Genomic DNA, 41,510 nt, shown 5'->3' on the forward strand with positions numbered 1-41,510 from the left:
GTCGCTTTGCGCGGCGATGCGGCCGCCGTCGTGGACGGCCAAGCCGACGCTGTGGCCGGTGGAGTGGATGAACCGGCCTTTGTACTTCGTCTTGTCGATGACGGCCGCGACGTCGTTGTGCACGTTGGCGGCTTTCGCGCCGTGGTGGATGGCGTCGAAGCCGACCTGCTGGGCCTCGCGCACGATGTCGTACACCTCGCGCTGCTCGCGCGTGGCCTTGCCAAAGACGAAGGTGCGCGTGATGTCGGAGGCGTACATCTTGTACCAGGCGCCAAAGTCGAACAGCGCGTAGTCGCCCTTGCGAAGTTTGCGGTCGGTTGGGAACGCGTGGGGCTCGGCGGCGTTCTCGCCAAAGCTCGTGATCGTGCTGAAGCTTGGGCCCGAGGCGCCGCGGCGCTGCATGCGGTCGTTGAGCTCGGCCGCGTGCTCGCGCTCCGTCTTGCCGGCCGCAAGGAAGTCGGGGATCTCGAGCGCGACCTTGCTTGCGATGTCGGCGGCCTTCTTGATGCGGTCGATCTCGATCTCGTCCTTGAACAGGCGCGCGCGCAGCATGGGCTCGGAGACGTCCACGAGCTTGGCGCCCTTGGGGAGGCTTCGCTTCAGGCTTTCCCACGCGACGTAGGTGATCTCGCGGCCGTGGAAGCCCACGCGCTTGGCGCCGCCGAGGGCCTTGCGGACGATGTCCTCGCGCTCCTTGCGGGAGGCGTACACGGAGATCGTCGCGTCCTTGGCGCGCCGGGCGCTTTGTTCCTCGAGCGAGTTCGTGGCGACGTGCACCTTGCCGTTGGGCAGCGCCACGCACGCGTTTCCTTCGAAGATGCCTCCCTCGACGAGGTCGGTGAGATAATAGAAGGAGAGGTCCACGTGCGGCGACTCGCTGTTGACGAGGGCGACGGCGTCGACGTCGGGGGCCTGCTTGAAGAAGTTCTTCACGCGCGAGCGCATGAGCGGGGGAAACGCCCGCGCGGGTATTTGAAATGGGGGTGCGATGATCATTCATCGCAGCCGTGGAAGGGTGGCGGCCGACCGCGGCCGCCGGGGGAAGGAGGTCAGAGGGAGGCGGTCCGGGGGAAGACCGCCGAGGGGGATGCGTTCTTGATCGTGTTCACGCCACGACGAGGCCCAGCAGGAGGACCGCAGCGGAGAACGTGCAGACGTACGAGGCGACCCAGCAGAGGTAATCGCCAAGACCGCCATCGCGGGCGCCCATCGGGTTAGCGTCCATGCAACCCTCTCTGGCGGGAGGGACGGATGTCGGTGCCGTGCTGGCTCTAGCAACTTGTAATTACCGGCCGGTCAAATAGGCCGCCCCGCGCCTTGATCGGTCGGAACCAAGACCGCGGGCATGGGCCGGATTCGGCGGCCGATTTCGAGCGGCCCGGACCGGAAACGAGCTTTCCCCAGCTACACCGTGGGCCGCCGGTCGCGCCGGGCGACGGGAGCGCGACGCTCCGCGGCCGGCGCCGGAACGCCGGCGGGGCGCGCAAGCAGCGCCGCCGAGAGCCCCCCGGCAAACGCCGCCGGAAAGGCAAGAAGCACGAGCGCGCCTAAGCTTGCAAGCAAGGCTCGCGCGCTCGCGACGATCTCCTGCGAGGCGGCTTCCGGGTTTGCGGCGGCAAAGGCGGCGGCAAGGAGGCCCGTGAACAGGAACGCAAGCACGATCTGGCCGAGGCCCCCGCCGAGGAAGCCCGCGACAAAGGCGCTTCCGGGGTAGGGCTCCAGCACGCGCGCCGCGTGCACGCCGCACGCGACGGCGATCACCACGCCTGCCACAAGGAGGCTCCACACGAGCGCCCCCGTGACGGGCGTCACCGGCACCGAGCCGGGCTCCGCGGGCGTGGCGGTCCAGGCGAAGGCGAGGGCGGCCAGGGCCAACGCCAGGCCCGTGGCCGCATGGACACCGACGATGCGAAGCGTCGTCCCGCCGACCGTGGGCGCCGCGGGCCGTCCCCACGGCGCTTCGACGGAATCTGGCTCCTCGACGAACTCCGTCTCGGGCGCGTACCATCGTCGCTCGAGGCCGGCGGGCGCGGGCTCGGGCGGCGTCTCGTCCGCGCTTGACAGGGGATCGTCCTTGGCGTCGATGGGCATGCTGCTGTTCGCTCGCATGCGCGCGTCTATCAAGCTCTTGGGACAAGCGGTCGCGCCGCGCACACCGAGGACGTCCTAGGCCAGGACGCGCTCCCTCTCTTCGGCGTCGATGGGCGTGCCCGTCTGGTTGCACAGCGTGCGGAACGCGGCCGTGAGGTGCTTTGTGACCGGCCCGGGCTTTCCGTCGCCGATCTTGCGGCCGTCCACGACGACCACGGGCGCAAGCTCCGCGGCCGTGCCCGTGATGAAGACCTCGTCTGCGCTGTACACGTCAAAGAGCGTGATCGTCTCCTCGCGGACCTCGTAGCCCTCGGCGCGGGCCACCTCGATTGCGGTCTGGCGCGTGATGCCCTTCAGCGTGTTGTGCGGAGGCGGCGTGAGCACGACGCCTTTTCGGATGAGGAAGATGTTGTCCGCGGTGGCCTCCGAGACAAAGCCGTGCGTGTCGAGCATGATGCCCTCGTCGGCGCCGCGCGTGTTCGCCTCGATGCGTCCGAGGATGTTGTTGAGGTAGTTGAGGCTCTTGATGTTGGGCGACACGCACTCGGGGGGCGTGCGGCGCGTGCTCACCGTGACGAGCGTGAGGCCCTTCTCGTACCGCTCCTTCGGGTACAGCGAGATGAGGGGCTTCGTGATGACGACGACGGTGGCCTTCTTGCACTTGCGGGGGTCAAGGCCAAGGTCGCCGACGCCGCGCGCCACGACGGGCCGGATGTACGCGTCGCGCAGGTTGTTGCGCCGCAGCGTCTCGAGGATGATCTCGGCGAACTGGGCCTTCGTGTGGGGGATCTCGAGCGCGATGGCTTTGGCCGAGTCGTACATGCGGTCGAGGTGCTCGTCGAGCCGGAAGACGCGCCCGTTGTAGGCGCGGATGCCCTCGAAGACACCGTCCCCGTACAGGAAGCCGTGGTCGAAGACCGAGATGGCCGCCCGGGCCTCGGGGACCCACGCGCCGTCGATGTAGATCACGAGTCCGTCGGGCTTGGCGCCGTCCTCCGAGCCGGGTCCCATCGCCGTGGCCATGAAGGCTCCTCGTTTTTCGGAAGGCTTCATGCGTCATAATGGTTCGCGCGTTCGCGTCCGTCGTTCGAACGATTTCCGGTTTTGGAATTGGACGATCGCGCGCCTCGCGCCGGTCCTCGGCTTCGTTTGGCGCCCTCGTCAGCCCCGGAACGCCGGCCGCAGGGACAATCGCCGCGGAAGCGGCAGGGCGGCCTGCGGACGGTCGCCCCGCTCGGCGACGACGTACCGCGCCAGCTCCTCGAACGTGAGATCCCTTGTCGTGCCGTCGCGCAGGCGCGCGGGGAGCTTGCCCGAGGCGGCCTCCTTCTCGCCGTACACGATCGTGAGGGGCACCCATTCCTTCTCCGCGTCGCGGATCTTGCGTCCGATGCCCTCGTCCCGGTCGTCCACGTCCGCGCGGCAGGGCAGCGACTCGGCGAGCTTCTCGCAGGCGGTCACGAATTCGTCCCGGACGGGAAGGAGGCGGACCTGCGTGGGGGCAAGCCAGAAGGGGTACGCCGGTTTCTGGCCCGCGGCGATCTTGCGCGCCTCGTTTTCGAGGAAGGCGTACACGTTGCGGTCCACGCTCCCGCTGATGGACGTGTGCAGGAGGAGCGGGTGCCGCTTCTGGCCCGAAGCGTCGGCGAAGGCGATGCCGAAGCGCTCGCCGTTCTCGACGTCGATCTGGACGGTGGAGAGCGCGCTTGCCTTGTCGCTCGTGTCCACGACGTTGAACTCGAACTTCGTGACGAAATAGAAGAACCGCTCGTCCCACATCTCGACGAGGACGGGGCGGCCCAGGAGGCGGGGCAGGGTGGCGGCGAAGTCCTTGTTCTCCTCGTAGAAGCTGCGGACGAAGCGCACGGCGGCCTCGTAGGGTACGCCGAGGTCGTCCATCCAGCGCATGGAGAGGCGGAACTGGCCCTCGAACTCCTCCTTGGCCTGCGCCACGTCGGCGACCATCGTGTGCATGTCGGGCATCGTGAAGGCCCGGAGGCGCTTCAGGCCCGCCACCTCCCCGCTCTGCTCGCGCCGGAACGAGTAGTGCGTGAGCTCGTAGAGCCGCAGGGGCAGGTGCTTGTAGCTGATCGTCATGTCGTGGCCGATGAGGTACTGGCCAAAGCACGCGGCGAAGCGGAGGAAAAACTCCTTGTCCTCGCTCTGGACCGTGTACTGCCGCGCGGGGAAACGCTGCAGGTACTTCGAGAGCGCCGGGTGCTGGTAGTCGTACATGATGGGCGTCTCGACGCGCATGGCGCCGGCGCGTGCGACGAGGTTCGAGACGTGCTCCTCGAGGAGGCGCTTCACGAGCTGCCCCTTGGGGTACCAGCGGAAGTTGCCCGAGTCGGAGCCGGGCTCGTAGTCGACGAGCTCCTGCTCGCGCATGAGCTTCACGTGGGGCGGCTCGCCCGCCGTCGCGCGCACCTTGGCGCTTTCGTAGCGGTAGAGCTTCTCGAGCGTCCGGTGCGAGGAGAAGTCGAACGACGCGGCCGGAACGAGCTCGCCTGCGGGCGTGAGGACGTACCAGGTGGACTGGAGGGTCTTCTCCCTTTTCACGGCCTCCGAGTCCGCCGACGACGATGTGCGGCTGCCAAGCGCGCCCTCCGGAGCCCCCTTTCGGTGCACATCGACTGGCGTCCCGGCCTTGCCGGGCGCGGCCGACGCGTCGAGCCGGATCGTCCGCGCAAGCTCCGCAAGCGGGTGGCCCTTGGCTTTCAGCGAGAAGGACTTGTAGTACCCGAAGGGAACGGCGAGCAGGGCAAACGAGCCGTCCGCCCGCACCGTCTGCACGAGGGTCTCGCCCACGCGCATGGCGTCCTGGGGCTTGGCAAGCGTCGAGGAGAGGTGCGCGTACGGGTAGAGCGCGACGTTTGCGACCTTCACCTGGCCGGCCACGTCCTTGATGTTCTGGAGCGCGAGCTTGCAGAGGCCTTCCGCATCGGCCTCGTCGCCCGCCTCCACCGAGTAGTAGACGACAAGCGCCTCGGTCATGGCGCCGCGGCGGCGGTCCTCGGGAAGCTCGGGAACGCCCTTCAACGCGGGCTTCTTGGCCTCGTACTCGACCGAGTCGGCGTGGATGAAGAGCAGGCGCATGGCGTCGGGCCGACAGCGACGGCGGCAGGATAAAAACGTTGGCCCGCGGGGAAGGAGAAGAAGGGGAGGGGGGCCGATGCACGGACTGGTAGTATCGTCGGAGGCGGCCCAGAGCCTCCGTCCCATCCGTCCCGCGAGGGACGCGCGTCCCCCGTCCCGGGCCTGGAACAGGTTTGCGCGCTTTAAATGTTTCGTAAAATCACGAAACTACGACGTCACGAAATCGTGCGATTATGATATTACGAAATCAATAAATCCTGGGCGGGCGTTGGGCGGCCGGATGCCCGCCCGCGAGCTTACGCTGACCCGCGACGCCCCGGAGATGGAGGCGATCGTCCGCGTGCTTTCGGCAAGCGTGAACGTTCGCATCCTCGCGGCTCTCATGGAGGAGCGCAAGCGGGGCGAGGGGTGGCTGTTCCTCTCCGAGATCGCCGAGCGCATCGACGAGAAGCCGGGAACGGTGGGCCTTGCGATCCAGAAGCTCCTTCCGCTTCTCGAGGAGAGGCGGGAGAAGGGCCGCCGGTACTTCCGCTCGCAGCACCGCGAGCTCTCCCTCGTCCTCGAGGCTCCCCGCCGGCTGCGCGACGGATAGGGGCGCGCGGATAGCCTTATCTCCGGCGGCCCGCATTCGGTCGCCCGGCCCCCATGCAGTTCACCACCCGGGAGGAGCTTGGCCGCTGGTTCGTGGACGCGGCAACGCGGGTCCAGCAGGGCGACTTTGGCATGGCAGCCGGCGTCGCCGGCATGATCTTCCTGTTCTTCTTCGTCATGCTTGCCGTCCAGATCGTGCTGGCGATCTGGGTCTATACGGACGCCCAAAAACGCGGCGACAACGCCGTGCTGTGGCTCCTCATCGTCCTTCTCACGGGCCTCATCGGCGTCGTCATCTGGCTCGTGGTGCGCCCGCCCGAGCGCGGACCCTACGGCGTTCCGGGCGCGCCGCCGCCGTACGGGTACGCGTCGCCGCCGCCGGGCTACGCCCCGCCCTACGGGGCGCCGCCGCCCCCTTACGCCCCGAGCCCGCCGCCTCGTCCGGTCGACTCCACGTATCCGGGAGCGCCTTCCGGCTCCGGCTACGGGGCGCCCAACGTTTTCTGCCCGACGTGCAACGCGCCCAACGCGGCCTCGAACCGCTTCTGCGCGGCCTGCGGGCGCCAATTGGTGGCGTAGATGGGCCGGATGGACCTGGGCCAGGTGCTTTCGGGCGCCTTCCGCATCGTGTTCGACAACCTCGGGCTGTACGTCTCGACGATGGGCGTCTTCATCGTGCTCGAGGGGCTCGTTGGCGCGCTCGTTCTCGTCGCCTTCCTGTCGGACCTTCCCGATCCGGAGGCCTCGCCCGCGCTTTTCCTTGCGAACCTCGCCGCGCCCACGGCGCTTGCGGGCGTGGCGGGCTTCGTGTTCACGCTCTTTGCGGTGTACTTTGGCATCGTCGTCACCGACGGCCTGTTGCGCGGCGAGCGCCGGGGCCTCTCGCAGGCGTGGGCGATGGGGCAAGGACGGTTTGGCCACTTCGCGGTCACGTTGCTTGTCACCATGCTTGTGCCCATGCTCCTTATCGTGGGCGGCCTTGCGCCGCTGTTCTTGACGCTTGTCGCGGGTGCCGCGTCGCCGGAGGCGTTCGTCGCCGTGGCGCCGCTTGTCTTCCTGAGCCTCCTTGGCGCCATCGTGCTCGCCGTTTGGCTGTACCTGCGGTGGTACGTCGCGCCCGTGGCGGCCGCGCTCGAGGCGCCCGGCGCGGTGGGCGACCGCCTGTCGCGCAGCCGAGCCCTCACGCAGGGAAGCCGCCTGTCCATCCTGGGGCTCCTTGTGATCCTGGCGATTGTGGGGGCCATCCTTTCGGCCATCGCGACGGCGCCCCTCTCGCTCGCCTTGGGCGGAGAGTCGATCCTCGTCCAGGCCCTGGCGCAGCAGGCCGGCGGCGTCCTCGTCTCGTTGGTCATGACGCCGGTGGGTGTTGCGGCGGCCGTCTTGGTATACGCCTCGCTTGCCGCGCCTGCGCCGGCTCCCTTCGTGCCGGTTCCGTGGCCGGCTCCACCGCCTTCTGCGGCTCGTTTCTGTCCCGCTTGCGGCGCCTACCTTGCCGAGGGAGCGGCGTTTTGCGGCGCGTGCGGTCGATCGGTCGGCCCCTGAGCTGCCGCGGGCGACGACGACTGTCCCGGGCGTTCGTCGGCGGAACGACTGAAAACGTGCCGCTTTTCCGGCGCAAAAGCAAAAACGGCTTATAGCGTGGAATGCAGAACGAAGGGCTGGATGCGGAAGTGGGGTAAGCGGATCGACGGGTTCGACGAGGCGCCCTTCCCGATCCGCGCGTTTCGGGACTTCTACGTGACACCGGTCGGAGGCTTCTCGCGCGAGCTTGCGCCGGGGGAGATCGGCATCCGCGAAGAGGCCCTCTCGCAGAACACGGATCTCACGCCGTACGAGGACCTCGTCACCGTCTCGAAGGTGGACGGCGCGCACCGAATCCCGCTCTTGCTGCGCGCGCTCTTCTGCGTCGTCCCACTCACGGCGCGCACGCCCGACGCGCTCCGAAAGTCGCCCCGCGGCGAGGCCGTCATGGGGCCCATCGACGAGACGTCCGACCCGCAGCGGCAGGCGCTTGCGATCGAGGAGGGCGACCGCATCGTGCTCAACAGCGTGCAATCCTCCTTTGGCGCCACGCGCTCGCGCCTGTGGGGCGGCGTGACGCCGTAGTCAAAGCAACAGCGCGCCCGTGTAGTGCGCGATGAAGATCGCCTGGCCAAGGCCAAAGGGGATTCCGGCGGCCGCGATGGCCACAAACGCGCGCCGGGTCGGCAGGCGGCCGTTCCACGGATAGAAGCCGACGGCGTAGGCGACGGTCTCCAGGACCACAAGCGGCCAGGTCACTTCGAACACCCGCCACGTCACGACGTAGTCGAACCAGGCCGTGAGCGCGTAGAGCGCGTTTGCGGCAAGCACGAAGGCCAAGCCCAACCACCACGCGCGCACGATCCCCAAGCGCACGGCGATCGTGTCGAAGCCGTACTCGCGGTCGAAGGGCTCGTCCACCATCGTCGTCGGCACGTAGGCGCTTGCCAGGAGGAGGATCGGCTGCAGGAGGTAGGGGAAGGGGAACGCTTCCAGGGGCGCGGCAAGGCTCCAGCCTGCAAGCGTGCAAAGGACGCCGATTCCAAAGACGTTCACGAGAAGGTCGAATCCGGCGCGGCCCTTCAGGCGGAGCGGCGGCGACGAGTACGCCCACGAAAGCGCCAGGCAAGCGGCCATGAGGGCCAGGAAGACGGGGGAGATGAGAGCCGCGAGCGCAAGGCCGGCGATTGCAAGCGCGACCGAAAGCCGCATCGCCGTGCGCGGCGACAGGAGGGCGCGCACGAGCGGCGTCTCGCTGCGCCGAGGGTTCGAGACGTCGGCGGCAAGGTCGCAGACGTCGTTGAAGAGGAGCGTGGATCCCCAGATGAGCGGACCCATGCACAGGATGGCAAAGACAAAGGCGTACTGCCCTGCGAACCAGCGTCCCGTCGCGGCGGCCACGACGCCAAGGTCGACGCCGGTCGTGAGCGCCTGCGTCCACACGGCCTGCCACAGCGCGACGTCGGGAAACGGCTGTCGCGCGGCGATCACGTAGCCCATGTACATCGGGAAGATGCACACGAGCCAGAATTCGGGACGCAGGGAGCGCCAGACGACAAGCGCGGTGCGCGCAAGCGACGTACTCTCGTGCGCGTTGCCCCGGGCCTCGCGGAGGGTCATCGCGCGCGCGTCCACGCGCCGACACCGACCGAACGTTTTATAACTCCGTCGGCAAGTGCACGCACGATCGGCATGCGTTCGATCGCTCTTTGGATCGTCGCGCTACTGGCGCTCTCCTTGCTTCCGCCGCTTGCCATGGGCCAGGGGCAGCCGGTCGCTTCCGTTCACATCGTCGCGCTTCCGCCGGGGCCGCACACGATCGCGCAGGGCGGCACGCACGAGCAGCGCTTCCAGGTGAACCTGCGGTTCAACAACGTGGAGTGCGTTCAGTCGACGAGCGTGCAGGTGCTGCTCGAGGCCACAAGCCCAGGCGGACTGTCCGTGAACATCACAAGCCTGATCGAGTTCCCCGTCCCGGCGGGGGTCTACAGCAGCACGCTGCCGACGGGCGCGTACAACCGCACCGAGGATGCGACGCTGCGGGTGGACGTTCCCGAGGACGCGGTTCCCGGCCTTACGACCGTGAACGTGCGCGCCTTCACGGAGGTTGGCTCCCAAAGCCCCTGCCCGCCCGATGGCATCCCGGCCGCCGCGCCCGACGCCAAGGCCCACACGGTGAACGTGGCCGGCGAGCCGCCCGTCAACGACGGGAACGGCAACGGAAACGACACGAACGGGAACGGCACCGCTCCGCCGCCTCCCCCGCGGACCCCAGGATTCGCGCCGCTGGCGGCGCTTGGGGTCCTTGCGGCGATCGCCCTGCGCCGTCGGCGCTAGGCGACCCGGCTGCGGTTCTAGCCTTGGAACTGCGTGCCGATGAAGGTCTTCGTGTCGACGACGCCGTTGATGGCCCGGACCTTGCCGACGACGATCTCGGTCACGTCGTCCGCGTCGGTCGCCTCGATCTTGAGGATGACGTCGTATTCGCCAAAGAGCCCGTACTTCTCCTTGATCTGAGGGATCTTCTCGAGCTGCTGGTAGACGTCGTGCTCCTTGCCCGGAGCCGTCCGGATGAGGACGTAGCCGATCATGGCGACCAAGGAGGCGATGCAAGGTGGGAGGCTTAAGCCTATCCGGGCGATCGGATCGCCCATGCGACGGTCACACGACCGCCATTTTGGAAGCCCGTCGCGCAAAGGATCGAAATCTTTATGAAACGCCGGTCGATCGAAACCCATGACCGACGCGCGCACGGCCCGTCCCGTGGTCGAGCTTGACGACCTCGACACGAAGATCATCCGCTCGCTCAACAAGAACGCGCGCAAGAGCTTCCGCGACATCGCGCGGGAGCTCGAGGTTTCCCTCTCCACGGTATCGAACCGCATCCGCAGGCTCGAAGGCGAGGGCGTGATCAAGGGCTACGTCCCCGTCGTGGACGGCTCGCGCATCGGCTACGACCTCGTCGTGATCGTGGGTGTGCGCATCGCCCACGGCAAGCTCATGGACGTGCAGCAGCGCATCGCGCGCAACCCGCACGTCTTTGGCGTTTACGACGTGACGGGCGAGTGGGACAGCATGGTGATCGCGCGCTTCCGCGATCGCGACGAGCTGAACGAGTTCATCAAGGACATGCTCGCCATGGAGCACGTGGAGCGCAGCAACACGCAGCTTGTGCTCAACACCGTCAAGGAAGAGCGGCGGGTCGTGCTGTAGGCCAAGCTTGATCCTGCCTTGGTCGCAAGGCCGTCGCGGAAGCCGCGGAGCGCGCGGCGGTGCGCCCGCGGCCGAAGGCCAAGCGTGGCGCAGAGCTCGTGATGAAGACGTGTGCTAGGCAAATGTTCAAAGATTAGAGAAGAACCTTGATCAGGGGCGTTGTCTACCGAACGCCCATGCGCATGGGTTGCCGCGTGCGCGCAGCGCCGCTTCTTGGTCTTGTTCTGGCCGTCACGGTCCTTGGCGCCTCCGCGTCGGCGGGCGAGGTCGTCGTGACCGTGAGCGGATCGGGCGCCCGCGCGGAGGTGGATTCCGAGGCCGGAGGCCGCGTGCAGTCCCACACGCCCGCGCCCGCGGCGCCCGCACCGCCTTCCACGCCGTCCCCGTCGCTCGCTCCGCGGCAGGCCCTCGACCGCCTTCCGCCCCCTTCGACGCCCGCGCTTCCCGTTGGCGGCGTCGTGGCGCGCGTCCTCTTGGACGTTTCGGAGACCCTCCAGCAGTCGTCGTCGACGCTTCGGTGGTTCGTTTCCGGTTTCCCCGAAATCGGCCGGACGGTCGATCCGGCCGACCGCACGAATCCGGAACCCCCCGCCACGGGGCCCCGTCAGCTCGATCGGGTGTGGGGGCTTTGGCCCGGGGACGTCGAGGATCCCGAGGCCGGGCTTTTCGATGGCACGTTGCTGGGCGGCGCATGGGAGGGCTTGGCGCCCGACCGGGTCTGCGACGTCTTCGACATCGTCGTCCAGGAGCTTCGATCCGTCCTGGGCGGTGCGGCGGACGCCTGGCGGGACGTGTCCGTGGAATCCCTGGACGGGCGCCCGCTTCTGCTCGAAAGCACGAGCGTCCACGCGGGAATCCCGGCGGATGCTCCCACCGGACTTGCGGTCGAGGAGCTCCGTTTCGGCCAACGTTTCGAAGTGCCCGACGCGCGGCTTCCGCCGCCGGCGGAGAGTGGACTTTCCCCCGCCGCGCGCGCGCAAGCCGGCGGCCCGCTCGCGTCGCCTTTCGGCGACGGTTCCGCCTCCCGCGTTGCCACGGCCGCTGGCGTCGCCGCCCGATCCGTCGAGCGCCTGCCCGATCTCTGGCCGGCGCCCGCTCCCGCGACGCCCGCGTTCCACGCGCGCGCGAGGGAGGAAACGCCGGCTTTGTCCGTGCTGGAGCGGCCCGCGGTGGCCGCCACCGTGCTCCTCTTGGGCCTTGCGCTTCTTGGCGCAGTCCTCTACCACCGCATCCGGGCGCACCAGGCGCTCGAGCACCCGGTCCGCCGCCGCATCTTCGAGACGATCCGGGCGCGCAAGGGCGCCTCCCCCTCGGTCCTCGCTGCCGAGCTTGGCCTCCACTGGACGGCCGTGGGCTACCATCTGCGTGTGCTCGAGCGAAGCGGCATGGCGCGCTCCGTGCGTCGCGGGCGCGCCGTCGTGTTCGTGGCGGCCGGGGAGGTCGCCCACGTCGGGCAGGCCGCCGTCTCTGCGAGCAGCCGCGAGGTTCTTTGCGCCGTCGCCGCCGATCCGGGCCGGCGCCTGGCCGAGTACGCGCGGGCGCTTGGCGTGCCGCTGCCACTTCTGCACTACCACGTGCGGCGCCTCGTCGAGGCGGGCGATCTCGTCCACGTGGCGGGGCCGGGCCGCCGCAAGCGGTACGCGCCCGCGCCGGAAACGGCCGTTCCGGCGCTCCGCGGCAACGACCGGGTCGTCTGAACGTCCGCGGTCCCCCAGGCGTCTACGAGTACCAGTGCACGTCCGCGGGACTTGCGTACAGGCGCACGCCTCCGGTCTGCCGCACGTATCCCACGTGCGAGATTCCCGCCGGCACGCCCTCGAGGCCGCCTGCGCCCACCGCCTGCGTGTCCGAGTAGACGACGTGCAGGAACCCTTGAGGGTCCACGGCCGTCTCGAAGAAGTCCCCCATGCGCCGGTCGCGCGGGTTGCGAACGCAGTCGAGCGTGAAGTCGCAGGCAAGCCCGAGGGCAAGGCCCGGCTGGATGCGGCCGCGGTGGACGATCTGCGGCGTCGCGACGACGGTGGTCACCGTCGGCGAGTCCGAGGCTGCCTCGGTCACGAAGGAGACGAACACGCGCCACTCGGATTCGAGGGTCATGGGACCCTCGGTGCCGTACCACGTCACGGCCACGCGTCCCTCGCTGCCAGCCGTGACCCAGGGCCACATCTTCTCGCCCGAGGGCACGACCGGCGCGTCGCTTACGGTGTACGGCGGCAGGAAGGCGTCGGCGTCGCGGGGAAGGACGGACAGGTAGACCTTGCGGTCGGCGAATCCCACGGCCGCCACGTACACGTTGCCGGCCGCGTCGATGGCCGGCTCCGGCAGCGCGGCCGCGCCGACAAGCTGCGGACCGCGCGGGGAGATGCGCGTCCACGTGGCGCCGCCGTCGCGTGAGCGCTCGAGCCCGCCGCCCGAGCACCCGACGAACAGAAGGCCGTCGGCGCCGATCGACAGGTCGCCGCCGCAGCGTGCCGTGCCCACGTGGACGAAGGTGGCGCCGCCGTCCACGGAGCGCAGCACCTTGTGGCCGCCGCCGAAGTTCGAAACGAAGAAGACCTCGTCGCCGCGCGCGGCAAGCCACGGCCGATCCTGGTCCTTGCGGGTGGGGCCGTCCTCGAGGTTGCGGCATTCCCACGTCTGCCCGTCGTCGAGGCTGCGAAGGACGCTTGCGCCCGTCTTGTAGAAGTCCGTGAAGTACGCAACGCCCTCGGCCGTGACGGCAAAGTCGGGATCGGAAAGGCCTGGCACGCAGTCGGAAAACGGCACGTTCGCAAGGCCGGGCACGTCGCCCGTCCCGCCGACGCGAGCCACGCGGGCGAAGGTCTCGCCTCCGTCGGCGGATCGCCACACGTACGACTGGCCGTTGGCGCCCGTGACGAGGTTGGGGTCGGCGCGATTGGCGTGCGTCCATCCGGGGTGCGCGGCCACGAGGATCGTGCCGGAGGGAAGGATCGCGATCACGGGCTCTCCGCCCGCGCGCTCGCGGTCCAGGATGCGCTGCGCCGTGAACGTCGGCGTCTCGTCAACGAGGGGCGCGGGCGAGGCGTGCGGGGGCTCCTCCTCCACGACGAGGGGAACGCCAAGGGCAAGCGTGGAGGCGAGCACGACGGCGACGGCGGCAAGCGAATGGATCTTCATGTTCGTCGGCGCGTAAGGCGCCACCGAGGGACTTGAACACCGTCCGAGCGGATTCCAAGCCGGGCCCTCCACGGGGCGGGCAAGCCCGCGCCGACGCGTTAGCAGGGCCGGTCGGAGAATACGTCGCTCACGTCTCGGCCGCCGTCGGAGCGCGGAACGACGAGCGTGAGCGTGACGCGCGCGTACTCGCCCGGCTTGGACGCCCAATCGTCCTGGCGCCACGTGGCCGTCCACGTTCCCTCCGCGGGATCGCCGGCCGTCCTTTCGCGCGCGTATGCGTTCAGGCGCGACCAGGAAGCCTCAAACTCTCGGCTCGAGACGCTGTGGGCGCTTGAGCCCCAGCGGATCGAGGCGCGGGCTTGGATCTGCGTCCCGGTGGGTCCGGCCATGGCGCCTTGCGCTTGGATCTCGACGTCGTAGTACGTTGTCTCGTAGAAGGACTCGTAATGCGAGAAGGATCGGCTGCACGACACCGAAAGGATCTGCGCGTTGGCTTGCGCCGGCGGCGGCGGGGGTGGCGGATCCCGGGCGTCAACCACGAGCGCTTCTGTCCGCTCGTTGTTCGTCTCGTCCGATTCGGCCACCGCGTCCCCCGAGTCGGCCACCGCGCGCAAGGTATGACTGCCCGCGACCGCCCGCCACGTCGCAACGGCAGCGGCGTAGGCTCCGGGAGCCAGAGACTCGACCTCCCGCAGCCGCAGAAAGGTGCCGTCGAGCTCAAGAAGGATCGCGAAGGGGCCCGCCGGCGCCTGGCCCACGTTGTCCACGCGCGCGCCAAAGGCCACCTCGTCGCCTTCGCGCAGCGTTCCGGCCGGGTCCCAGAGGATGCGCGTGACAAGAAGGTCCGGAAGAGGCTCGCAGGGACAGCTTGGCGGCGTGTCGTTTGCCGGCCGGACCGCGAGCGTGACCGGTCCGCAGTCCTGCTTTGCGACCGAATCGACGACGCAAACGGGGAAAACGAAGACGCCGACCTGGCGGGCGATCCCGGTCATGATCCCGTCGACGCCCACGACCACGCCCAACGGCGGCGCGCCCTCGCGGAAGGTGTCGGATTGAAAGTGGTACGGAGGAACGCCGCCTTGCCCCGTCGCCACGCGCGCGTTGCCGTCGCACGGAACGTCCACGACGCAGAAGGCGCCCACGACGGGCAGCAGCCGGGGCGGCGCGGCAACGATGGAAAGGGTGACGGCGAGGGTTTCGCTGCGCGGAGGCGTGGCGTTGTCCGTCACGGTCACGGCAAAGGCGGGAAGCACGGATCGCGTGGAGCCGGCCGCCAGCAACGACGGCGTGCCCGTGAGGTTGCACCCGGAGAGGGCGAAAGGCTCGGGAACGGCGCTGCCCGGAGCAAGCGCGCACGCATACGGCGGCTGCCCGCCTTCGATGGAAAGCGTCCGTGCGCAGGCCTGTCCTTCGAAGCATTCCAGTGCGATCGGCGTGCCGGCGACTTGGCTTGGCAGGGCGCAGCCGGCCAAGAAGAGGTTCACGACGACGGCCGCGCTCACCCACCCGCGCATGGCCCGCCAGAATCCCCTTTTCGCATAAAGGGTTCGTGAGGGTCGGCCGGGCCCTCTGCCTTTACAAGAGTGGCGGCGATTTCCCCTCGTGGACGACACGGGGACCGATCCGGAGCTGGAGGCGATCCGCGAGCGGCTGCGACGAAGCCTCGCCGGCCAGGCCGCGTCTCCCCCGGCCGACGGTGAGATCGTTCATCTCACGGACGCCACCTTCGACGCCACCGTGTCGCGGCCGGGCGTCGTGGTCGTCGACTTTTGGGCCGATTGGTGCATGCCGTGCCGCGCGATGGAGCCCGCCTACAAGGCGGCTGCGAAGGAGTTTGCCGGTCTCGCCACGTTTGCCAAGCTGCACGTGGACCAGAATCCGATCACGGCGTCGGCGTGGGAGATCCGAAGCATTCCCACGGTCCTCGTCTTCAAGGACGGAAAAGCCGTGGACGGGCTGCTTGGCGCCGTTCCCAAGGCGGAGATCGTCGAGCGCGTGCGCCGCTTCGCGCGCTGACGCGATCGATGGAATGGGAGGGGGGACCCGATGTCCCCACCAATTGCGTGGCAATGGTTCGCAATCGGCGACCTTTCTCCCGCGCGGAAGACCATGAATTCTCTGCACACTTCCTTGGAATGAACCATGCTCTCGTCCACACTTTCTTGGAACGCGGTGTCGCCGGCGACACCGGGTCACCGATTCCTCCGGCCTTAACGGGCGACCGGCGCGACCCTCCGCGGCGGGCGCAGCGCGTACGTGCGGCCGCGCCAGGCGATCGCGCGCACGCGCCGCGAGCGGTGCAGCACGTACAGCATGAGGAACGGCTGGAAAAGCGAGGTCGCGGCCGAGTCGCGCTCTGCGTCCAGGAGCGGCCGGTGGCCGGGCAGAAGCTCGCGGAAGAACCGCCAACGCATGCGCGTGCGCAGCGGGTTCGAAAGCACGGGGATCGTCATGGCAGCGCCGGCAAGCGCAAGCGTCGGGTCCGCGCGCGCAAAGCCGGCGGCCGCTGCCGCGACGCCCAAGACGAACAGGGCCACGGAAGCTCCGTAGACGGCGGCGGCAAAGCGCCAAAGGCGCGGCATGCTCTCGCGCGTGAGAGCCGTCTGCCGCACGCACCACTCGAGGCAACCGCCGCGGTCGGTGTCCTCCACGTTCACCGAGCAGGCGCGAGGGGCAAACGCGACCAAGAGGCCCAGCCGCTCGACCGCGCGGGTCAAGGCGACGTCCTCGGCGATCGCCTCGCGCATGGCGTCCTCGACGCGCGCAAGCTCGTACGTCTCTCGCCGCAGCGCCATGCTGCCGCCCCAGCAGAAGCGGTACCGGGAAAGCAGCATGGCGTCGAGGCCCGTGCCGTTCCACTGCGCTCGAAGGCGCGACCAGAAACCGTGCCGCTCGGAGACGTACCACCGGTACGCGGTGACGGCGCCCACCGCCGGGTCGGAAAGCGGCTCGACCATGCGGGAGAGCCAGTCGCGCGCGGGCCGGACGTCGGCGTCGACAAAGACGATCGCCCGCGACGCCGGGCGCGCGCGTCGCACGGCCGTCGCCTGCGCGCGGGCCTTGCCGCTTCGGAACTCCGGCGCGTCGGCGCCGTCGCGGTCCACGACCACAAGCCGCGCGCGGGGAGGCGCGACGCGGCGGAACGCATCGGCGGAAGGATCGTCGGCCGAATCGACCGCGACGAGAAGCTCGAAGTCGGGGTACGCCTGCGCGGCGATGGCGCGAAGGTTCTCTTCGAATCCCTGCTGCTCGCCGCGGCAGGGCAGCACCACCGTGACGGGCGGCTTCCATTCCGCAAACGTTTGCGCGAGGGCTTCGCGCTGGAGCCGGCGCGCGACGAGGACCGAGGCGACCGGGAAGGCCACGCATCCAAGAGCGACGAGGAGCAGCGCCGCAAGCGCGATGGCTTCGAGCGTGGTCACGGGGCAAGCACCTTGGCCACGGCCACCTCGGCCACGCCCGTGCGCGTGTCGCCCCAGCCGGTCCACACGGTCCCGTCGCTTGCCACGCCGATGCCGTTGTAGTCGCCGATGAAGGGCCCAAGCGTCGTCTGGTGCTTGCCGAGGTCGCCGTCGAACGGAGACGCCGTGAGGCGAAGGTTCGTCCACGTCGCGCCGCCGTCCACGCTTGTTGCAAGGCTCGCGTCGAGGAGCTTGTCGGCGGGGTCGAAGGCGCGGTCGTAGTACAGGACGTGCACCGCCCCGTCGCGGGCGACGACGATGCGCGGGAAGAACTGGTCGTTGGCCGTTTCGTCGAGGTTTGCCCGGGCGGGCTCCGACCACGTGCGGCCGCGGTCGTCGCTCCACCGGACGTGGACGTCGCGGTGTCCTTGCGCTTCGTCCGTGTAGGCGGCGTACAGACGCCCGGTCGCAAGGTCCGCCGCAAGCTCGGCGTGGACCGGCGCGCGCCACGCGGCGTTGCGCGCCGGCCCGTCGCCCTGCGTGCCGCGGGCGTACGAGAACACGCGGCCCACCTCCTGGAAGCTGCGGCCGTCGTCCACGCTCTCGTAGAGGAACACGTCCTCGACGGCCGGGCGCTGATCCTCGTTGAGCGGCGACTTCACGACCGTGACGTACACGCGGCCTTCCGCGTCGGCGGCAAGCCCGCCGAAGAACTGCGTCGTGCGCGGCGCGTCGGGCGCAAAGAAGTTCACAGGCCGGTCCACCTCGCGGCCCTCGCTGCGCGCCGTCACGGCCCACACGGACACCGTGTCGTACTGGCCGGGCACGTCCGTGAACGAGCGGGGCGCCCGCGTGGAGTCGCCCCACGTCGTCGTCCACCCGTTCCAGACCGAGTGCACCGAGTTCGTGGCGGGGTTCACGACCATTCGCGGGTAGTCGTGGAAGACGAGCTGCGCGTCGCCCACGGCCATGTGCGCAAACGTGCCCCACGTCTCCCCGCCGTCGCGGCTGACCGCGAGCACGAAGGCCGAGCCGAGGTACGGCCAGCCCGTCGGAAGCGAGGGCACGTCGCGGGGCGAGACCGCCCACCGGTACGCCTGCAGGGCGTAGTAGAGGACGCCGTTTGCGTCGAACACGAGGATGGGATCGGTCACGCACGAGTAGGGCACGAGGACCGGCTCGCGGTTGGCGCGGTCGCCGCCTACGTACACGGTCTTCCACGTCCTCCCGCCGTCCTTTGTGACCTGCGCCACGGACCAGACGCAGTTGCTCGCGCGCGGGTCGAGGTCCTTCGAGGCGACCACGACGTTGTTCGGGTCGAGCGGATTCACGGCAAGGTCGATCTCGGTCTTGGCGGGCGCCTCGTTCCAGGAGACGCGCGCCGTGCAGGGGTCGGGCCACCGGTCAAGGCCCGAAGCGATCGAGCAGTCGGGGCGAAAACCGAGGGCGGGCGGGACGGCGTCGTCGGGCGCGCTTGGGGTGGGACCCAGGCATCCGGCGACAAGGGCGGCGGCAAGCAGCACGGGAACGGGCCGTCGCATGCGCGCAAGGAGCGGCGCGCACGGGAAAAAGCCATCGGCGGGTTCGCCCCGGCGGCTGCGATGATCATTCATCGCAGGTGCGCACGCTTAAAAGCGGGACGGCGCATTGCGCCCCGGCGATCCCGTTGGCCGCCGACATCCCGCCGCAGATCCGGAACCAGATCGCGCAGCTGCAGCAGATCCAGCAGCAGGCGCAGACGATCGTCTCGCAGCGCGTCCAGCTCGAGATGCAGGTGAAGGAGATGGAGCGGACGCTCGAGGAGCTTGCCAAGACGCCCGAGGACGCGCCCGTCTACCGGAGCGTTGGCACGCTTCTCATCCGCGTGAAGGACCGGCAGACCGTCGCCAAGGACCTCGAGGACTCGAAGGAGACCACCGAGGTGCGCCTGAACTCGCTCAAGCGGCAGGAGGAGCGGCTCAAGGAGAAGCTCTCGGCCCTGCAGCGCGAGGTCTCCGCGGCGCTTTCCGCCGGGCAGCGATAGTTCGATGAACCTGGGGATTCGCACGGGGCGTGGCGCGCGGGTTTTCCTTCGGAGACCCATCCAAAAAAACCAAGTATATATAGGCTGAGCCTGATGGTCGCCCGGATACCGGTGAGCCCGTTGGGAGTCCGTTTCGCCGTACCATTCAGCCTTCTTGCTCTTGCGGCGCTTGCGCCCCTCGCGTTTGCCGGGGAGCCGACGCCGATGACCTTCAACGGGTACGAGGTCGACGGCCGCGTCAACGGCGTCTCCATGGACTGGGGCCGCACGGTCGCCGTCGTCGCCAAGGACGGCTCGGCGCAGGACCTGCAGGACCGCGAGCTCTTCGCGTTCCGGCTGGAGCCGCCGCAGCAGGCCGGGCTCCTGTGGTCCGAGGAGGACACCTGCCCCACCTGCCTTCTCGTGGAGGGCAAGCGCCTCGTGCGCTTTGCGCGCGGCAGCGCGCAGAGCGGTCCCGGCGCGCTCCTTGTCGCCGTCGACGAGGAGAACGCCGCGCAGCGCAACTGGTACGTCTATGGATGGCAGGGGACACAGCCCCTCGCCTCGCGCGCGTCGGCGAGCCCCATCAATGGCATCGCCATCTCGGACGGAACCTCGGTCGGCCACACGGTCGCCGTCGTGAGCGACGGCACGGGCACCGCGCCGCCGGGCCGCAACCAGACCTCGATCTACACGTACTCGGGCGGCGCGATCCAGCACGTCACGAACTTCACCGTCTTCAGCCAGGTCGGCACCGTGGCCGCCGCCCACGCGGTCGACATCTCCTCGAGCGGCCGCTTCGTGGTGGTGGGCGCCACGCGCCACGTGGCCGCTCCCGCGCCCGCCGGCGCCGTGTACCTCTTCGACGCCAACGCGGCCGGCGTGGGGCCCAACAACCCGGCGCCGGCGCTTCTGTCGCGCGAGACGCACAACCAGTGGGGTAACATGACAAGCCCCATCCGTCACGTCGCGATCGCAGGCGACGGGCGGTACTTCGTGGCGGCCGACGAGGCAAGCCCCGGCCGCGTGTATCTCTGCACGAACCGCCACGCCATCAACGAGCCGTGGGTGCGGTGCGACGCGCAGTTCTCGGTCGAAGGCCGCATCACGGCGCTTGCCATCTCGTTCCACGGCAACAACTTCGCCGTCGGCACGGACGCCGGCGACGTGTACACGTGGCGCATCAACCGCGACGACCGCAGCAACGCGCAGAACGCCAACGCCGGCGACGTGGGCTCGAGCGCCACGCCGCTTGGCCCCTGGCGCGGCGCGCAGGCCGGCTCGCGCGCGGCCATCTCCTCGCTTGCGTACTCGTTCAACGGCCAGTGGCTCGTCGCCGGCGGAACGCACCTCTACGGCTTCGTGAACTCGACGATCGATCCCGTCTGGCAGCTGCCGCTTGTGGTTCCGGGAACCGGCGGCGCGGTCGTGGCCTCGCCGGTCCTTGGCGTGGCCATCTCGCACGACGGGCAGCGGATCGTGGCCGTGGCCGACCAGCCCGCCTCCGGCGGCACGCCTGCCAAGGGCCGGGTCTTCGCCTTCCAGCAATCCTTCGGCGTCGATCTCTCGGCCGACCCCGCCTCGCGCACGACGCAGCCGGGCTCGGTGGCGCGGTACCTCGTCACGGTCCGCAACACGGGCTCCAACGCGGACAACTTCCGCCTGGAGGTGATCCCGCCCACGCAGCCGCGCGCCTGGTCGGCCACGCTCAACGCAACGACCGTGGCCCTCCCGCCGGGCCGCGACGTGCGCTTGTTCCTGAACGTGACGGTCCCCGACGACGTGCTGCCGGAGACGTACATCACGACGGTGCGCGCCGAGAGCCTCGGCTCCGTCGCCGCCGGCGGAAGCTCGGTCGCCTCGAGCTCGGTCGCCGTGCCGACCGTCGTCGGCCGCGTGTACGGGGTCGAGGTGACGCCGCGCACGCAGGAGACGGTCGTGAACCCCGGCGAGCGGCGCGACGTCCGACTCACGCTCCGCAACACGGGCAACGGCGAGGACACCATCCGGTTCGCGGTGACCGCGGTGGGCCGGTCGCCCGGCACGGAATGGGCCACGCGCCTTGAGCCCGACGGGCTCGTCACGATCCCCGCCTTTGGCACGCGCGAGGTCCTGCTCGAGGTGCGCTCGATCCGGGCCGCCGACGGCGACTTCGTCGACCTCTCGTTTGTCGCCGAAGCCAGCCGGGGCGAGGTGGGCATCCGCGACACGGCGAAGGTTCTCGTGCGCGTGAACCCGCGCTTTGGCGGCTCGGTCGAGATCGAGCGAACGGATCTTCTGCTGGCGCCCGGCGAGGCGGCCGTCGTGAACCTCACGGTCGAGAACCACGGCAACACGCGGGACGTTTTCCGGATCGAGAACCGCACCGAGCCGCGCAATCCGGTCGGCTGGCGCCTGTCGCTCTCGTCGCAGACGGTCGTCCTCGATCGTCTGGGCGACAAGGGCGTCGTGCGCCTGCGCGTGACGGCGCCCTCGGCCGCGCAGGCAGGCGACGAGATCACGATCTTCGTCGACGTGTTCTCGCAGGGCGAGGAGGGCCGCCGCGTGGACCAGAAGAGCCTCGTGGCCCGCGTGGGCGAGCGCGGCGGCGGGTTCCTTGGCCTGCCCGGTTTCGAGCCGCTGCTGCTTGTCGTGGGCGCCTTGGGCGCCGTCGTCGTCCTCCGTCGCGGGGGGAGAGGCTAGCGTGCGTGCCGCACGCCTGGGCCTGTTGATCGCCCTCGCGATCCTGCTCACGGCGCCCGCCGCCGTAGGCTCCCCTCCGCCGGCGCAGCCGTGGAGCCCCGCGCCCGTCGAGCATCCCGGCGGGCCCCAGGGCGTTCCGCCGCCGCTGCGAGGCGGTCCGCCGCTTGCGCTTGCGTTTGCCTCCGCCGGCAGCGTGCTTGCGCTTGGAACCGCCGACGCGCGGCCGGGCGGGCCCGTTCCGCAGCCGGACCCTTCCGACCGCGACCTTTTCCTCTTCGACTTTGTCTCGGGGTACCTTCGCAGCCGCGCAGACCACGAGGACCCCGTGCGCGAGGGGACGAGCGCCGTGGCGCTTGCGGCCGACGGATCGCGTCTTCTGGCAGGGTCCCCGTTCGTGGACGCGCCAAACGTAGCCTACTTTGCGACCTCGAGCCTGGAGAGCCCGCTGTGGACCGAGACCCTCTCGCAGCCCGTTCGCGCCGTGGCCCTTTCGGCCGACGGCCGTCGCGCCGCCGTCGCGGCCGCCGGAGACACGGGCAACAGCGCCTTGCGCTTCTACGGCGGCGGAGACGCTAGGACCCTCGCCTGGTCGGCCACGTTTGCCGGACGCGTGAACGACATCGACCTTTCCACCGCCGGCACGCACCTTGCCGCCGGCGGCCGCGCGCTCTCGGGCGACCTCGTCGTGGGCGAGGTTCACCTGTACGCCACCACGACCGCCACCGCGTCGACGCCCATCGTGCGCCACACGATCCAGGAGGCCGACAGCGCGATCACGGACGTCGACCTTTCCGACGACGGCGCCTGGCTTGCCGCGGGAACGGACGCGGGCAGGCTGCTCGTGATCTCCGAGGCGTCGCGCGCGGTCGCCTTCAACCTCCGCCTCTCCACGCTTGCGCCCGGCGCCGTGCCGCAGCCGGTGGTGCGCGTGGCGATCTCCCACGACGGCGCGCGGCTGGCCGCCATCGATGCCCTGCGCCTCTACGTCTTCGAGCGGCAGGCTGGAAGCTACGCCTTCCGCTGGAGCGCCGACCTCGACGGCGGAGCAACCGACCTTGGCGCAACGCCCGACCTCGAGTACCTGGCCGTGGCGGGGAGACCGCTGCGCGTCTTCCACGTGTCCTCCGGCACGCCGTTGTTCGACCTCGACGTCGAGGGCGGCCTCGTGCGGATGGCCCGCGCGGTCGATTCGGGCGAGGTGCGGCTCGCAGCCGCCTCCGACGGGGCGGTGCACGCGCATCGGCTCGTCTTCGACCACCGGATCGCCGCCCCGCCGGCGCCTGCCGCGCCCATCGTGCCGGGCCGTGCCGCGACGCTCACGTTCAACGTCACGAACGAAGGCTCGGCCGCCGGGCGCGTCCTGCTCACGGTCATGGAGGGGCACGAGCTCTCCCCGCGCGTCGAGACGCCCCTCGTGCTCGCGCTTCCGGGCCAGAGCATTCCGGTGAACGTGACGCTCTCCCCAAGCCCAGGCACCGTCGCGCGGACGTACCGGCTGAACGTGACGGCGACCTCGCTGGCCGGGGATGGCACGGTCCGTTCGGCGGAGGTCGAGGTGCGGGTGGCCTCGGCGCCTTCCGTGCGCGTGTCGATCTCGACGAACGAATCGGGCATCCAGCCGGGCACCGAGGCGTACTTCCTCCTCAACGCGACAAACGTGGGCAACGTCCCCGTGGACCTCACGCTTGGACTCTCGCAGCGCCCCACGCAAGGCGGCGCCTGGCCGCTTGACCTCTCCTCGTCTGTCGCCAGCGCCAACCCGGGCGCGACCACCACGGCCGTGCTCACGGTCCGCGCGCCCGGGTCGGCCGCCAACGGCTCGGAGAATCTCGTGACGGTTCGCTTGCAAGGCGACGGCGTGGACGAGTCGGTGTCGCTGCGCGTGGTCGTGAACCCGCACTTTGGCGTGGCGCTCACGGTGCAGCCTCCAAGCCGCACGGCGTCCATCGGCCGGCCGGCCGCCTACACGCTGCTTGTCACGAACAACGGCTCGCTTGCCAACACGTTCTCGCTCCACGCGTGCCCGCTTCCCCCGAACTACGTGGGCGCCCACCCGCCGTGCTTTGGCAACGACACGACGCCGGAGCTCCTTCGCGGCTGGTCGATCGCCTACGACCGCGTGCCCTTCTACCTCGCGCGCGGCCAGACGCGCGAGCTTTCCATCGTCATCCGCCCGCCCGAGACGGCCACGCCAGGCGACCGGCTGAGCCTGCAAGTGGACGCCATGGCCACGAACCTGTCGCACGAGTCCCGGGCGTTTGTCGTCGTGAGCACGAACGTCGTCGAACCGCCGCCCACCGAGGAAGAGGAGCGGCGGCGGCGCGAGACGATTCCTGGGCCGGCCGCGGTCGAGACGCTCGCGCCGCTGGCCGCGGCGGCCGTCGTCCTGTTGGCGCTTCGCGGACGATCCGCGCGACGTCCGTGAGATCGCCGCGACGTGCTTTTGGCGCGTCGCGTTTTCGTGCGCGGCGGCCGGGATTTGCGAGACAATCCAGCATGCTTAAATAGCGTTCCGGGTGTCCGCAGACCGGACAATTCTGCAGGTGGTTGCCGTGGTCTCAGGTTCGCGAAGGCTCGTCGTTGCGCTGGTGCTTGCCGCCTTGGCGATTCCCGGATTCGAGCCCGTGTTGGTGGGTCAGGTCTCGGCGCGGGACACCCCCACGGAGCAGGCCATCGCGTCCAACCTCCTGCCCCCCACGATCGCCTGGCAGAACTGGACGACGAAGACGCCGCTGCATCTCATCCGGGACCCGAACCCCCCGTCGGGCACCTCGCCCGACACTCCCGGCGACCCAGGGTTTCCGCTACTCATGAACTCGAACCCCCTGCCCGGAGGCGACGTCCCCAACGCCGCCCCCCGGCCCATCGTCATGGGCGCGGAGGTGCAGCAGTCCGAGACGGTGTACGCTCTCCTAATGCCGGTCGTCCACCACACGTTCACCATCCAGACCGTATCCTTCACATTCCACCTCACGTCCAGCACGAGCAGCGCCTGCCAGGCCCTCAACGCACCCGATCGCGACGAGCAGTCGCACGACATTGAGCTCTTCGCGGAACTCGTGGGCATCTTCGCGACGGACGCCGACGCCGTTGCGACGCAGCAGGACGTACAGTTGGCCAGCAACTCCATTCGGAAATGCGGCGCCGCGCTCGATCCTACGACCCAGCGGTTTGCGACGGGAACGATTCCCCTGCGAACCCCCACCGGGGGGCCCATCGTGGTTCCCGAGGGCATCCACCTCGTCCTTCGCCTGTGGGTGCGCAGCCTGAGCGGCCTGCAGGGCCAGTGGACCCTCTGGCACGGCACGACGGCGGCCTCCACGCGCTTGGACGTGGATTCCCGCGACGCGGTCCAAGCCGCAAGCTGGGTGACCGGCCGCGACAACGCGCAGAGCACGACCTTTGGGGTTCCGCCGCCGGGCGCCAATACGCAGCGGATCATCGGCTACTTCGCGGTCAAGTCCGCGTGGGGAGGCTACGACAACCCCAGCGCGTCCCCCCGCGACAGTCCCTTCACGGACCGGCGGTCGGTTTGGCAGGCCTCCCTCCGCGCGCCCAACGCGACCGTCGTGCATCTTGGCCAGCTCATGCCGGCCTGTTCGGGCCCCGCCACGCCCTTCCAGCCGTGCCTCGCCGGGTACCAGTCGTCGGGCCGCGAATCCATTCGCGTGTTCACGTGGCCCGACGACCGCGTGTGGGAATTTGGCCCCAACGTCGCCGTGGGCGAGTATCGCCTCGAGGTCGCCGGCTCCATGGGCGGCGCCAGCAACCAGGGAGACCGGCCTCTGGGCGACGCTGCCGGCGGCGTCGCCGTATTCCGCATTGGCGGCTTTGGAGTGCAGCTTGCGCCCTTCCGGCAGGAAGGCAAGGGCGAGTCGGACGTGGGCGGGCGCATCGCCAACATCATGCGGCCGGGCCTCACGCGCACCTACCTTTTGGAGCTTCGCAACACGGGAAGCGTGCCAGACCAGATTCGTCTGCAGTCGGAGGTTCTTACCCCCAGCGGCGCCAACTGGCAGGTCCGGTTCACGGGCGCCAACGTCACGGGCGACGCGCGCGCCATCCTCGCGCCTGGCACCTCGACGCTCGTGCAGGCCACCGTCCTTCCGCCGCCCGGGGCCTCGGCGGGAAGCTCGAGCCTCATCCGCGTGACGGCCACGAGCGAGGGCGACGCCGCCGCGCGGGCCCAGATCGAGCTTCTGACCACGGTCGTCGCCGATGCGCCCATCCGGGGCTTCGAGATCTTCGTCTTGGACCAGAGGCTCAAGAACGTCACCAAGGGCGGGGCCGTCGAGTTCAACGTGAGCGTCTGGAACCACGGCAACGACGTCGACTCGTTCAACCTCACGCGCCGCGACCAGGACACCGCCCACGTCCTTGCCAACTTCTCCACGCTTCGCCTCGAGGACGTGCCGCCTGGCGCGCTTGCGAGCCTGCGCATTCGCGTTTCCGCGCACATCAACGCCACCACGGGCGAGCGCCTGGACGTCGCCTTCCGGGCCGCAAGCCAGGGCGACGCCGCGCAGTTCCGCGACTGCTTTGCGCAGAATTGCGCCTCGGCCGTCGTGCAGGAGCTGCGCGACTTCGAGCTTCGGGTCATGCGCGTGGGAAGCGACCTCGAGGACGCCCTTACCACGATCACCTCGGGCATCCTCACCCGCGTGCTTCGTCAGGGACGAGACGACCCGAACATTTGCCCCAACCAGCTCAACCGCGAGGGCCAACGCACCGATTGCAGCGGTGGGCCCAACCAGGAGAACCTCACCACGGACCCAGTGGACTGGCGCTACTCGACCGTGGCTTTCTACCGCATCGGCGTCGTCAACCGGGGTGACCAGCCCGAGCGGTTCCGCGCCCGTATCGCCTCGGCCTCGTCGGAGATCTTTCCCGAGGAGCGGCAGGCCGAGCGGACGCGCTGCGGTTCCGGCCAGGGAGACCCGTTCCGCGTGAACGGCGACGAGACCTACCGTCTCGTCTGGTTCCCGGTCTACCCGCGCGCCTCCGGCAGCGACGAGGCGCGTACGAACAACATCACGGCCGACGCCAACGGCCTCATCACCGTGCAGCCGGGCAAGGAGACCTTCTTCTACCTGCGCGTCTGGCCGGCGTGGAACGACCATCCGTTGCACCTTCCCAGCGGGTGGCAGGGTCTTTGCAGCGCGGTCGCCAACGTCCGCGTGGACGTAGAGCGCGTGGAGGAAGACACCCGTCAGCCCACCGGCGTCGCCGTCCTGCAGGGTCCCAAGTCCGTGTCCACGCAGACGTTTTCGTACCGGCGCACGTACTCGACCGAAGCGACCGAGCTTGCGGACCGCTCGAACCGGGTGCTCGTCGAGCTTGGCGAGCAGGTGCTCATCGACGGGCATTCGCGCCGCGCCAACTTCACGGCCGACGTTCCGCAGTTCTGCCCGCCCGTATCCGCGACCTCCCGCCTGTTCTGCAAGTACAAGTCGCCCGGACAGTTCTCAGACTGGCAGATCCACGCGACGGGGTTCACCCACGCGGCCGGGCCCTTCGAGCTTCGCGTGATTCCCGAGGGCGAGACGCTCGCGCAGCTTCGCGCCAAGGGCTGGGACTTCACGCTGGCGGACGCCTACCACAATTTCCTCACGAGCCCGCCCACGCTCTTTGAGCACGGCCAGCCCGTCAACAATTCGCGGGCCTTCCGCTGCTCGAACGGAACCGAGCTTCGCTGCGGCACGGGCGATCCGGTGAACACGACGGGCGCCGCGTTCGTCGTGAACCTGCGCGTCCACGTCCCGGCCAACGCCACGATCGACGACTACGCGCGTCTGCGCATCGAGGCGACGATCGCCGGCCGCGGCTCGAGCCAGACGATCCACACCGTCGCGGCGCAGGAGTTCCGCGTGGGCACCTCCGTCATCACGCCGACGATCCAGGGTCCGGCGCACATCCTCGACGTGCATCCGGGCGCGCTCGTCGCCTTCCCGCTCAACGTGAGCAACGAGGGCTCGAGCACGGACACCTACCTTCTCAACGTGTCGCGCGGCCAGCAGCTGCCCGACTGGCTCACCGTGAGCTTTGCGCCGTCCCGCTTCCAGGTTGGCGCGCGCGGCAACGTGACGACCGGCGTCTTCATGCAGGTGGGCGCCAACGCCCCCACGTCGGGCTCGCAGGCCACGCAAGTGGTCGACGTGCAGGTGTCGTCGCAGAACAACGACAGCACGCAGCGCGAGTGCTTCCGCGCGCCGCCCGTCGCGCAGAACTACTTCAACGTGAACTGCGTGAGTCTCACGTTGAACGTCGTCCGTCCTCGGACGACGACCGTGGGCGTGAACACGGGCCTGCGCGTCACGGCCGACGCGTCCACGCGCTCCATCGCGCCGGGCGACGCGACGTTCTTCACGCTCAACGTGACGAACCCGTCGAACGACAACCTCAACTTCCAGCTCGAGACGATGACGGGCGCTCCGGTGGGCTGGCGCGTCCTGTTCGGCGACTGCGCCACGTCGTGCGCCATCGGCCCGCAGGCCACGCGGCAGGTGACCCTCTCGGTCGATGCGCCGCTTGAGGCTCGCGAGCCGAGCCTCGTTCCGTTTGTCATCCGCGCTCGGCAGGTCGGTCCCGTGCCCGACGCCTCGAACTTCGGCCAGGCCGTCGTGAACGTGACCGTCGTCGGGCGCGCCGCGACGCTCCTCGAGGCCATCGACGGCACGCGCGTGGTGGACCGCAACTCGGCCACGACGTTCACGCTGCGGCTCACGAACCTCGGCACGGCGCCGGACAACTTCACGTTCGACCCGCCGCGCTTTGTCAACAGCTCGCAGCGCGACACGTGGGGCGCGCAGTTCCTGCGACTGGCCGACCGCGACACGCAGCGGTTCGTCCCGCAGTCCACGTTCCTCTTGGCCCCGCGCGAGCGCACGGACGTGTACCTCAACGTCACGGCGCCGCTGTCCGCGCCCAACGGCACGGTCGCCGAGCTTGAGGTGACGGTTCGCCCAAGCTCGCTGCAGACGGGCGCGCAGGTGCGTCTGGTCGCCGTCGTGCGCGAGTACGGCATCGAGCTTCGCATCGCCAACTCGACGGCGCACGCCGTCCCCGGCGACATCGTGTCGTTCCGCGTGAACGTCACGAACACGGGAAACGCGCCGGACACGATCCTCTTCGACGTGAACCTCGGCGGAGTGGCCAACCTGTGGAACTCGACGCGCGAGACGACCTCGGTCACGCTGCCCCCGGGCGGCGCCACGGACGTCCGCTTCAACGTGCTCGTGCCACGCCTTCGGATCCTCTCGGGCGCGCCGGTCGTGTTCCTGGCCCAGTCCCAAGACGCCCGCGCCATCGGACGCACGGACGTGGACCGGTCGGCCACCGTGCAGGTGAACCTCCTGTCGTACGTGGCGCTCTCGATCGACCCCGACAACAAAGGGCTCGACTTCTGGCAGCTTGCCGTGGACCGCAACCGCAACCCGCAGGACGGCTTCGAGGTCTTCACGGACCCGCATCCGTTCCCCTACCGCGCCATCGGCGTCTACCGCATCGACGGGGACGACGACGCCCGGGTGGACCACCTCATCGACCTCGACGGCGACGGCCTGCCGGACCGCTACTGGGACCCCGACGACAACAACCTGGCGCACCTTGCCTACTGGCCGGACATCGACCGCGACGGCGTCCTTGAGGTCCTCCTCGACACCACGGGCGACCGGCTCGTCGACACGCTGTACAACCCGACGACGGGGCGCCTGCACCGGGCCTACCAGATGGACATCCACCGGGACGACACGCCCGAGTTCCTGATCGACCGCAACGGCGACGGGATCTTCGACACCTACTACGACCCGGCCATCGGCACGGCGGGCCTCGTCACCCGCGCCGAGCGTCTTTCGGGGCAGCCCAACGTGTACGCCGTCGACACGACCGGCGGCGGCACACCCACCCGGCACGTGAACGTGCAGACGGGGGAGATCACGGACGCGCGCGTGGCGGGCCTGGGCTCGTTCTTCGCGCAGTACGCGTACTTCTTCGTGCTGTTCGCGGCGGTCGTGGCGCTGGGCGCGCTCGTGGCCTTCCGGCGCCGGCGGTAGGGCCGCTCCCGTTCCTGCGCAATTGCGCAGGAACCGCTTCCGCGTCCGGAGCGGCACGTTTTTCCATCGGTTGAGCGTGCTCTTGCGCGTGCGCATCCGGTTCCTGGGCGGCGCCGGCGAGATCGGCCGCCTCGGCATGGTCGTGGAGGACGTGGGGGTGAGCGTCCTGTTCGACTACGGCGTCGCTCCCGCCGACCCCCCCTTGTACCCGTTGCCCGCGCCCGCGCTCGACGCGGCCTTCCTCTCGCACGCGCATCTCGACCACAGCGGGATGCTGCCGGCGCTCGCCGCGGCGGCCGTACCCATCTACCAGACGCCGCCGACGGCCTCCATGGCCGATCTCCTCCTGCGGGACGCGCTCAAGATCGCCCGCGTCGAGGGATACCACCTTCCCTGGAGCAAGGACGACGCCGAGCTTGTGCCCCAGTCGACCGTGCTGTCCAACTACGGCGAGGTGCACGACGTGGGCGCCCTCGAGGTCGAGCTTGCAAGCGCCGGACATATCCCCGGTTCCACGATGTTCGAGGTCCGGGGCGGGTCGGCCACGCTCCTGTTCACCGGCGACATGCACGTTGCCGACTCGGGCCTTGTCGCAGGAGCCAAGCCCCGACCCTGCGACGTGCTTGCGATCGAAGGCACGTATGCGGACCGGGAACATCCCGACCGCAAGGTGGTCGAGCGCGATCTCGTCTCCGCCATCGAGGCCGTCCGCGCACGCGGGGGCGTCGCCATCCTGCCGGCGTTTGCCGTGGGGCGCACGCAGGAGGTTCTCACGATCCTCCAGGGCAAGGGGTTCAAGGTCTGGCTCGACGGCATGGGGAAGTCCGTGACAAAGCTCATGCTCCAGGAGCCGCGGTACCTGCGCGACCCGCGCAAGCTTGCGCGCGCCTTCGACGAGGCGACCCTCGTGTCCGGCCACCACGTGCGAAGGCACGTGCTCGCCTCGGCCGACGTCGTGGTGACCACAAGCGGAATGCTCGAAGGCGGGCCCGTTCTTTGGTACATGGAGAAGCTCAAGGACGATCCGCGAAGCGCCGTGTTCTTCACCGGATTCCAGGTACCCGGCACGGGAGGTCGGCAGCTTCTGGACACGCGGACCCTCACGCTGGGATCGGCGGTCGTGCCCGTCGCGATGGAGCTTCGCAAGTTCGACCTCTCCGCCCACGCGGGGGCAAGCGAGCTTGCCGCTTTCATCCGCGGCTGCAATCCGAAGGCGGTCGTCGTGTACCACTCGACCACGCGGGAGGCCCTGGCGCGCGCCATGGGCGACGAGTTCCGGTTCGTGCTCCCGGAGACGGGCGTGCCCTTCGACGTCGCCTAGGAATCCTTAAGACACGGAGCCGGGTTCCGGCTCACGGTTTCCATGACCCGGATCGTCTGCGAACCCTGCGTCAACGTCAAATCCGGCGAATGCGTCGACGTCTGCCCCGTCGACTGCTTCTACGACTCCGGCAACCAGCTTTTCATCAACCCGAACGAGTGCATCGACTGCGGCGCGTGCGAATCGGTGTGCCCCGTGACGGCGATCTTCCCGGAGGAGGACGTTCCGGAGCAGTGGAAGGAGTACAGCACGAAGAACCGCGCCTGGTCCGACCAGGGCGGCTTCCCCAACGCCAAGGAGACGATGAAGAAGTAGCGCGGCCGCGGAGAAACCGGCGACTTTTCGGCTGGCGAAGTTCCGGACGGCTTAACGTTACGTTTCGCGCTTCCGCGCGTGGATGGGATGCACGGTCGAGGCTACGTACGTAGCCGAAGGCAACGGCGTCCGACGCCTGCAGCGCATCTTCCTTCGCGGCGCGCTCGCGTCGGAGAGCAGCGTTTGCTTCGACGCATAGGACGCGCTAGGCCGAAGCGTTCGCAAACGTGCGCGTGCCGCAGCGCGGGCACCCGAGGACGAGGATGTGCTCGCGCTCGCGCAGCGTGTCGAGCGGGTGGTGGCCGCACGTGGGGCAGCCCTTCTCGCGGCCGCGGGGGGCGTTCGGGGCGCTCTCCTTGGTGCGTTCCCGCGCGCTCATCGTTCTTGTTCTGCAAGCGCCGGCTTTAAGCACCCCGCCGAACGACGCCAGAGCACCTTGGGCCCGCGCCCTCCGGCGGGAGGAGGGTTCAACCCCCTTGGACGTCATTCCGCGCCAGTGTCGTCCAACGCCGCGCTCGTCGAGGACCTGGCCGCCTCCGGCCACGTTCGCACGGAAGCCGTCCGTCAGGCCCTGCTCTCGGTGGACCGCGCGCTGTTCCTGCCGGGCCACGAGGGGGAGGCCTACGAGGACCGGCCCGTGGCGATCGGGGGCGGCCAGACGATCAGCGCGCCGCACATGGTCGCCATCATGGCCGAAGCCCTCGAGCTTGCGCCGGGGCACCGCGTCCTCGAGGTGGGAGGTGGAAGCGGCTACCACGCGGCCGTGCTGGCTCGGCTCGTGGCCCCGGAAGGACGGGTCGTCGCCGTCGAAATCCTGCCGGAGCTTGCCGCGCGCGCCCGCCAGAACCTCGCCCGCGCGGGGCTTGCGTCGTCGGTCGAGGTCCTCGCCGGGGACGGGAGCCTTGGCGCCCCCGACCGCGCGCCTTTCGACCGCGTGAGCGTGGCCTGCGCCGCCCCTTCGATCCCCCCGCCGCTTCTTGGGCAGCTGCGCGAAGGCGGCCTTGCCGTCGTGCCCGTCGGAACCCGCCACGAGCAGACGCTCGTTCGAGCGCGAAAGGGTCCAGGCGGGAGGATCGGGATCGAGGATCTCGGAGGCTGCGTCTTCGTGCCGCTGCGCGGCGCCTTCGGCTTTCCCGACGGGCCCGACCGTCTCGGGTGAGCTGCAACGCTCGCCTGCAACGGAAGCGGGCGGGCAACGCTCAAGTAGCCTCACCACGATGCTCGGCGCGGCCTTTCCCGGAGGGGACGCGGTCTCCGCGAAGCCGGGCGGCGGTCGGGTTCCGAGGACCTGACCATGCTTTTCTCGCGCCGGCGAACGGCGCCAATTTCCGCGTCAGGCCGGGCCTTCACCGGTCAAGTGCTTGAGGATGCGCTGGTACGTGCGCTGGATCGTCTCGCCGGGCGCGCCCGTGTTGACGATGATGCACGGCGCCGTGGCAAGCTCGGCGCGGAAGAACCGCTCCTGCGCCTCGTGGTCGGGCTGCAGGAGGTACGGGTTGTACCAAGGCTCGGAGCCGTACGTTCCCCACTTCTCCTTGGGGCCGGCGCCCGGCCGGATGAGCGTGCGGCCCTCGCGGAGGATGCGGATGGCCTCGTCGGCGTCCACCTTGACCTCGGCGGGGCTCTCCTTGTCGCGCCGCAGCAGGACGACGAGGTTCATGTGGGCGCTGTCGGCCACCTTGTGCGGGCCCTGCATCCAGTCGCGCGGCAGGATCGCGCGGCTGTTGCCAAAGCCCCAGTAGCACTTGGCCTCGCCCGTGTCCCGGATGCCGCACTTTTGTCCCGCCTCGTGGTGACAGGCGGCGGGGTCGGTGACGACGTTCTCGAGCTTGCAGCGGTCGAAGATGGGGCGGAGCCACGGCTCCTCGTACGCGTTCTCGGTGCGCACGTACAACCGGCGCTCGGGCTGGTTCACGATGAACTGCGTCTCGGCCGTCGGCTTGCGCGGGTGCTGGATGTACAGCCAGTCGTCGCCGATGACCTTGCCTTTGGCGTGTTGGAAGAGGCGGTTCACCTGCGTCGTCTTTCCCGTGCCCGTGGGCGCGATGATGACGACGCCTTTGCCGTCCACTTCGGCGCAGGCGCCGTGGATCGAGTGCGTGTTGAACCTCTGCTCTAGGATCTTGGCCGCCATGCCCAAGGCCCAGCTCTTGCACTGGCCGTAGTACTCGGTGTTGACGAAGACGGAGGTGTCGCGCTCCGGGCAGTAGTACGCGTGCGGCTTCTCGCCCGGCACGCCCGAAGCCGAGTAGATGAACGCGTGCGGCTTGACGGAGCCGTCGTTGTTGGAGGGACACCAGTTCTCGGTCCAGAAGTCGTACTGGTGGAAGCTGTTCGTGATGAGACGGACCACGATGCCGTTGATGTTGGCGTCCCACACGTAGGTCCGATCGAACGACAGCGAAGGGCGGGCCTTCTCCAGGAGCGCGTCGAGCTCCTTTGTCGTGAGGTTCTTCGTCGAGTCGACCCGACCCTGGCTACCCGTCACGAAGTTGTTGAGGCCGCTTGCGCGGTCGAAGTGGCCGGTGGGCGGGGTCGTCGTTTCGCGCGTCAAGGAGATCGCCTCCCGCATGCGGGATACCCGAGCCGACGGAAGCCCGGAGCGGTTGATAAGGTTTTGGCACGTCCGGCGGGAGCAACGGCGAGCGCTTGGGCGGCAGGCCCGCCGCCCTACGTGCCGCGCGCGCGGCCGCCCACGCCCTCGCGCACGGCCTCGCTTCGCGGGGTGACCTGCACGAGGCGATCGAGGACCTCAAGCGCAGGCTCGCTTTCGCGCACGATCCGGTCGCGGATCTGCTTGGCCTTTCGCACTTCGGCCTCGTCGCGGTAGAAGCGCGCGCCCCGCGTCTTGCGGCTTCCCGGAATGAGGTCCACGTAGACGGCGTACTTGTCGTCGTAGATGCCCATGTCGTGCAGCAGGTCGGGGGTGAGTCGGTCCGTGAAGGCCACGCGCACGTCGATGCCGCCCTCGGCTTGGCGGCGGATGAGGTCCTGCACGTCGAGCGTGAGGTCCGTGAGGTCGTCGATGATGAACACGCGCTGGACCTTGACGCCGCGGCGGATGGCTTCGAAGTTCTCCTGCAGATACTCCCGCCCGCCGCCCGAGAACCAGAAGTCGCTGATCTGCACGAAGACCGTTCCGAACACGCTGTGCCGCGTATCGTGGAAGTTGCGCTTCACGTAGGAGAAGACCTCTTTGGCGGGCACCTCGATGTAGCCTTCCTGCAGGCGGACGACCTCGGCGGCGCAGTGCGACACGACCTCGCGCGCGCGGTCGGTGAAGAAGGCGTCGCCCGTCCGCGCGACGTCGGTGTACCCGTGCACGATGCGGGGGACCTGCTGCAGAAGGAAGGGGTCGGCGAGCGAATCCCGCTGAAGCCCGGAGGCGACGCTGAGCTCCTCGCGGGTGACGGTGAGCTGGTAGCGAAGCTCGACGAGCAGGATGAGGATGCCCGTCACCATGGAAAGGAGGAAGGAGCTCACGTGGTCGCCCGTCACCACCCAGGAGACGACGCCGATCACGGCGGCTCCAACGGCGTCCACGAGGACGAACTTCAGGAACTCGATGTTGCCCGCTGCACGACGAGGTCCCGCGTCTTTCATTGCCAAACCCGGCAAACCCACGCGCGGGTGGCGTACTTATAGCTTGTTGCCTTCGCCGGCAATGCACGGACGGCCGTGCGCAGGTCTCACGCCGGAACGGCCACCGGCTCGGGCAGATACGTCTTGCGGAGCCTTCCACCGAGGAACTCGACGGCAACGACGAGGACGAGGAGGAACAGGAGAGCGACCATGAGGAGATCGTACCGGTAGAGGTCGAACGCGCGCGCCATGAGAAAGCCGATTCCGCCGCCGCCGACGAGGCCCACGATCGTGCTCGCACGCACGTTGTACTCGAACACGAACAGGGTCTGGCTCAGGAGAAGGTGCGTCGACTCCGGGATCGCCGCGTGCTGCGCGATGCGCCAGCGGCTGACTCCGGCGGCCGAGAGCGCCTCCACGATCTCCGGATTCACGCCCTCGAGGATCTCCGTGTAGAGTTTCGAGAGGTACCCGATCGAGTAGAGCGTGACGGCAAGCGCGCCCGGCAGCGGGCCCAAGCCGACCATGGCGATGAACACGATCGCCCACACGAACGAGGGCACCGTGCGCAGGAACGACAGGACGCCCCGCAGCGCCAGCGATGCCGCCGGGCCGCCAAACGTTCGGGAGGCGAACACCGAGAGCGGAAGCGCCACCACGGCGGCAAGCACCGTGCCAAGAAACGCGATCTCAAGCGTCTCCAGGAGCGCGACGCCCACGGCGGCCGCAAAGTCGGGGTCGATCGCCTCGGGCGTCGCGTCGCCCAGGAAGCGCCACAGGTTGTGGAACGCGCGGGGCCAGTTCGCCTCGAAGAACCGCACGTGCCACAACGCCGCCAGCACGAGGGCGGCAAGCGCGGCAAGCGTCGCTTGCTCCCTCAGGCGTGTCCGAGATACCATCGCACCTGCTCCGCGGTCACGTGCCCCGAGGGCACGACGGCTCCGATCGTTCCGTCTCTAAGAAACGCGATGCGGTCCACCGCGCCCTTGGCAAGCACGAGGTCGTGCATGGCGAGAACGACCGTCACGCCCGAACGCTGCAGCGACCGCGCGAGGTCCAGAAGCTCGGCCGCCTTGGCGACGTCGAGGTTCGCGAGGAACTCGTCGGCGAGGAGAAGCTCCGGCTCCTGGACGAGGGCGCGCGCGATCGCCACGCGCCGCCGCTGGCCGCCCGAGAGACGCGCCACGGGCTCCTCCTCGCGCCCGGCAAGGCCCACGTCTTCGATCGCCCGGCGCGCGCGGCTTCGGTCCGCGTCCGAGAAGCGGTTCGTCAAGGCCTGCCACGCGCCGGCGCGCGAGAGCGCGCCGTGCAGCACGTTCTCCTCGACCGACAGGCGCCCGACGAGCCCGACCTGCTGCGGGATGTAACCCACGCGGCCGGCGGCGGTGCGCACCGTTCCCGAGGTGGGGGCGACAAGGCCCGCCATGAGCCGAAGGAGCGTCGTCTTGCCCGTGCCGTTGGCGCCCATGAGCGCGACCGAGGTCCCCGCGGGGATGCGCAGGGAGACGTCGCGCAGGATGGGCGCCGCCGCGCGCGGGTAGCGGAAGCTCACGTCTGCAAGCTCGACCGCGGGGACGGACCGGGAGACGACGGGCGCGGAAAGGGCTTCGGCCATCGGTCCTACAATCGCTCCACGAGGCGCAGGCCCGTCGTCGTCAGAGCCGACTGCAACGGCGCGACGTGCTCGGCCGTCGTCGTCGCCCGGAACTCGACGAAGATCGCGGAGACGAGCTTTCGCATCGTCTCCTTCTTCTCGCCCTTGAGCTCGAGGAACGCGGCCTTCGTGCGCGCGGCCTTCTCGCCCGTGAACTCCTCGCCGAAGACGACTGCGTGCGAGGGGATCGGGCCTTGCGTCTCGACGACGCGCGTATTGTTGAGGACCTCGTAGAACAGGCTTGCGGCGATGTCGCCGGCCGTGACGGCCACGTCGGCCTGGCCGTTGCGCAGCGCGTTCCACGCGCCCTGGTAGCCGCCGCTTGCGAGCACGTTTCCGAAGAACGCCTTCGGGTCGGCCTCGCGGCCGGCGGCGGGGGCGGGAACAAGCTGCCGCTCCACGAGCTTGGCCACGGGGTAGACGTAGCCCGAGGTGGACGTCGTGCTCGGGTAGGCCACCGTCTTTCCGCGAAGCTCGTCGAGCGTCTGGTACGGCGAGTCCGCGAGCACGACGTAGTAGGAGTAGTACGAGGGCGCGATCACGGGCTGGCCTTGCACGATGACCTCGCGCCACTCGGCAAGCTCGATGCGGGCGTTGGCGACCGCGGCGGCCGTGGCGGCCGGCCATGCGCTCATCATGGCGACGTCGGCGTGGCCGTATTTGAGCGCCTCGATGACGCCGATGTACGTGAGGGGAACGAAGATCTGGAAATCGTAGCCCGTCTGCTCCTCGAGGAAGCGCTCGAGGTCGGCGGCCTGTGATTGGATGGCCGCGGCGTCCTGGGTCGGCTGGATGGCAAGGCGGATGGTGGTGGCGCCCCCGTTGGAGCCGTTCGTGGCCGATGGCAGGGGCCCCAGGCACCCGGCCAGGACGAGCGTTCCGACGGCGATCGAGCACAGGATCATCTTCTGTCGCATGGGCATACCTTCCGCGCGATTTCGGCATGCCGAAACCAGCCGGTCGGCCGCGTAATAACGCCGTAATATTTGAAGTTTCGGCTCGCCGAAACCTCCAGGTTCGCCATTGTGGCCTCGGAACGTCCCCCAAAGCGCTAGTACCGTCCCGCCGCGTGCTCCGCACGATGGGCGAGGACTCGCCGACGCCCGGCTGGGCGATCCGCCGCCTGTACGCCGGCCCCAGCGTGGAGATCTGGGAAGACATCGACGCCGTCGTGCACATCCGGCGAAAGGGCGATTTCCTGCTCGAAGACGCGCGGAAGTACGCCGAAGTCCTCGAACCGTACCTCTCGCGCGACCCGCTGCTCGTGCTCGCCGACGCGCGCGAGGGCGGCGAGGAGTCGATCGAGGTCCGCCTGACCTACTACGGCATGGCGCGAAAAGTGCGCCGCGCGCGCGTGGCGGTGCTCGGAGAAGCGTACCACCGCGCGCTGCTCGTCGCGATCCACGCGCTTGCGCCGCAGATCGAATTCGAGTTCTTCCAGGAGGAGCTGGAGGCGCTGGAATGGCTCCTCGCGCCGCCGGGAAAGCCCGCCGAAGGCGCGAGCCGTTGGCGCCTTGCCCGCGCCTAAGGGGCCTCGAGATCGGTCTCCTCGGCCCGGAACGCGCGCCCGTCCCACCGCCACGCTCCCCACGCTTCCGAAGGCGCCAGCCACACGACGAGGTACGAGCCGCCCGGCCAGTTGGCGCGCGCCGCGTCGGCTTCGCTGGGTCCCGGCGGTCCCCGCGGATGCGAATGGTACACGCCAAGCGCTTCGAGCGAAAGCTCGTCCTCGATGCGAAGGATCGTGCGGAGCTGGTCCTCCGGATGGAGGACGTATTCGAACGCGGGCGAGGACGAGGCGTTGCGGCAGGGGAACGCGCGATGGATCTCGCGCGCGCCGCCGGCGTCTTCGCGGCCGGCGAGCAGCCCGCAGGCTTCGCGGGGCGCGTCCCGTCGCGCGTGCGCGAGGATCTCCTGCACGACGGAGCGGGCGATGCGCAGCAACGGCACGCGAGGCGCGCGCGGGGGCAAAAAAGGTTTTATGACCCTAAAACCAAAGTCGATCGAAAAGGGGAGGGGCGGGGGCTCCCGAGGGAGCCCCCGGCGGATCGTGTGCGCCGCCTTCGCGCGGGCGAGGGCGGCGCGAGTGGAAACCGCTCTAGGCGCGGATCTTGAGGCGGGGGCGCGTGGCGACCGTGCCCTCGACGTACTCCTCGTCGGCGTCGGCCGCTTCGTTCGCCTCGTGCTCGAGGCGCGCGTAGCGTTCGGCGCTGCGCTTGCGCAGGCGGTGGGGCGTGCGCACGACGACGATGGCGCCCGTGATCATGAGCGCGAAGCCTGCCAGCACCGGCAGGAAGTCACCAAAGCCCGCGTAGCTCTGCATCATCGTGCCGCCGATCCAGATGAACAGCAGCATGACGGCGAGGATTCCGATCTCGTGGACGACGTCCAACACTTTCTCGGTTGCTCCCAAACGAGTCACCGCACCGAGCTTTGTCCGTCGGGGTCCATATGATGTTGCGGCGGGACACAGGGAAGGCGAGCGCTCCGTGCGCTTCCCCGTTTGCCCGAAACGCCCGATGTTCCCTTTTTCCCCCGGGTCGAAGCCTTCAAGCCCGGCGCCCGGCCTGCCCCTCCGATGGACCCCGGACGCGGTCGGTTCGTGCTGCTTGCCGTGGGTGCCGTTCTCCTTGCTTGGGGCATCACGAGCGCGGCGGACGCGTGGGCCGGCGGCGCGCCGGGCGCGGCGGCGGGCATGGCGCTCTCCGGCGTCCTCGCCCTTGCGGGCTTCGGGTGGGCGGCGGCGCGGCGGGATTGGCTTGCCGCGCGCGGCGTGGACCTCTCGAACGGCGCGCACGTGGCCGCGCTTTCGCTCGTGGGCGCGTGCGCGTTCCTCATCTTTGGCCTTGGCGCGATTGCGCAGACGGCCGCGACGGCCGAGGCGCTGCTTCGCGGCGCGCAGCCGGAGGAGGTCTTCGCCGTCACGCCGCGCGGTCTTCTCGTCGGCCTCTTGTTCAGCCTCGTCACCTTCCTGCTGCCCGCCGTCGCGTGGGCGCTTCTCGTGGAGTCGCGCGACGCCGGCGGCGCGGCCGCGTGGCTGGGCCTTCGCTCGGAGCGCTTGGGCGAGAGCCTCCTTCTTGGGATCCTTGCCACGTTTGCGTTCTTCTGGAGCCTCTTCCTGCTGGGCCTTGCCTTCCAGGCGTTCGGGTACCGCCCGCCGCCCAACGAGCTTGCGGAGGCGATCGGGCGCGCGGTGGATTTCCGCTTGGCGTTTGTGGTGGCCGCCGGCGCGGCGGTGGGTGAGGAGGTCTTCTTCCGAGGCTTCCTCCTTCGGCGGCTTGGGCTTTGGCCGCAGGCGCTGCTGTTTGGCCTCGCCCACGGCGCCTATCTGAATCCGCTGCAGATCGTGGTGACGACAGCGCTGGGTTTGGGGCTCGGCGGGCTCGTGCTGCGGACGGGCAACGTGGCCGGGGCGATCCTCACGCACTTCCTCTTCAACTTCGTCATGCTGGTCGTCTTCCTCCAAAGTGTAGCATGACAAACCGTGACATTTATGGTCCACCGGGGGGGTCTCTTCACGGCGGGAACCCCGAGCATGGGCTACGAAACGGTCGACGAGCGCGCGGAACGCCTGGAGGGGGAAGCGGGCAGCAAGATCGCCCTTGAGATGGAGCTCATGCGCCGGCACGTGGTCATGCTGAAGGCGGTGCTCGACAACCAGCCGGTCGGCATCATCCGCCTCGCCGAGATCACGGGCTTCCCCCAGCACAAGGTGCGGTACTCGCTTCGCGTGCTCGAGCACGAGGGCCTCGTCGCGCCAAGCCCGGCCGGCGCCGTCACCACGGCCAAGGTTCCCGAGTTCCTCTCCCAGATGCGAAGGCTCGTGCGCGAGGTCTCGCTCGCCGTGGACCACGTGGGAAAGAGCGTCCGGTAGCGAAACTGCGTCTCATCGCTAGACCGATGGCGGCAAGGGCCGCGCGGGGTCGCCTTCGCCCGGCCGCACGGTCGCGACGGCGTCGAGTACCCGTTCGCCTTCGGCCGTAAGCCAAAGGCCTCCCTCGCGCCGCTCGATCCAACGCGCCTGGCACACGATCTCCACGCGTCGGGACACCGTCGACTTCGCGAGCCCAAGCGCGCGGGCTAGGTCCTTCTGGGAAGCGCCGGGACGGCGCGCGAGCGCGGCCAGGAAGGCGAGGTTCCGGCGCCCCGCGGCGGCGCGGGCCAGCCACCGATCGTGCTCCTCGCTGCGGCCCCGGTTCTCGAGGTAGAACGCCGCGGGTCCGAGCCGGCGCTCGACGAGGAAACCGTGGCGGACGAGGCACCGCAGGTGATGCCGCACGGTGCTCACGTCGACCCCAAGCGCGCGCGCAACGGGGGTGGGCGTGCTCGCGGGATGCTCGCGAACGTGCGCGAGCACCCGCGCTCGGACGCGGTTGTCGAGAAGCTCCGAGCGGCGGAGCCGATGGTAGAGGGCGAGAAGGGCAAGCCCAAGGAGCGCCGCGGAGGACACGTGCAGCAGGACGTCCGGCGGCGCCGGCGCCGGGACGCCGCGGCTCCGCGCCGACGCTTCGTCGGCGACGGCGGGCAGGCGCGAAAACGTCGCGAGCGCCAATTCGGGCGCGAGGGTCGCCGGCGCGGCGGAGGCTTCTTGGACCCGGGCTTGCCCCGCAAGGCGGCTTCGTTCCAAGCGCCCTGGCGACGATTCGGCCGAGCGCGCAACGGCTTTGGCGCGCGCGTCCCCGTCTGCGTGTGGCAACGGATTCTCCAGCGCGCCCTCCTCGCGCAGCCGGAGCGACCGCGCCGTGTGCAAGCCCGCGTCGACGAGCGGATCGACATCGGCTCCGGCGGGTCCGCCAAGCGCGTCGGGTGTCCCGAGGCGCGCTTCCGTCCGGGGGACCGCGACGTCCCGCTC

37 protein-coding genes are annotated in these 41,510 nt (G+C 69.5%); 18 read left to right on the plus strand and 19 right to left on the minus strand.

Annotation, left to right across the window (positions count from 1 at the left end; translation table 11 throughout):
• The 4 genes from VM681_07790 to VM681_07805 all read right to left on the minus strand — a co-directional run.
• A partial coding sequence (locus tag VM681_07790; protein HVL87884.1) for a Xaa-Pro peptidase family protein occupies window positions 1-945 on the minus strand: 945 nt, incomplete at its 3' end.
• 459 nt (window positions 946-1,404) lie between these two features.
• The gene (locus tag VM681_07795) at window positions 1,405-2,091 is read right to left on the minus strand and encodes a hypothetical protein (protein HVL87885.1); all 687 of its coding nucleotides are present in this window, start codon (window positions 2,089-2,091) and stop codon (window positions 1,405-1,407) included.
• A 75-nt stretch (window positions 2,092-2,166) separates the two neighbouring features.
• On the minus strand, window positions 2,167-3,114 hold the full coding sequence (gene ilvE, locus VM681_07800) for a branched-chain-amino-acid transaminase (protein HVL87886.1): 948 nt from the start codon (window positions 3,112-3,114) through the stop codon (window positions 2,167-2,169).
• 138 nt (window positions 3,115-3,252) lie between these two features.
• Complete coding sequence (locus VM681_07805) at window positions 3,253-5,187, minus strand: threonine--tRNA ligase (protein HVL87887.1); 1,935 nt, start codon at window positions 5,185-5,187, stop codon at window positions 3,253-3,255.
• Window positions 5,188-5,467: 280 nt separating this feature from the next.
• On the opposite strand from VM681_07805, the gene VM681_07810 reads away from it, so the two are divergent.
• The 4 genes from VM681_07810 to VM681_07825 all read left to right on the plus strand — a co-directional run bounded on the left by VM681_07810 (window position 5,468) and on the right by VM681_07825 (window position 7,884).
• Window positions 5,468-5,779, plus strand: coding sequence for a hypothetical protein (locus tag VM681_07810; protein HVL87888.1), 312 nt, complete (start codon window positions 5,468-5,470; stop codon window positions 5,777-5,779).
• A 53-nt stretch (window positions 5,780-5,832) separates the two neighbouring features.
• Window positions 5,833-6,357: a zinc ribbon domain-containing protein gene (locus tag VM681_07815; GenBank protein HVL87889.1), complete on the plus strand. Its 525-nt coding sequence runs from the start codon at window positions 5,833-5,835 to the stop codon at window positions 6,355-6,357.
• Window positions 6,358-7,320 carry a zinc ribbon domain-containing protein gene (locus VM681_07820; GenBank protein HVL87890.1) on the plus strand — a complete coding sequence of 321 codons (963 nt, stop codon included), beginning with the start codon at window positions 6,358-6,360 and terminating at the stop codon, window positions 7,318-7,320.
• A 120-nt stretch (window positions 7,321-7,440) separates the two neighbouring features.
• A complete protein-coding gene (locus tag VM681_07825) occupies window positions 7,441-7,884 on the plus strand; it encodes a hypothetical protein (GenBank protein ID HVL87891.1) in 444 nt (147 codons plus the stop codon).
• Here VM681_07825 and VM681_07830 read toward each other — a convergent pair whose 3' ends face one another.
• Entirely contained in the window at window positions 7,885-8,934 is a 1,050-nt protein-coding gene (locus VM681_07830) for a UbiA family prenyltransferase (protein ID HVL87892.1), read from the minus strand.
• A gap of 57 nt (window positions 8,935-8,991) precedes the next feature.
• Between VM681_07830 and VM681_07835 the strand changes: the two genes are divergently transcribed.
• Entirely contained in the window at window positions 8,992-9,636 is a 645-nt protein-coding gene (locus VM681_07835; GenBank protein HVL87893.1) for a hypothetical protein, read from the plus strand.
• Window positions 9,637-9,653: 17 nt separating this feature from the next.
• On the opposite strand, the gene VM681_07840 is transcribed toward VM681_07835, so the two are convergent.
• Window positions 9,654-9,890 (minus strand): Lrp/AsnC ligand binding domain-containing protein, encoded by a 237-nt coding sequence (locus VM681_07840; GenBank protein HVL87894.1) that lies wholly within the window; start codon window positions 9,888-9,890, stop codon window positions 9,654-9,656.
• A gap of 145 nt (window positions 9,891-10,035) precedes the next feature.
• On the opposite strand from VM681_07840, the gene VM681_07845 reads away from it, so the two are divergent.
• Both VM681_07845 and VM681_07850 read left to right on the plus strand, forming a co-directional pair.
• Complete coding sequence (locus tag VM681_07845; protein ID HVL87895.1) at window positions 10,036-10,512, plus strand: Lrp/AsnC family transcriptional regulator; 477 nt, start codon at window positions 10,036-10,038, stop codon at window positions 10,510-10,512.
• Window positions 10,513-10,688: 176 nt separating this feature from the next.
• Entirely contained in the window at window positions 10,689-12,209 is a 1,521-nt protein-coding gene (locus tag VM681_07850) for a helix-turn-helix domain-containing protein (GenBank protein ID HVL87896.1), read from the plus strand.
• 22 nt (window positions 12,210-12,231) lie between these two features.
• On the opposite strand, the gene VM681_07855 is transcribed toward VM681_07850, so the two are convergent.
• Window positions 12,232-13,650, minus strand: a complete 1,419-nt coding sequence (locus VM681_07855) for a sialidase family protein (protein ID HVL87897.1) — start codon at window positions 13,648-13,650, stop codon at window positions 12,232-12,234.
• A gap of 98 nt (window positions 13,651-13,748) precedes the next feature.
• Window positions 13,749-15,164 carry a CARDB domain-containing protein gene (locus VM681_07860; protein HVL87898.1) on the minus strand — a complete coding sequence of 472 codons (1,416 nt, stop codon included), beginning with the start codon at window positions 15,162-15,164 and terminating at the stop codon, window positions 13,749-13,751.
• 88 nt (window positions 15,165-15,252) lie between these two features.
• Between VM681_07860 and trxA the strand changes: the two genes are divergently transcribed.
• A complete protein-coding gene (gene trxA, locus VM681_07865; GenBank protein ID HVL87899.1) occupies window positions 15,253-15,666 on the plus strand; it encodes a thioredoxin in 414 nt (137 codons plus the stop codon).
• Window positions 15,667-15,860: 194 nt separating this feature from the next.
• Here the strand turns inward: trxA and VM681_07870 are convergent, their stop codons facing one another.
• Together VM681_07870 and VM681_07875 are read right to left on the minus strand one after the other, a co-directional pair.
• Window positions 15,861-17,072: a glycosyltransferase family 2 protein gene (locus VM681_07870; protein HVL87900.1), complete on the minus strand. Its 1,212-nt coding sequence runs from the start codon at window positions 17,070-17,072 to the stop codon at window positions 15,861-15,863.
• Window positions 17,069-18,592, minus strand: a complete 1,524-nt coding sequence (locus VM681_07875) for a sialidase family protein (GenBank protein HVL87901.1) — start codon at window positions 18,590-18,592, stop codon at window positions 17,069-17,071. The genes VM681_07870 and VM681_07875 overlap by 4 nt, the downstream gene beginning before the upstream one ends.
• A 125-nt stretch (window positions 18,593-18,717) precedes the next feature.
• Between VM681_07875 and VM681_07880 the strand changes: the two genes are divergently transcribed.
• The 6 genes from VM681_07880 to VM681_07905 all read left to right on the plus strand — a co-directional run bounded on the left by VM681_07880 (window position 18,718) and on the right by VM681_07905 (window position 31,422).
• Window positions 18,718-19,074, plus strand: coding sequence for a prefoldin subunit beta (locus tag VM681_07880; GenBank protein HVL87902.1), 357 nt, complete (start codon window positions 18,718-18,720; stop codon window positions 19,072-19,074).
• Between the two features lie 111 nt (window positions 19,075-19,185).
• On the plus strand, window positions 19,186-21,735 hold the full coding sequence (locus VM681_07885) for a hypothetical protein (protein HVL87903.1): 2,550 nt from the start codon (window positions 19,186-19,188) through the stop codon (window positions 21,733-21,735).
• Between the two features lies 1 nt (window position 21,736).
• Window positions 21,737-24,160 (plus strand): hypothetical protein, encoded by a 2,424-nt coding sequence (locus VM681_07890; protein ID HVL87904.1) that lies wholly within the window; start codon window positions 21,737-21,739, stop codon window positions 24,158-24,160.
• A 127-nt stretch (window positions 24,161-24,287) separates the two neighbouring features.
• Complete coding sequence (locus tag VM681_07895) at window positions 24,288-29,786, plus strand: hypothetical protein (GenBank protein HVL87905.1); 5,499 nt, start codon at window positions 24,288-24,290, stop codon at window positions 29,784-29,786.
• Between the two features lie 88 nt (window positions 29,787-29,874).
• Window positions 29,875-31,107, plus strand: a complete 1,233-nt coding sequence (locus tag VM681_07900; GenBank protein ID HVL87906.1) for an MBL fold metallo-hydrolase — start codon at window positions 29,875-29,877, stop codon at window positions 31,105-31,107.
• A 42-nt stretch (window positions 31,108-31,149) separates the two neighbouring features.
• Window positions 31,150-31,422: a ferredoxin family protein gene (locus VM681_07905; protein HVL87907.1), complete on the plus strand. Its 273-nt coding sequence runs from the start codon at window positions 31,150-31,152 to the stop codon at window positions 31,420-31,422.
• Between the two features lie 205 nt (window positions 31,423-31,627).
• Here the strand turns inward: VM681_07905 and VM681_07910 are convergent, their stop codons facing one another.
• Window positions 31,628-31,801, minus strand: coding sequence for an RNA-binding protein (locus VM681_07910; protein HVL87908.1), 174 nt, complete (start codon window positions 31,799-31,801; stop codon window positions 31,628-31,630).
• Between the two features lie 117 nt (window positions 31,802-31,918).
• Here VM681_07910 and VM681_07915 point away from each other — a divergent pair, with 117 nt between their 5' ends.
• Window positions 31,919-32,581 (plus strand): protein-L-isoaspartate(D-aspartate) O-methyltransferase, encoded by a 663-nt coding sequence (locus tag VM681_07915; GenBank protein HVL87909.1) that lies wholly within the window; start codon window positions 31,919-31,921, stop codon window positions 32,579-32,581.
• A gap of 174 nt (window positions 32,582-32,755) precedes the next feature.
• Here VM681_07915 and VM681_07920 read toward each other — a convergent pair whose 3' ends face one another.
• From VM681_07920 to phnD, 5 genes are all read right to left on the minus strand, one after another.
• A complete protein-coding gene (locus VM681_07920) occupies window positions 32,756-33,976 on the minus strand; it encodes a hypothetical protein (protein HVL87910.1) in 1,221 nt (406 codons plus the stop codon).
• Between the two features lie 116 nt (window positions 33,977-34,092).
• Window positions 34,093-35,025, minus strand: coding sequence for a hypothetical protein (locus VM681_07925; protein ID HVL87911.1), 933 nt, complete (start codon window positions 35,023-35,025; stop codon window positions 34,093-34,095).
• A gap of 86 nt (window positions 35,026-35,111) precedes the next feature.
• Window positions 35,112-35,903, minus strand: a complete 792-nt coding sequence (gene phnE / locus VM681_07930) for a phosphonate ABC transporter, permease protein PhnE (protein ID HVL87912.1) — start codon at window positions 35,901-35,903, stop codon at window positions 35,112-35,114.
• The gene (locus VM681_07935) at window positions 35,882-36,619 is read right to left on the minus strand and encodes an ATP-binding cassette domain-containing protein (GenBank protein ID HVL87913.1); all 738 of its coding nucleotides are present in this window, start codon (window positions 36,617-36,619) and stop codon (window positions 35,882-35,884) included. Before VM681_07935 ends, phnE begins: the two co-directional genes overlap by 22 nt.
• A gap of 5 nt (window positions 36,620-36,624) precedes the next feature.
• On the minus strand, window positions 36,625-37,575 hold the full coding sequence (phnD, locus tag VM681_07940) for a phosphate/phosphite/phosphonate ABC transporter substrate-binding protein (GenBank protein HVL87914.1): 951 nt from the start codon (window positions 37,573-37,575) through the stop codon (window positions 36,625-36,627).
• 152 nt (window positions 37,576-37,727) lie between these two features.
• Between phnD and VM681_07945 the strand changes: the two genes are divergently transcribed.
• On the plus strand, window positions 37,728-38,186 hold the full coding sequence (locus tag VM681_07945; protein ID HVL87915.1) for an STAS/SEC14 domain-containing protein: 459 nt from the start codon (window positions 37,728-37,730) through the stop codon (window positions 38,184-38,186).
• Here the strand turns inward: VM681_07945 and VM681_07950 are convergent.
• A complete protein-coding gene (locus VM681_07950) occupies window positions 38,183-38,602 on the minus strand; it encodes a M67 family metallopeptidase (protein ID HVL87916.1) in 420 nt (139 codons plus the stop codon). The genes VM681_07945 and VM681_07950 overlap by 4 nt on opposite strands.
• Window positions 38,603-38,756: 154 nt before the next feature.
• The gene (locus tag VM681_07955; GenBank protein HVL87917.1) at window positions 38,757-39,053 is read right to left on the minus strand and encodes a hypothetical protein; all 297 of its coding nucleotides are present in this window, start codon (window positions 39,051-39,053) and stop codon (window positions 38,757-38,759) included.
• A 183-nt stretch (window positions 39,054-39,236) separates the two neighbouring features.
• On the opposite strand from VM681_07955, the gene VM681_07960 reads away from it, so the two are divergent.
• Window positions 39,237-40,136 (plus strand): CPBP family intramembrane glutamic endopeptidase, encoded by a 900-nt coding sequence (locus VM681_07960; GenBank protein HVL87918.1) that lies wholly within the window; start codon window positions 39,237-39,239, stop codon window positions 40,134-40,136.
• Between the two features lie 57 nt (window positions 40,137-40,193).
• Window positions 40,194-40,532, plus strand: a complete 339-nt coding sequence (locus VM681_07965) for a hypothetical protein (protein ID HVL87919.1) — start codon at window positions 40,194-40,196, stop codon at window positions 40,530-40,532.
• A gap of 18 nt (window positions 40,533-40,550) precedes the next feature.
• Here the strand turns inward: VM681_07965 and VM681_07970 are convergent.
• Window positions 40,551-41,510: helix-turn-helix domain-containing protein (locus VM681_07970; GenBank protein ID HVL87920.1), on the minus strand; the 960-nt coding region annotated here is incomplete at its 5' end.

Source organism: Candidatus Thermoplasmatota archaeon (genome assembly GCA_035541015.1).
Taxonomy (GTDB): Archaea; Thermoplasmatota; SW-10-69-26; order JACQPN01; family JAIVGT01; genus DATLFM01.

Bases quoted from the DNA above. Each gene is read 5' to 3' on its own strand.
- VM681_07960 (HVL87918.1), top strand. From the start codon at position 39,237: ATGGACCCCGGACGCGGTCGGTTCGTGCTGCTTGCCGTGGGTGCCGTT.
- VM681_07855 (HVL87897.1), bottom strand. From the start codon at position 13,650: ATGAAGATCCATTCGCTTGCCGCCGTCGCCGTCGTGCTCGCCTCCACG.
- phnE (HVL87912.1), bottom strand. From the start codon at position 35,903: ATGGTATCTCGGACACGCCTGAGGGAGCAAGCGACGCTTGCCGCGCTT.
- VM681_07840 (HVL87894.1), bottom strand. From the start codon at position 9,890: ATGATCGGCTACGTCCTCATCCGGACGGCTCCGGGCAAGGAGCACGAC.
- VM681_07835 (HVL87893.1), top strand. From the start codon at position 8,992: ATGCGTTCGATCGCTCTTTGGATCGTCGCGCTACTGGCGCTCTCCTTG.
- VM681_07965 (HVL87919.1), top strand. From the start codon at position 40,194: ATGGGCTACGAAACGGTCGACGAGCGCGCGGAACGCCTGGAGGGGGAA.
- VM681_07820 (HVL87890.1), top strand. From the start codon at position 6,358: ATGGGCCGGATGGACCTGGGCCAGGTGCTTTCGGGCGCCTTCCGCATC.
- VM681_07875 (HVL87901.1), bottom strand. From the start codon at position 18,592: ATGCGACGGCCCGTTCCCGTGCTGCTTGCCGCCGCCCTTGTCGCCGGA.
- VM681_07810 (HVL87888.1), top strand. From the start codon at position 5,468: ATGCCCGCCCGCGAGCTTACGCTGACCCGCGACGCCCCGGAGATGGAG.
- VM681_07845 (HVL87895.1), top strand. From the start codon at position 10,036: ATGACCGACGCGCGCACGGCCCGTCCCGTGGTCGAGCTTGACGACCTC.
- VM681_07815 (HVL87889.1), top strand. From the start codon at position 5,833: ATGCAGTTCACCACCCGGGAGGAGCTTGGCCGCTGGTTCGTGGACGCG.
- ilvE (HVL87886.1), bottom strand. From the start codon at position 3,114: ATGGCCACGGCGATGGGACCCGGCTCGGAGGACGGCGCCAAGCCCGAC.
- VM681_07925 (HVL87911.1), bottom strand. From the start codon at position 35,025: ATGAAAGACGCGGGACCTCGTCGTGCAGCGGGCAACATCGAGTTCCTG.
- VM681_07935 (HVL87913.1), bottom strand. From the start codon at position 36,619: ATGGCCGAAGCCCTTTCCGCGCCCGTCGTCTCCCGGTCCGTCCCCGCG.
- VM681_07850 (HVL87896.1), top strand. From the start codon at position 10,689: ATGCGCATGGGTTGCCGCGTGCGCGCAGCGCCGCTTCTTGGTCTTGTT.
- VM681_07825 (HVL87891.1), top strand. From the start codon at position 7,441: ATGCGGAAGTGGGGTAAGCGGATCGACGGGTTCGACGAGGCGCCCTTC.
- VM681_07795 (HVL87885.1), bottom strand. From the start codon at position 2,091: ATGCCCATCGACGCCAAGGACGATCCCCTGTCAAGCGCGGACGAGACG.
- VM681_07910 (HVL87908.1), bottom strand. From the start codon at position 31,801: ATGAGCGCGCGGGAACGCACCAAGGAGAGCGCCCCGAACGCCCCCCGC.
- VM681_07860 (HVL87898.1), bottom strand. From the start codon at position 15,164: ATGCGCGGGTGGGTGAGCGCGGCCGTCGTCGTGAACCTCTTCTTGGCC.
- phnD (HVL87914.1), bottom strand. From the start codon at position 37,575: ATGCGACAGAAGATGATCCTGTGCTCGATCGCCGTCGGAACGCTCGTC.
- VM681_07805 (HVL87887.1), bottom strand. From the start codon at position 5,187: ATGCGCCTGCTCTTCATCCACGCCGACTCGGTCGAGTACGAGGCCAAG.
- VM681_07905 (HVL87907.1), top strand. From the start codon at position 31,150: ATGACCCGGATCGTCTGCGAACCCTGCGTCAACGTCAAATCCGGCGAA.